We start from the raw sequence: 57,671 nt of genomic DNA on the forward strand, positions 1-57,671 counted from the left end.
ATGATGGGAAGTATGGGTTCTGTGGTAGGAGAAAAAATTACCAGGGCAGTGGAAAAAGCTATAGAGTTAAGATTACCCTTAATTATATTTACAACTTCTGGAGGAGCAAGAATGCAGGAGGGGATTTTCTCATTGATGCAGATGGCGAAAGTCAGCGGGGCAATTAGTAAGCTAAATGAGGAAGGACTCCTTTATATATCAGTACTTACGGATCCTACAACTGGGGGAGTGACAGCTAGTTTTGCTATGCTTGGAGATATAATTTTAGCAGAGCCTGGTGCACTTGTGGGCTTTGCAGGGAAAAGGGTAATAGAACAGACTATAAAACAAAAACTTCCGGAGGGATTTCAAAGTGCAGAATTTTTATTACAACATGGATTTATAGATAGTATAGTTTCCAGAAAAGATTTAAAAGAAACTTTGAGAAAAATATTAGTTATTCATAATAGAAATAGCTAGATAAAAAATGTTTATAATAATTGGTATTTATTATGAATTTTTTTAAATGAAAGGAAGCTTTTGTATGGAGAAATTAGAAAAGGTTCAGAAAATTTTCAATAAAAAACTTGACGGTAAGAATGCCTGGAATAGGGTAACTCTAGCAAGGATGATTGAAAGACCTACTTCTTTAGATTATATACAGAGAATATTTGATTCTTTTATAGAGTTTCATGGAGATAGATATTTTAGGGATGATCCTTCTGTAGTAGGTGGCATTGCATTATTAGGAGGAGAGCCTGTAACTATAGTAGCCCAGCAGAAGGGTAATAATACTAATGAAAATATAAAAAGAAATTTTGGTATGCCAGAACCTGATGGATATAGAAAAAGCTTAAGACTTATGAAACAGGCTCATAAATTTAATAGACCAATTATATGTTTTGTAGATACCCCAGGAGCTTTTTGTGGTGTAGAGGCAGAAGAAAGAGGACAGGGTGAGGCTATAGCCAGAAATTTAATGGATATGTTTAGATTAAAAGTACCTATAATATCCATAGTAATTGGAGAAGGAGGAAGTGGAGGAGCACTTGCTTTTGCTGTTGCAGATTCAGTATGTATGCTGGAAAACTCCATATATTCCATTTTATCACCAGAAGGATTTGCAGGTATACTGTGGAAGGATGCCTCTAGATGTAAAGAAGCGGCAGATGTTATGAAAATTACAGCTCAGGATTTAAAAGGCTACGGTATAATAGATAAAGTGCTGAAGGAACCTGCAGGAGGAGCACAAAAAGATGTAAATAAGATGTCCAAAACTATAAAAGAAGAACTTATAGAAACATTAGATATACTTAGAAAATACTCTAAAGAGGAGTTAATTCAACGGAGGTATAATAAATTTAGATCCATGGGTAAATTCACTGAATAGAATATTTTTAATCTTTAGTGTATGAATTGTCATAAAAATTAAATATTTTCAAGATAAGTGTATGTAAAAAGTTACATATATTTAAGCAATATTTTAATAATAAAAATAACTACAAGGAATAGAATTGACTATTCATTTATGTAGTTATTTTTATTTACATAAACATTTGATATGACCACGATTGGGTTGATGGTGTAAAAGCTATTTTGGTCAGTTTGTGCTCGTATAAGTAAAGAGAAGCAGAGGATTATCCCTTATTCTTTTAGGGCAATAATTTATCTAAATTCAACATTCCAGAACCTTGACGCCATTTTGGTGTATCTAAAAAATTGCAGCATATCTTTAAAAGGGAAATTAAATCTTTAAAAATAAGCTCAGGATTATTCTCGTACATAAGAGAACATACACCACTTATATAAGCCGCAGCACAGGAAGTTCCAGTATAACAAGTATAGGGTTTTTCTAAGGTTTTAGGATATAGTTTTATCCCATTCCTTTCAGAAATATAACTTGTATTTGAATTTATGGAACATATATCTACACAGGCTGCAGCCAAGTCTGGTTTTTCAATTTTACTAATAGGGCCACAAGAAGAGTGTTTATAAGGTTTAGGAGCTTTAGAGATTGTGGTGTCTATACCTGCCACAGTTATGCAGTTATTTAAGGTGGATATGCCTCTCATACTGCCTTCTAAAGTGCCCCGGTGTCCTGTAGGAACTACAATGGTTATATTTAACTTAACCGCTTCTTCAAAAATTTTTTCAAATAGTGATAGTATAAAATAATCAAGTACCTCTAATTCAAAAGGAAGGCAAATCACTTTTATATTTTCATTTTTACTTTCTTCTAATAATAATTGGAGTGAAAATAAAATATCAGATATATAACCTTTTCCAAGAGAATTAAAAGCTTTTATAGAATAAATACTGCTGTTTTCTGCTATGCCCCTATATAGACCTTTAGATTGACCACCATTTCCACATATAATTCCACTCATGAAAGTCCCGTGACCATTATCGTCATAAGGGTATTTGCAATTACTTACTAAATCCATAAATTTTTTTATTTTATTTTTTGGACTTAAAAGATCTGGATGGGGATAAGTTCCTGAATCTACTATACCTATACATACATCTTTACCCGTGAGTTTATACCTACCCTGAAATGTTATACCATTTGAACCAAGGATACCTTTTTCACCACATAGTAATGCAAAATAGTCATTTGTTATATAACTTACTTGAGGCAACTCAATTATTCTATTTATAGAATGTGGAGTTAAGGCAGCGCATATACAGTTTATAGTTGGAATGGAATGTATTATTACATTACCTTTATATGTTTTGATTTTTCTTTCTACGGCTTCTGGTAGGGAATTATATTTTATTATTACTCTGTAATTTTTATACACCCCTTTATTTATGGATAATTTTAAGTTAGGCTCTAATTTATTTTTAATAGAAAACATATTTTTCCCCTTAAAATTAATTACAATAATATTATAATATTAATAAATAATATATGTGATATTATTGCTAATAATTAATATATGGGAAATAAAATTACAAGTAATGCTGATTTTTTATTATCCCTTCCATTTTAATATTATAATACCTACTATCATTACTGCAATACCTACTATTTTGTTTAAGGTGAAGTTGATTTTAGGGGAATCAAATAAACCAAAAAAATCAATTACAGCTGCAGCTAGAAGTTGTGCTGTTAGAATTATGGCAATAGAGTGAGTTACACCTAAGAGCTTAATTCCTTGCATTACAGTAATAATTATGATTACTCCCAGTACTCCCCCAAGAAAATATAATTTTTTACAGCGATTCAAGTTTGCTAAACTTTCATGGTTAATTAATAAAACTATTATAAGAGTTATTATAAAACCAACACCTTGTACTATTGCATTTGTTAACCACAGTCCTATTTTTTCGCTAAGTCTGGTGTTAAATACACCTTGTAAGCTCATGCTTACCCCTGCTATTATTGAATATAATATACCAAGCATAAATTTATCACCTTCCTGAAGGTTAGTTTAACCATAATTATGATATATTATTAAAATCAATTATATGAAATTTTAAATGTTAAAAACCATTCTCTGTATTTTATTTAACGCAGAAAATGGTTCTTAAGTATTTGGAAGTAAATAACAAGTTGAAGATGGCAATGTTATTTTACATAAGATAAGAAAACAGGCGCGTTGGATAATGGTGCTATCACAGGATTTCCATTGAGGCAGTACTATGTAAAATAGACTAGCATAACTGACTAGTTGTTTATTTTAAGATGTCTAACATTTAAATTTTTGCTTTGTGAAGGAATTATTATAACAATAAGCATTTTCTATTTCTTTTACAGATAATCCTAATTTTTTTCCTATACTTATAAAATCCTCAAATAGGGTAATATAATGGTCTTTGGAAGAACAGACTATAAAGTCATTTATATCAATGTATATGTTTAAAAATTGTGATGTAATATTATCTTCATTAACTTTTATGTTTACTTTAATATCTGTAAAGCCCTTTTCAAGTCCTAAAGTCAATATGAAGTATAAGCAATCTACGTAACTTTTTAAAACTAAATCCTTATTAATAGGTGCGTCATCAGTCCAAAATTTAAAACATTGAGTTTCATTAGCCAGTTCAGCTATTTTCACTTGAAGTCCAAGGGTTTTTTTTGAAAGCAAATCTTTTTTCTCAATAAAAATCTTTTTTTTCGTTCTTTCGTCTAAATTTTCTTGTAATTCAAATAATTTTACAAGATCCATAAACAGACCGCCTTTCCATATTGATATAATTGTTGTAAAAAAATTTTTTCGCTTAATAATATTTTAGCTAAATTTGATGTATATTAAAACAATATGCAACCGGTTACACCAAAAATTTATTTTAAAAATTTAAAAAAATTTTTTTTATAACGATTACTGTAAATTATAGTAGAAATATAGAGCTGTTTTTGGATGTCTTAAAATAAATAATAAGGTAAAATGTGGTTAAGCTATATAAAAGTAAAACTTCTATAATTTTTAATATAAATTATAGAAGTTTTATCAGAAATAGGTTTATAGTATTCTATTTTTTAGTAAGGGCTGTTTTTACAGTTACTCCATTTATTTTACCTAATTTTCGGGTCATGGAACTTATTTCATCTGATGTTCCGTCTACTATTATGGATATAACTGAAATATTTCTTTCTCTGTAGGGAATACCAAATCTTCCAACTATAATATTGGCAAAAGAATGAAGTATATTATTTACAATTGAAGCATTTACTAGATTTTCTATAACTATTCCCACTACAGCAATTCTTTTCTCCAAAAGCTTTTCTCTCCCCACTTAATGAGTATTTCTCACGTACTATTTTAAAATTCAGCAGAACCAGGGGTTCTAGGAAATGGGATTACATCTCTTATATTAGACATACCTGTTATATACATGAGTATTCTTTCAAAACCCAATCCAAAACCCGAATGTTTAGTTTCACCATATTTTCTAAGCTCCAGGTACCACCAATAATCCGTTTTATTAAGTCCCAACTCTTCTATTCTTTTTTCTAAGATATTAAGTCTTTCCTCTCTTTGACTTCCGCCAACTATTTCTCCTACTCCCGGTACTAGTAAGTCAGCAGCTGCAACTGTTTTGCCATCTTCATTTTCTCTCATGTAGAAAGCTTTTATAGCCTTTGGATAATCTGTAACAAATATAGGTTTTTTAAATACCTTTTCTGTTAAATACCTTTCATGTTCTGTTTGAAGATCAATACCCCATTCTACTGGATATTGGAAGGATGCATTACTTTTTTGTAAAATATCTACGGCTTCAGTATAAGTTATTCTTCCAAATTCTGAATTAGCCACGTTATTCAGTCTGTCAAATAGAGATTTGTCAATAAATGAATTAAAGAATGCCATTTCTTCAGGGGCTTTTTCTAATACATAATTTATCACATATTTTACTAGGTCTTCTGCAGTATCCATGTAGTCCTTTAGTTCGGCAAAAGCCATCTCAGGTTCTATCATCCAAAATTCAGCTGCATGTCTTGCTGTATTTGAGTCTTCTGCTCTAAATGTAGGGCCGAAAGTGTATACATTTCTAAAAGCAAGAGCCATAGTTTCAGCAGATAATTGACCACTTACAGTTAAATTTGTTTCCTTTCCGAAAAAATCTTTAGAAAAATCTACACTTTTATCTTCCTTCTTCGGTATGTTGTTTAGATCTAGTGTAGTTAGTCTAAACATTTCACCTGCACCCTCACAGTCACTGCCAGTTATTATAGGAGTATTTACGTATACAAAGTCTCTTTCCTGAAAAAATTTGTGTATTGCATAAGCTGCTATGGAACGGACCCTAAATACTGCAGAGAAGGTGTTACTCCTTGACCTTAAATGAGCTATGGTTCTTAGATATTCAAGAGTATGTCTTTTCTTTTGGAGAGGATAGTCTGAAGATGAACTTCCTTCTAAAAATACTCCGTTAGCTTTAACTTCAAAGGGTTGTTTTGACTCTGGAGTCAGAACTAAGGTACCTTCTACAGATATTGATGAACTAATAGACAATTTTATAATTTCTTTGAAATTTTCAAGTTTGTCATCTAAAACTATTTGAACATTTTTGAAAAATGATCCATCGTTTAATTCTATAAAAGCAAATGACTTGGAATTTCTTATAGTTCGTACCCAGCCTGAGATCTTAATGTCCTTATTTACAAATTTTTCAGTTTCTCTATAAAGAGATTTTACTAGTGTTTTTTCCATATTATTTCCTCCGTAGATTTATTATGTTTAGTTTAGATATCTTAAAATCAGATAATAAGTCCAATATACTTATCATACTGAATGGTTATTTATTTGATAATGCATAAGGCAGTAAAAAAGTCTTTCATCCCTAAAGGGACGAAAGACTCAATTTTTCGCGGTACCACCCAATTTGTCATAAATATGACCAACTTTTAGGATAAGCATTTTATCCTTCAATGCTAAGGTATTGAATACCTCTAAGCCTACTTCCCTAAGGGGTTTCAGTCAGAAACTTCGAGATGTTCTTCAATATAGACTTATATTGGACTCTCACCATAACCAATTCGCTTTAAGTAGTCTCTATATCTACTCTTCTCATCATTGTTTTTAGTTTATAAATTTTAATTTTAGCAGCTTATAAAGCTTTATTTTAAAATTATAATATTTATAAAATTTATTGTCAATAATCATGAAAAAATTTTGAGAATATATTTAAGTATATAGAAAATATGCCAGTATATTGTTAACTAGATGTTTTTAGATATACATTAATATCATTTATACTTTTGTTCATGCTCTAAAAGCCATTTTTTTCGCCAAAGTCCACCACCATATCCAGTTAAGTTTCCGCTTTTACCTATAACTCTATGACAAGGTATAATTATATTTATTTTGTTATGGTGATTTGCTCCTCCTATGGCTCTGAGGGCCTTTTCATTACTTATTGCATTAGCTATATCAGAGTAGGAGCATGTCTGCCCATAAGGAATTTTCATAAGTTCATTCCATACTTTTTCTCTAAAAGGAGTGCCGCAAATATGCAGTTTAATAGAGAAGTCTTTTCTAGTACCTTTAAAATATTCATCCAATTGCTGTATGCAATCTTTCATGTATGTACAAGACTCACCATTAGATATGGTTTCTGGTTTATTATCTAAAAATAGTATAGAAGTTATGCCTATATTATCACTGTCTACTTTAATAATTCCAATGGGAGAATGGTAATAGCAAGTATATAAGTTTTCCATGTTATTGCCTTCTTTCTATAATAATTTTTACTTAGCGTTTCTTACTTCAAATTCATCTATAAAAGTGTAATGGTTAAGTTTAGTAACAGAAGTTAACCTTGCATATCTCCCATTTATAGGTTTGTCCAGTGTGAGATATATGGGATATTTAGAACCATATCTATCAGAAAAAGGTACAGAGGGAATTCTAAAAAGTCCCACTGGAGTGAAGTTTATACCATCTTCCGATATGGAAACAGAAGCTCTTTCAGGAAGTTCAGTCCAAGGTATAGGATCCCTAAGGTAACTTACCATGAATTGTTGTACAGGAATTACTTTTCCTAAATCTATAGTTATATCTAAGGCATCATTATACCATCCTACAAAATTTTTATCTTTTACTGAATTTATAGAAGAATATTTCCCATCTGTAATTTTTGTGAAATTTGGGTCATTATAGTTTTGGTGGGGCATAGGAAATAAAGTATATGTACAATTTTTAGAAACTAGGTTTGGAAGTTTTTTAATAGGTTCTACATTAATTGTTACTGTATTGGATGATTGTGATAAATTGCCTGAAAAACCTAAAGATTTTACTTCATAGGTATAGTATTTTATGTTTTCTTTCAATAAAGGCATATCTATAATAGTCTTAGAAAACTCTTTAGGATTACCACCATATTTTCTTTGAACTATAATACTTGAAATTAGAATATTATTTCTATAAATTTGATATCCACATATATTATTAGTTTTTTTGGGGGCTGACCAGGTTATTTTAAATTTATTTTTTTCTACCACGGCTACAGTAAGGTTTTTAGGAGCATTCAATTTTTTATCAGGGAGTTTTCCTCTTTTTACATAGTAGGAATATGCTTCATTGAATCCGCTGGATATATTGTTTGGACTGTAATAATGGCTATATGAAAAGCAAATCATGTTATCTACACAGGGCTGTTCCAATTCAAGTTGTTTTAAAAACCTATCCAGTGGTACAGTAGAATTATTAACATAGTCGAAAGTTTCCACATTGGCCCAAAATAACATTCCAGGTTTTCTATTTACTGCTTTTCTAAGGGCAGTATACCATGAATTAACTTCATCTAGTTTTAATCTGCCACTTCCGATAGAATCCTGAGGACAAAATATATCTCCGGGTCTGAAATTAGTCTTTGAAAATAAATACTGCCAGTTTGAAGAATATTCTTTTGCCGTACCTACAGAAGAATTCATAAATGGAGATAGCAAAATTGGCAGACGTTCATGGTTTGTACTAAGGTAATTTAGGTGAATATTGAGGGCATTAGCTAGGTTGTCAAATTGATTAAGCTTGTTGAATTTAGCATTGTCCACCTCATAGGGAAAATACCAGCCATAAAAGGCATTTGGATACTTAGAATGATAATTTTTATATAATTCATCAGCTATAAGGTTAGCTCTTTCCATTTGAGAATTTAGCCAGGAAGAATTATCTCCTGATATTTGCCACCATTGAATGTTAAAATTTGTATCTATAAACACTTTAATATTTAATTTTTGGGCATTTTTTAAGCATAATTCCACAGGATCTATGTCCCCGTATAATTTTTCATAGTCTTTATTTTTACTTTTGTAGCATGTTTTAGTAATATTTCCTTCAGTTTGGGAGACACCTGTTATTACAATGTATTCCATCTTATTTTCTTTAAGATACTGTAGTTCTCTTTCCCATTTGTCTGAAGTCCAGTTTTGTGTCATATCTAACTGTATAAAGGAACCAGTCACTATAGGATAATTTTTACTAGCTCTTAAGGGACTGTTAAAATAAATTAATGTGAAAATCAAAGTTACTGAAATTAAAATTATTAATACAAATTTTTTATTTAGCATAGATTGTAAGATTTCCTTTCTCTAGTTTTTATGTGATTTAAGCTAACTTCTTTCTATTCTTACTTTGCTGCCACCCATTCCGGATTCAGCGGCAGTTACTATAAGTTTTATAGGTACTCTATTTTTTATTGATTCAAGGTGACTTATTATACCTATGGATAATTTTTTATTATGAATTTTTTCCAAGGAATCCATAACGATTTCTAGTAAATTGTCATCAAGGCTTCCAAAGCCTTCGTCTAAGAAGAATAACTCTAAAGGTGATGTACCTTTTAATTGTATTTGAGCAGATAGTGCCAGTGCCAGTGCCAGTGAGGTTACAAAAGTTTCCCCTCCGGATAAAGTAGAGGCATCTCTTTGGACACCGCCGTTTTTATAATCCCTAATGAGAAATTTACCGTTTTCGTTGACTTCTAGACCGTAATTTCCTGCCGTAATCTCTTTTAATTTTTTACTCGCCTCAATAGATACATATTTTAATTGGTTTGTGGCTACAAATTCTACAAATTTTTTCCCCTTGAATAATTTTTCTAAATCATCTAAAAGACCTAATTTATAATCTAATTCTTTTTTGGTATGTAAAAGATTTTTTAATTCTAATAACTTTTTACTTAAGTAGCTAATTTCTGTTTCCAATGCCATTTTAGCTTTTTCTAATTCCTTTGATTTTTCAAGTTTATTTTTTTTAATATTTTGTATTTCAATCCAGGATTCCTCTTCCAAGCTTCTATTGTTTATTTTTTTATTAAGATTTTCTATAGTCACATTTAGCTTAATTAGTGAATTGTCAAACTTGTCTATTTCTATTTTTAGGTTATCAATTTGTGATTTAGGCATAAAATTCATTTTAACTTCATTTATATTTTGTATACCTTCTTGTAATAACATTTCGTTTAGAGTTTGTCTGTAGTTGATACTTTGTTCTTTTAGATTGGATAATTTACTTTGGTAAGAGATCATGCTGGTATTACATTCATTGTACTGTGTTTCTATTTTATTTTTTTCATTCTCGGCTTCTATATATTCTCTCTCTATTTTTTTTATAGAATGAGATATCTCTTTTTTAAAATTTTCTAAATTCAGTACGTTCCCTACTTTATTTTTTATATTGTTTTCTTTTTCTTTTATGGATTTACTCTTTTCAAATAGTATAGTCTTCATTTGATTTAACTTTTGTTTTAAGTTCCATAATTTTTTATTCAGTGATTCTTTTTGTAATTGTTCTTTATTTAAGCTGATTCTTAGAGTTTTTATATTATTTTCTAAAGTAACTTTTTTCTCCTCTTTTTTTATGATTTCATCCCTTTTGATCTTCAGATCTTGGATATTTAGTTCAGTTTTCAATTTTAATAGCTGGTTACATGCAGTTTCAAATTCTTTATTTTTTACAATGAAATTTTCTTCTGATTTTTTAGAGTGTTCTTCATTTTGAATTAATATAGCATTTTCTTTGTTATATTCAACATCTAAAGCATTTTTTTCTTCAGTTAAAGAGCTAATTTTCTTTTCAAAAATAATTTTTTCAGAATTAAATTTTTCCATATCATTTTTTAAAGTATTGAACTCATTTTCAAGCAGATTTACTGGAGAAGATTTAAAATCTTCTCCCAATTCATTAAGATTTCTTTGGGTTTCATCTATGCTTTTTTCTTCTGCTTTTATATTGGTTTGTTCTTGTATTATTTCTTTAGTCAAATTTTTATTTTTATCGTTCTTATTAGTTAAATCCACTTGCAGCTGTTTTAAATTACTATAATCTATAATTTTAATATTATCTTTACAATGACTTTTTGCCCCACATACAGGGCACGACTCTCCTTCTAATAATGTTTCTCGCAAAATATGTGCTAAGTTTTCAGTCTCAATTTTCTTTACATGATTATTCATTTTAGTAATTTCTTCTTCTAGAGAAGTCTTTTCCTTTTCTTTAACATGAAGGTCTTTTATGAGGGTTTCAATGGTATTTTTACTTTTATGTAAATCCGCAGTAAGTTTATTATATTTATCCCATTTATCCTTTGTGGAAGATAATTTTTTGTGAAGGGTCAGCAATGTGTTCTGATCTCCAGGACAAGTCTCTATTAATATTTTTAATGATTCATTATAACTAAGTAATAGGCGTTCTTTTTCTTTAAGATTTTTTAATAGAATAGTGCTTTTTATTTTTGTTTCTTTAATATTTGATAATATAATTTTTATGTCGCTGGATAAATTATTTTTTTGTTTTTCTAAGCTTTCACAACTTTTTAAAATTATTATGCCTTCAGTAACTTTTTTCTTATAGTCCTCAGAAATTCTTAAAGTATCTACTTCATTTTCTTTAGAATTAATACTATCAATCAATTTATCCGTTTGTTTTTTGTTTTGTAGTATTTCAAGTTCTATACTTTGTAAATCTTTTTCTATATTTATAATATTCTTTTCTAATAGTTTTTTTTCTTCTAGTAATGTATTTAGTATAATCTTATCATTTATGGCATCTATAACTTTTTGTTCATTTATCTTTAATAAGGGCAATTCATTATCTTTTTTATCTTTACATGTATTTAATGCATTTTGTATTTTTTGTTTATCTTCTTTTATATTTTTCATATTTTCCATTGAATCTAAAAGATCCTTATTTATATTTTCTATGTTTTTTAATGTATTCTCATAATTATCAATATAAGGTTTAATTTTTAAGGAGCTTTCAGCTAGTACAAGCTTTCTCTTGTTTTCATATATTTCTGGTTCCTTTTCTCTTAGTATTTTTTGTTTGATTAATTGTTGTTTTAGTTCATCTTGGAGGTTCCACAATTCACTGTATTCTGCAAATTTATTTTCTAAATCTGTTAGTTCTTCTATACAGGTATCATATTCTTTTTTTATTTGTGATAGATTGTCTGTTTTTTCATTAAGAGTATAGTTGTTAATATCTTCATATTCTTTTAGTTGACCTTGTAAAATATTTGCTTTATCCTTTTCTTGTTTAAGTTTTTTTGATAATTTAAAAGATAATTCATCTCCGTATTTTTGGAGGTTGAATAGTCTCTCAAGCATATTTCTTCTTTCTTTTCCTTCTAATTTTAGAAACTCACTGAATTTCCCCTGAGGTAATACCACAGTTCTTGTAAAATCATCTATTCCCAATCCCAATATTTCTGTACAGCTTTGTGTTACCCCCCTAGAACCTTCTTCTAATATTTTTTCAGGTTCATAGGTGGTATCTATTATTCTAGCTGATTTGCTTTTTACAGCTTCTGTTTTAGGGTCTCTTTTGAATTCCCTTTCTACTTTATATCTTTTTATTTCTATTCCTGATATTTGAAATTCAAAACTTACATTTAGGTTTTTACAGTTTGTGTTCATAAAATTTGAACTTTTTCTTGCTAATTCACCATATAGTGCCAGAGTGATGCCATCCAGTATGGTTGATTTTCCACTTCCGGTAGGTCCGAAGATACCGAAGAGTCCTATATCAGTCAATTTTTCAAAATTAATTTCCTGAGTATCTATAAAACTGTTCAATCCTTTAATTTTAAGTTTAATTGGTTTCATGACCTACATCATCCTCCTTTATAACAGATAATAGTAAATCTATTATTTCTGATTGTGGTTCTACTTTTCTTTCTTTTAAATAAAATTCTTTAAAAATTTCTTCAAAAGATTTTTCTGAAAAGCTGCCTATATCTATAGTCTCAGTCTTTGTTTCAATTATCTTGGGAATAATCTGTAAAATATTTTTTTTTGTATTTTTCATTATTTTTATTTCATCTTCTCTTATATATCTATGGGTAGTTATTTCTAGATAAGTCCAACAATTTCTCTCTTTATTTTTTTCGCACTTTTCAATGGCCTCTTCAATACTATTACATTTCCAAATTTCTATGGGCTTATATGGCTTAAATTCTATTTCTTCAATATTACATTCTTCACCTGCTTTTATATCTACAATAAAACATTTTTTCTTGAAGTTGGCTTCTTTTTTACTATATTGTAATGGAGAGCCTGAATATCTTGCTTTTCTATTCGTTCCAGGTACTATTTGTGGTTTATGTATATGGCCTAGTGCAATGTATTGAGCATTTTTAGGGAAGCAGCTTCCATCTACAATAAAACTTCCTCCTAGTTGAATGTTTCTCTCGGAACCGGATTCTTCACTTCCCATTGTAAATAGATGGGAAACTAAAATATTAATAGTATCTTCTCTATATTTTTGAGATATATGATGAAATAATGTTTTTATTCTATCATTATAGGATTTTATTTTTTTATCTTCTTCCTCCATTTCATCATATAAGATTTCATTTAATCTTTTTTCACTTGGATATGGTATGGTGATAATTATGGCCTTTTCCCCATTTATTTCAATTTCAATAAAACCTTCACCAGAATTAATAATTTTATGGTTACCATATTTGCCCTCAGGTACTATTGATTTTGGTGTACCTACCATTATGATTCCATGATCCCTAGCTAAAGGGCCTGGTGCTGTTAGTCTATCTGGATTATCATGGTTGCCTGCTATTGCTAAAGTTATTCTTTTGCCATTAGAAGATAGTTTTTTTAATGTGTCATAGAACATAATTTCAGCTTTAGCAGGAGGATTGGCATTATCGTATATATCTCCTGCAATGATTATCAAATCCACATTATTTTCTTCAACTATTTGTACGAAATCCTTGAGGAAAGCTTCTTGTTCATCCATACGACTATAGTTCTCTAGATTTTTACCTAAGTGCCAGTCGGAAGTATGTAAAATTCTCATGAGGTTCCTCCCTTCAAGTGTAATGATTCATAGATTAATTTAAATTATAGCACACGCCACTAATATGTTTAATATTAGTGGCGTGTGTAAGTTTTTATTTTATTAGTTTTTTCCACAGCACTGTTTATACTTTTTACCACTTCCACATGGACAAGGGTCATTTCTACCTACTTTATTCGTATTCACTAGTGTTTTAGAGTTAACCCAGTCTTTTCGAATGTCTTTTCTCTTTTCTGCTGAAAATATAGAATTCCATTGAGGAAGTTTATACAAATAATCTGCTCTTGAATCTAACATATTAAAGTATAATTTTTCAAAGTTAATATTTATATTAATTTTTGAGTCTTCCTTTAGATCCTCTAAGTTTAAGGGGGTATCCAAACTGGTATTTACACCATCTAAGAACCCCATAAAAAATATTGTTGTAGTCTCAAAATTTTTTGCCAGCTCTTCTATAGTTCCTTCTATAATATTGTTATGTTCACATAATATTTTTGTATAAATATTTTTTTCAATTGAGCCATATTCTTTCCAGAATGCATCTTCTCCTTTAACTTTTACAAAATCTACTACTGTATCTGTCCAATCTTTATACAAACTCATAGTTCATTCTGCTACCTGTGTTTTTGTAGCAGTTCCTCCCTTCAAAAATTTTTATTTTAAGGTTTTAGTTTTAAAATATAGTTAGCTTCCTTATCACAATAGGTACATTTATGGTTTTCTGTACGTACTAAATAGGGAAAGGTTTCATTATCCACTAAAAAATCATCAAAAGATATATCTACATGTTCATTGCAGCAGTATTTATTTTTTTTTGGCATTTTTAATATCGTCCTTTCCAATAGGTTTTGATAGGTCAAAATTATTTCCCCAAATATTTGAATCTTTGTTGTTTATAGAAAATTTAATTTTTTTTATGGTTGAAATTTGCGTAAGAGAAAAAATTATGCTTTTCAAGCAGGTCTCTTCTTTAATTGAAGTCATTTTAATATTGGCTTCGTCACTTAAATTTAAATAGGCAATATTATCTTTTATGGATACACTTATAATTCTCGTGTTTTTAGGAAGTACTGGAGCCAGATTGCTTTTAACAGAAGGACCTTTTATTAACTCATATAATATAGTTTCAGCTAATAACTCATCTTTCCTTATTATCCTACTTTCTTTGGATATTTCAACAGTATCTGAATTTTTGGAAGAATTGAAATAGATATTTAAATCAATTAAATTATCCTGTTCTTTTGAAAGAGCTATATTTTTTTCTTTTTCCTTATTATTTATACTCAAGGTATCTTTTTTTTCACAGGCAGTCAATACTAAAATAAAAAGTGTAATTATGAAGCATAGCAATATAATAAAAATTTTTTTCATGTGGTTCACCTTTTTCTATTAAAATTTTATGTAATTACTAGGTCTATCACGTCTTGCCATGGATATAGTTACATCCATATTTAGTTTTACACCAGCTTCATTTAAAGCATTGATTACAGTCTGATATGCTAATTCAGGATAATTGTTTGTTTTACTTAAATGACCTAAAACAATTTTTTTAAATTTATTATTTATAATGTTTAATATAGCTTTTCCACAGTCATCATTTGACAAATGTCCTATTTTACTTAGTATCCTTCTTTTTAAGTCATAAGGATATGGTCCGAATTTTAGCATCTCAACATCATGATTGCTTTCTAAAAGTATTACATCAGAGTCTTTCAATATGTATTTAATGTCTTGTGAAATAAATCCTAAATCTGTTGCTATGCAAGCTCTTTTATTATTACAATTAATCGCGTAACCATAAGGATCTATTGCATCGTGTGATGTATTAAAACTTGTTATATCCATATCCTTTATATTTATGTAATTGTTGGAAATTACGTTTATATTATGATCCTTTATTTTTCCAATACACTTTGACATATGCTGCCATGTCAGGCTATTTGCGTAAATGGGTATATTGTATTTTCTAGATAAAACTCCTACCCCTTTAATGTGATCTGTATGTTCATGTGTAACCAATATAGCGTCTATTTCATTAGGTTTGAATCCAATTTTTAAAAGAGCAGTTTCTATATTTTTACCTGAAAGTCCTGCATCTACTAAAATTTTAGCATTGTCTGAGGCTAAAAGGGTGCTATTTCCACTGCTTCCACTATATAAAGGACAAAAAATCATAATAAACTCTCCTAAATTTCAATTATTCCACATAAGATACTCTTTCTATACTAGCGCCTAAAGCTTTAAATTTATCTTCTATATTAGGATATCCTCTATCAATGTGTTCAATGCTCAAAACTTCAGTAGTCCCATCTGCAATAAGACCTGCTATAACCATTGCTGCACCGGCTCTTAAGTCTGTTGCTTTTACTGTAGCCCCGCTGAGTTTATCTACACCATCTATAATAGCAATCCGGCCTTCTACTTTAATATTGGCACCCATTTTTTTCAGTTCGTCTACATGCTTAAATCTACTCTCCCATATGCTCTCGTTTATAATGCTTCTTCCTTCTGCTACGGTTAAAAGAGCACTTAAAGGCTGTTGTACGTCAGTGGGGAAGCCAGGATAAGGTTGTGTTTTGATATTTACACCTTTTAATCTACCTTTTGATTTTACAGTTATAGAATCACCATCTTCTGTTATTTCAACTCCCATTTCTATAAGTTTGGCAGATATGGATTCTAAATGCTTAGGTATAATATTTTCTATAATTACTTCTCCACCACAAGCTGCTGATGCAATCATATATGTTCCTGCTTCTATTTGATCTGGTATAACACTGTAAGAACAGCCCTTTAATTCTTCTACGCCTACAACTCTTATTATTTCAGTACCAGCACCCTTGATATTTGCACCCATGCTGTTTAAGAAATTTGCTACATCTACCACATGAGGTTCTTTTGCCACATTTTCTAGGGTAGTTACACCTTCTGCCAGTGTAGCAGCTAACATTACGTTTATGGTGGCACCTACACTTACCACATCAAAGAATATACTGGTTCCAATTAATTTTTCAGCTGTCACTGATACACAGCCATGTTTGATTTCTACTTTGGCACCTAAAGCTTCGAATCCTTTTATATGTTGATCTATAGGTCTTACCCCTATAGGGCAGCCTCCAGGAAGTTCCACTCTTGCTTTTTTAAATCTACCTAATAATGCGCCTATGAGATAATAAGAAGCTCGCATTTTTCTCACATCATCAGTATTAGCATCTATGTTATTTATAGTAGTACTGTCGATTACTATTAAATTTTTCCCCGTTTTTATTTTACAACCTAAACTTTTTAGAATTTTTTCTATGCAACGTACATCTTCTATATCAGGAATGTTATCAATGGAACATATACCTTTGCTAGCAAGTATTGAAGCTGGTAATATTGCTACGGCAGCATTTTTTGCACCGTTAATTTCTATAGAACCGGAAAGATGTTTTCCGCCATTAATTACTAATTTATTCATTTATGTATCCATCCTTATCATAAATTTAATTTATATAAAGTTTTAGAAAATATTAAATTTAATTCATATTACACAAAGTTTATTATAACATAATTCTATATTATTTTAACAATAAATTTATAAATATGAAGAGTGTGTTAAGATTATTTATTTGTAAATTTAAAACCCAGCTTTTAAAATAAAAGCTGGGTTTTTTTTAAGTGTAATTGTGTTGTTTTAAAGAGCGCTGCGGAAGTAATTACTCTTTCTTAAAACTTCCACAGTCAGTACATTGGATATCTTTAGCCATTGCTTCATGTTTTGTAACTTCTATTTTGTCAAGTGTGCAATAATTAGTATCTTTTGCGTGAAATCTACATTCATTAACTATACATCCTATACTATTATTTTTACTATTATTCATAATATACCTGCTCATAAAAAATTTACATCTTTAGCAAGCAGGGTTTTCACCTCTCTTCTTTTTATAATATTTAAACAATAATAGTATTGTCTTTTTATATAATTTATATTCTGTGAATTAATATAAATATTTAATCACATATATATGATAATTTTATGGTATAATATTACCTAAACAAAGTGCACATTTATAAGCCTGGGGGATTGAGAAAATAATGAAATATTATTTAGTAGCTTTATTTGATAGAGAGTCCTATTTTTATATCCAGCGTACACAGAAGAATATATGTAAAAAATATAGATTATATAAAAATACACCTATGTTACATATAGCTCTTGAAGTCGTAGAAAATCCTGATTTGGAAAAATTTAGCAAAGTCGTATCAGATGTTCTAAAACCTTATAAAAAATTTAAAGTAGAAATGGGTTCTATTTATTTTGATCAACTTTATAAATCTATTAATTTGAAAGTAGAAAATAAGGGCTATATAATAAGGTTGGCAAGACAAATAAATGAAATTTTAAAATTACATAGATTTAATGTTAAAGAAAATTTGTGCAATATAGATTTAAAAATTTTACTGGCAAATACTAATTATCAAATGAGAGAATGGAATACCAAAGAACATAATCATAATATAGTTTTTGAAAACATTAAAATAGAAGGTGCCCATAAGATGGCTAGAATAGATAGGATGGCACTTTGGAAACCCGTAAATAGCAAAAAAGAAATAGTTGTAAAATATTTTCCCCTGAGAGATTTTTAAATTGTAATGTAAAAATAGAGTAAGTTCTAAGCTTACTCTATTTTATATTTTTGTATTAAATATCAAGTAAATTTTTCTTATATGTTGAATATAATTCTCTTAATTCTCCCATTTTTTGTTCAACTTCTATTTGAAGGTTAGATATTTCTTCATAATTTTCCTCATCTGATGCAATTCTTATTCTAGAGAATAAGCTTTTCTCGGAATATGAGTCTTTCATTAAATCGCATTTTAACTCAGCTATTTTCATCCAATTAGCTACATCTAAATCTAAAGCTTTGTCTACAGAGTGGAGGAGTTTATAACCTCTTATTTCATCAATGTATTCATTTAAAATTCTGTGATTCAACTCTACTAGCCATCTTTTTATAGCGCCCAATTTAAAACTGTTTATTAATTTGTCATTTAATATATCATCCTTAGTTAATACAGCTTTCTTTTCTGGATATTTATCAATGGCACTTAGGTTTTCATATACAGTTGAAGGAGCTCTACCAAAGAATTTTGCTCTTTCTTCATCGGTAAAATCTTCAAATACGTCTTCTTCGCTTCTATAAGCTCTTCCTTTTTCTAAGTAACTTGCATCTTCTTCAGGTTTTTTAGATAGTTCAGCTAAAAGATCGTCTTCTGTTTTACTATTAGTCACAGCATAAGTTATTCCGTCTAACATAGCCATATATAATCCTGTTACAGCTAGATAAGTATTAGTACGAGGATTTGGAGCCCTAAGTTCAAATCTTGTACCTAAAGGGTTTTCTAAATCCCTTACAACTCCTATAAGTACAGACCTATTTCTTGAAGGTATTTCAACAGAATGTCCTACGGAAGTTACAATACAAACAGGTGCTTCGAATCCTGGTTTTAATCTTCTTAAGGCATCAGTTGTAGAAGAAACAAAAGGATTTATAACCTCGTAATTTTTAAGTATTCCCATTACTGAAGCATAGCCAAAAATACTTAAGAAGTGATTTTTAGTAGAAGAAAATAGATTTATGATTTTACCACTTTTAAGTTTTAATGCCATACCTATGTGAGTATGTTCTCCGTTACCAGCCACCCCTTCTATAGGTTTAGCAAGGAAACTAACGTCTAGGCCATTATTTTTAAAAGTTTCTTTAACTATACTCTTTGCAAGTAATTCATTGTCAACAGATTGAACTGCAGTAGAATACTTCCAATCTATTTCAAGTTGTTCCAGTACACTAAATCTTCCTTGACCATCAACCGTAGATTTTATTCCACCTACTTCTTTATGTCCCATTTCAGGTTCTAGTCCATATAACTCCATAGTTAAAAGTGATTGTTCTAAGGCTGTTCTTACTACACCTTTAGTTCTTGTCCAGTACTGTTCTTGAAGTACCTGAGATGCAGATAGTTGTTCAATTTCAGTATGATTATTAGGAGTGCTTACCCAGAATTCTAGTTCTGTTGCACAGGTAGCAACTACATCATCTATATCCTCATATTTTATTCCAAAAGATGATAGACAATTTGGATATTCTTTGAATAGATTTAAAATATTTGTTTTGAAGTGTTCTATACAATTTTTTAATGTATATCTGGAATCTACAGCTTTATGTTCATGATAGAAAAAGCATGGGATTCTGAGTGTTCCTACAGGTTTATCCGTTTCAGGATCAACATTATTAGTGTTGTAGTCTACATACCAATTTACGTCACAATCACATACCATGTCAACTTTTGCATTGTTTAGTGTAGCTATGCCTGGAAGAACCACAGATGAACCATCAGTCTGAATTGATCCTTTTAGAAATCCAGAGATGTCTTTTAGAAAAATTTTAATAGGAATTTTTTCGTCAGTGTCATTTCCAGAAAGATCTATACCTACTAGAGATACAAATTTTATTTCTGGATGGGAAGTTAGGAGTTCTTTCAAGCTATCCTCTGAGTGCATCGTCTTAGGTATTACATAGATTAAATCTTTTAACATAAGTTTTTCCTCCTATAAATAATTAGAAGAGTATATTTAATACTCTATCAGTGTATAGCTAATTTAATTTATATTTTAATTGGTAAAATATTAATTATTTATTAATTGTTTAATTTTTATATATTTATGATTTTATAATTAATATCAATAGATGTCAATACATTTTGAATAAATTTATGCTCAAAGTTGCAATATTAGAAAAATATAAAATTTAGTTTTAAGTATAAGTCCTAAGAGTATAGCATATTTATTTGTATTTTTTCAGATTTGTGTAGTTTAAATCTATAATATATAATGAAGTGTATAATATTTTCAATAAATAGTGAGGTGATATAGTGGATTCGGAGGATAGACCAATTGGTTTTTTTGATTCAGGAGTAGGTGGAATAAGTGTATTAAGAGAAGCTGTTAAAATTTTATCAAACGAAGATTTTGTTTATTTCGGGGATTCAAAGATGGCACCTTATGGAATAAAAACTGTAGAAGAGGTTAAAAGACTTACCTTTAATGCTGTAGAATTTTTATTAAAGAAAAATATAAAGGCGTTAGTAGTGGCTTGCAATACTGCAACTAGTGCTGCCATAATAGATTTGCGAAAAACATACAGTAAATATATGCCTATAGTAGGTATAGAACCAGCCTTAAAACCTGCAGTAGAATTTAATAGAGAAGGAAATATATTGATAATGGCAACGCCTATGACCCTAGCAGAAAGTAAATTTAATAATCTCATGAAAAAATATAGTACTTCAAATATCATACCATTACCCTGCAGCGGTTTAGTAGAACTTATCGAGGAGGGAAAAGTAGAAGGATTAGAAATAGAAAATTATTTAAGGGAAAAATTAGAACCTTTAAAAAATAATAAAATTGCAGCTGTAGTGTTAGGATGTACCCATTATCCTTTCATCAGAAAAAGTATAGCTAAAGTTCTAAGCTATGATATTCCAATAATAGATGGAAGCAAAGGTACGGTAGAACAATTAAAAAGACAGCTTATCAAATACCATATAGAAGGTAATAAAAATAAGGTTGGGAAAATAAAAATATTTAATTCTATGAATAGTCAGTATATAATAAAGTTAAGTTATAAACTTCTAAAAGAGTGAAATTTTTAGAAGTTTATAACAGAATTTTATTACAAACTAATAATTATTATCTATAAAGTTAAATCAGGAGGAAAAAATGAGTAGAGTAGGAGAGAAAGTAAAATCTGCAAGAATAGAATTAGGAATTACCCAAAAAGTGCTTGGTAAAAAATTAGGAGTCTCAGAGAAATTTATTAATGAAGTGGAATCTGGGAGAAAAATAGCAAACCAGGGTATGATTGATAAATTGTCTAAAATTTTAGGTAAAGATATGAATGATATAACTATGTCTTTTGAAGAGCAGGCCTATGAAGAAGAAAAAGATAAAAAATTTTCTCCCACATTTAAAAAGGATAAAATTCAGGTCCAAGAGGTTTGGAGTGAAGCTTTTGGTTCAGTTTTGAAAAAAATACCCATATATAAGTATGATATGAACAAAGTGGTTAATTTTAAGCAGCTGCCTCTGATGAATAATAAAGTAGAAGGGTATGCCCAGGATAAGGTAGTTTATTTAGAAATACAAAGTGAAGATATGGAAGGTTTTAGAATACGTAGTGGGGATTTAGCCTTAGCACATATAACTGGAGAAATTGAAAATAACTCCATATGTCTAGTAGAATATAATAGTAAAAGAGAATTGAGACAGGTAAAGAAATTGGATAACAAAAAGGTTTTACTTATAAGTAGTAGAAATAGTATAAGAACTGAAACAGTAGAAATTAAAGATTTAAAAATAATTGCAAAGCTTGATAGACTAGAAATAAAATTATGAAGTGATTCTTAGGCTCAGGTGGAATTTGATCAGTACATAATTAAAGTTCTAACTATAAATAATTTAGGTTAAAACTTTTGATATAAAATTTAAGGTGCTTTGGAAATTAACGATAATTTTTATAAATACATGGTATAAGAAAATTGTGAAAGGAGGAATAAAAGATGAAAGGTACTGTTATTGCTACATGGATGAAAACTTGCAGAAAATTATATAGTGATGAAACTGTAAATGATGCTATGAATTCAGTTGGATGGGGAGCATCTAAGATATTTTTACCTACTGAGAATATAAGTGATAATGAGGTAAAAAAGGTAATTGAACATATATCAAAAGCTAATAATGAAGATGTTGGAGTATTATGGAAGAAAATAGGTATTGATAATATAAATGCTTTTTATAAGGATTATCCAGCTTTTTTTAAACATGAAAACTTATATTCATTTTTAAAGTCAATGTTTGATGTTCACGTAGTTATGACTAAAAAATTTCCGGGGGCTAAACCGCCGCTAGTATCACTTAAGGCTATATCTTCAAAAACTGCTATATTTGAGTATAAGTCAGAAAGAGGTATGTTTGATTATCTCATGGGGATGATAGAGGGAAGTGCTAAATTTTTTGGTGAGAATTTAGAAATAGAAAAAATAGAGCAAAGTAATAATTCGGCAAAGTTTAAATTTACTTTTGATAAAGATATATACTACAGGAAGGTATATAGGTTTAACAAACTTCTTTCTTTTGGATTTATAAGTAATTTAGAATTAAAAATTGGAGTAGTTAATTTTATACTCTGTTTAATAGGGTCTATCTTAATGTTTGGACCAAATAATTGGTTTAAATCTGCAGTGATTTCACTGGTAGTCTTTTTAGCATCATATATATCTTGCTTTATGCTTATAAGACCTAAATCTATTATAATGGAAACTATAGATAAAATTAATAAAGGTAACTATATTGAAGATGGGGATATAGAGACAAATGATTTTTTTCAAGATATATACAATCTTCTAAAGCAATACAAAAGTTCTATTAGAGCGGACTTTACAGGATTTAAAGGCGTAACTGATGAGATGAGTACCTTTGTATCTAAAATAAATAATATATCTAATTCTATGAATAATACTTCAAATGAAATATCAGATGTAGTGGAACAGGTAGCTAGCTGTGCCATAAGCCAGGCAGAGAATACTCAGGATGTTGTATCTGTATTAAACGATAATATTAGACATTTAAAAGATATAGTAGAAAGTGAAAATAGCAATAAATTAGAATTAGAAAAGTCAATAGATAAAATAAACAATAGTTATGAGAATGTAGATAACACTAGTAAAAATATATTAAACACATTACAGAGTTTTAAAGAGGTTAAAGATAAAGGATTAGAGCTTCAATCAAAAGTACAAGATATTACAGGTATAGTTTCAATAGTATCGGAAATTTCAGAACAAACTAATTTGTTAGCATTAAATGCTTCTATTGAAGCAGTACGTGCAGGAGAACAAGGCAAAGGATTTGTGGTAGTAGCTGAAGAAATTAGAAATTTAGCAGAACAATCTCAAAATGCAGTTAAGGATATAAATTTTAATTTAGTCAAATTTGTAGATGAAATAAAAATATTAGTAAGCAAAATAGAGTCACAATTTAATATACTTCAAGGAGAAAGTAAAAATCTAAAAGACGTGAGGAGTATAAGTTATGAAGCTACCACTTCAGCGTCAAGAGTAGCTGAGGCTATGATAAAAACCATAGGTGAATTAAATAGTCAGTCAGATGCTATAGCAGGAATATATGAAAATATGGAGTCCCTGGCTGCAATCGCACAGCAAAATTCAGCGTCTTCTCAGGAAGTGAGCGCTAACGTATCAAATTATACTAATGAAATTAAGAATCTTATGAACAATATACATGAGTTTAAAAATATAACAGAATCTTTTAAGGAAGAATTGTATAAATATAAAATATAATAGGTAAACTGGCTGAAAGGTTATATTTAGAATTTCCTTTTAAGCCAGTTTTTCAATATTTTAAATTAAAGTCCCTGCAAATCAAAGTCTGGTACAAAATTTTCAGAACAGGTGCCGAGGTCTTGAATAAATGCATTTTTTATACCTAATGAAATGCAGTAATTTATAAAAGAGTCATAATGTTTTGAATTTAAGGGTTTATTTATTTCAGGGAATTTATAAGAGTTATACATAGGGGTATATTGATTCATAATACTTATGTAAACTGAGTGGCCAAAAGTATTATAAATATAATCTATTATTTTTTTAGAATCAAATAGTAATCCTGGAATCATAAGGTGTCTTATTATAACGCCTTTTGTTATAATACCATTTTCATTAAATTTTACGCTGCCTACTTGATTAAACATTTCTTCTATAGCCTTTGTGGCATGTTTGAAATAATTTGGGGCATTAGAATATTTAATAGAATATTTGTCATTAAAGTATTTTAAATCGGGAAGATATACATCTACATATCCTCTTAGAGCTTTTAATGCAGGTATAGTTTCATAACTGTTTGTGTTAAACAGTATTGGTAAATTAAGACCTTCTGATTTGGCTATATTTAAAGCCTCAATTATTTGGGGAATGTAATGGGTTGGGGTGACTAAGTTTATATTGTGGGCTCCCTTGGCTTGTTGTTCCAAAAAAATTTTACTAAGTTTTTTTATGGATATTTCTTTCCCAACACCATCAGCACTTATTACATGATTCTGGCAGAAGACACATTTAAAGTTGCAATTAGAGAAAAATACAGTACCAGAACCTTTAGTTCCAGAAATACAGGGTTCTTCCCAATTGTGAAGACATACCTTAGCTACTTTTACATTTTTACCTGCATTACAAAATCCAGCATGATTTTCCAGTCTGTTTATTTTACATTTCCTCTGGCATAACTGACAACTTTTCAGGTGGTTCATCATAAAAAGCACTCCCTTAAGTAATAGTTTATGTTTTATATATGTGCGCCTTTTAAGTATATTCTGCTTACGAAGATGTGTCTAGTATTTAAAAGTGTTTAATCTTTCAAGTAAAAAATTATACACTGTGTTATAAATATAAGACTAACTACTCCAAAGGCCGGATACAGAAAAGAAATGAGATTTACAAAACCAATTTGAGATATAGGAATTGTAATAAGAATAATTATAAGTATTGATTTTTTATAGGATATATTAAAAATCTCTTCGAAATTTTTTCCTACGCTATATATATTGGATACTTCAGTAGAAAACATTTCTAGCCAAATTATAATTAAAATCATTATTTGAAGTACTTTCCCAAAACGATTGGCTATATAAAGCAGTGGAACTTCATACTTAAAAATATATGGTATATTTAAAATCAATAAAAAGTTTATAATAAGGATTAATATAGTAAGGCCTATGGAACCTATGATAGACCCGGCTATAAGACTCTTTCTTTTATTTATAGAAAGAGTTAAAGGTATTAGTACACCACTATAACATAATACATTAAATCCTGAGTATAGCAATGAAGAAAAAAACCAATTATTCTTATAATTGGGTATAGTTTTTAAATAGGAAGCATTTATATCTTTATAGAAAGCTAGATATAATATAAATAAAGTAACTATAACTAATATTAGGGAAGGCACTATAATTGAATTTATTTCCATTAGGCCTTTAATATTTCTAGACAGTACAATTGTAGATATAAATAACATAATTATTATGCCTATCCACCTAGGTACATTAAAATATTCATGTATTAAAGCACCACTTCCAGCTAATATTATTGATGAACTTCCAATTAAAAAAAAGGTAGTTAAAAAGTTAGTAGCCACTCCTAAAAATCCAGGACTAACTAGCTTTATAAGACCATCATAAGAATTTAATTTATATTTCGTGCTTATGTTGATAATTATTATAGACATTATTATGTAAATGATAGAACAGGTTAATATACCTATAAAGCTTTTATAGCCATATTGTGTAAAAAATTGGCTAATCTCTTGTCCTGACGCTAAACCTGCTCCAACTACAGTCCCTATAAAAACCGTAGATATTTGAAAAATTAAAAGTATTTTTTCTTTCAAAAATATTCCCCCCCTATAAAATACAATTCATAAAAGACATCTCAATATTAAGTATATAAATATTAAATAAAAATAATGAATTATAAATTAAAATTTTATTTGAGGGAAAAATAAAATTTATAGAAATTAACCATTAATTTAAATATAGGGGGTGAACTTTCTACTACAGATTAAAAACTGATTGGTAGAAAATTTATGAAAAAAAGAGATGTAGTTAAAATTATATTTCTTATGATTTTTTTTTCAAGCCTGCTATTTGGGTGCAGCTTAAATAAAAATCAAGGTACTGCCAATATAGATGAAAATTTTGATATGAAAGCTGCATCTAATATGGTGGATACTTATATGAAATATCTTATGAAAAATGATATTGAAAATATTAAGAAGTTATATGCCAAAAGTCTTTTGGAAAATCCTATAGGAAATGAAAATCAAAATTTAAATATTATGGGGTATAGCTTGGGTGAGAGTAGTGAAATCGGAAAATCTGGGGTTTTCAAAGTAAAAGTTGTAAGGTCTGATTTAAGTAAACCATTTTCAAGTTTAGATGAATATTCAATAAAAGTAGTAAAAGAAGACAATGATTATAAGATTAGCGAAATTAATAGTGTTTTAAATAAAGAAGCGTTTGTTGAGAGAAATAGAATAAAAATGAGAAGCAAAAATGATGTAAATGTAAATGTAGTAATAAGTATAGATAATATGCCCCAGTATGTATTTTCTAAAGATGATGAAGCAAATATAGATAAAATATCTGTGCCAAGAGATAACTTTGGGATTCTTGATTTTTCTTATGGTGGAGATTATTTGGCGGTAGTTACTTATGATAAAAATTCGTATATAGGAGTGGTTACAATAGATGAAAGTACGGAAGTGCAGTCTGATAGTTCTGGAGATGATCAACAACAAGATGGTGGCGACAAAGGAAAGTCAGAAAAACAGATAGATGAATATAATCAAAAGATTATAGGAAAAAACATAACAAATTTAGATATGCTAAAAAATTCTACAGTAGAATTCGTGGCATTTTCTTCTGACGAAAAATTTGTTGTAGTTCAATATAGCAATAACAATATAGGCCATTGTATACGAATGTATAAAATGGACTCAGGAGATATGATAAATTTTAAATTTGAAAAGAAATTTCCTATTGATAAGGTAGATATAGTTTTTTCTTCTTTTGATAAGGATATATTAAATTTTGATGTTATAGCTAAAGCTAATAATAGTGACTCACTTTCTAATATAACTGGAAAATGGAGATTAAATTTAAAAGATTTTAAAGCAGTTAAAATGTGATATAATGAGTGAAATAATATTTTATTGTTCATATTCGGAAGGATGAGGGTTCATATGCAGTGGGGAGATAAGGCATATTATAATTTGAATTATTACTTGAGAAATAAATTTGGATGTAAGGTATTTAAAATACCTTTAGATGGGGGATTCTCCTGCCCCAACAGAGATGGGAAAATAAGTACAGGAGGATGTATTTTTTGTAGTGAAAGGGGAGCAGGAGATTTTGCAGGAAATAGAAATTCTTCTATAACTAATCAATTTTCTAATATAAAGAAGATGATGAATAAAAAATGGAAAGAGGGAAAATATATAGCATATTTTCAGGCGTACACAAATACTTATGCTCCTGTAGAAGTTCTTAGAGAAAAGTATGAAGAAGCTATAAATCAAGAAGGGGTAGTCGGTATGGCCATAGCCACCAGACCTGACTGTCTTGGCCCTGAAGTCTTGGAATTGTTGTGTGAATTTAATGAAAAAATTTATATTTGGGTAGAACTTGGACTTCAGACTTCTAATGAATGTACTGCAAAAAAGATAAACAGAGGATATAATTTGCATACTTTTGAAAAAGCTGTATGTGATCTTAGAAAGATTAACATTGATGTGGTAACACATGTAATAATGGGTTTACCAGGAGAAGATCAAAATGATATGATAAATACCGTAAAATATATTTCAAATCAAGATATACAGGGAGTAAAATTTCATCTACTTCACTTAATGAAACATACTCCCATGGTAACATTATATAGTGAAGGGCAGTTAAAGTTTATGACGCAGAGGGAATATGTTGACATAATATGCCTAGCTTTATCCAATATTCCATCAAATGTTGTGATTCACAGGTTAACAGGGGATGCACCTAGGAATTCACTTATAGAACCTAAATGGAGTTTAAAAAAATGGGAAATTTTAAATGAAATTAATAAAGTAATGAAAGATAAAAAAATATACCAAGGAATATATTGTAAATAATACAAAACCCCAGCTTTATATAGTGCTGGAGTTTAGTTAAGTTATTTTTACGTAATTAGATTTTATCCATCCCTTAGAATTTATTCTAGAATTTGTTCTATTAATTTCAGCTAAGGATATTTCATACCAAAGTTGATTTTGAATTTTAGCAGTATCTTCAATTTTTAATATGGTGTTTTCTTCTAAAATATTTACTATACTAGACTTTAAGATAGGAGCTAAATAAAGGCTAGTTTTTATAGTAACTATTCCATTTAGGCTTTGAGGAGTAATATAGTTTATATCTATCTTTTTTGGGAAATCCTTTGATAGTTTTGATTTTAAAGAATCATTTTCACATTTCAATGAAATTATTTGTCTGCGCTGCGATGAAACTTTGTCCGAAAAATGATATAAAATAGCTACATTTCCTATTACTAGCAGTAAAAATAAAAAAGCAAGCATTTTTGATTTCTCCATTTAATTATTTTTATAACATTACATTATATTCAATAGCTCACTTAAAGATGAAAATTTTACACTGCCTTCTATTAAGTCTTTGTATTTAAATATATACATGTCAGTATGTTTTATTATATCATCCCATTGATAATCTGAATAGAAATCGTATACTCCTACTACAGACATACCAGCAGCTTTGGCACCTTTAACTGCAGATAAAATATCTTCAAATACTATACAATCCTTAGGAGATAAATTTAATTTTTTAGCAGTTAAAAGAAATATATCAGGAAAGCTTTTACTTCTTTTTACTTCAGATATTGTGGTTATAGCGTCAAAGAGATCATATACCTTATTTTTTTTAAGGCTTATTTCTGTTAACTCTCTAGAATTACTTGTAGCTAGTCCTATCTTTATGTTTTTTTGTTTTAATAAAAGCAAAAACTCCCTGGCGCCATGTTTTAAGGGTATGTTTGTAGCGTATTCATAAACACATGTTTCATAACATTCATTTTGAATTTCTTCTACACTTTCAGGTAGATTAAATCTAATTTTGAAGTATTTGGCAACTTCGTAAAAAGTCATAGTCTGTATATCTTCTTTTAAATTTTCTGGCATTGGTATGTTTCTTTTATTTAAAATTTTTCTATCAATACTTTCCCACAGCCACATGGAATCTACAAGGGTTCCGTCCATATCAAAAATAATCCCCTTAGTATTTTTAAGCATTATGATCACCTCATACTTAAGTATAACATCACAATAAGATAACATAAATACTAAAATATTATAAATGTAATAGTAAAATAATTTAAATATAATAAAATGTACATAATAAGGTAAACATATTTTAAAATTACATTTATTGGGTTTTAAAATTCTCTTTCTAACAAGTCTATTTTTTCAGCAACTTTAAAATCTTCTAAGGAATTAATATCTAAAAGTTCTAATATTTTATCCATGCATTTACTATCTGTAGAAACTTTTATTTCAGAATTTTCAGCAAAGTTATCTATTTCATTTCTCCCTTTTTCTTTTGGTATAAGTACTTTAGGACCTCCTACGCAACCACCAACACATCCCATTCCTTCAATAAAATTGGCAGTTATTTCTCCTTTTTGTGCTTTATCAAGTATAGCTTTACATTCTTTTACGCCATTTGCTTGGATTGGCTCGAATAACTTATGTTTTTCAGGAAACATTTTTTCTACAGCTTCGCCTATTGCAATTGATACACCACCGGTGCGTGCATATAATCTTCCACCTTTAGAGGCATATTCAGGTGAAGGATGGCCTTTAAGCTCAGAGGGATCTATATTAAGTGCATCAAATATATCTTTTGTTTCCGCGAAAGTTAGTACAAAGTCTATGTCACCAATTATATCTTTTTCTTTAGCCTCTGCTTTTTTTGCAATACAGGGACCTATAAATACTACTTTACACTGGGGATTTAATTTCTTGAGTATTCTTCCTCCAGCAGTCATTGGTGATACAGAAGGAGATACATGCTTTATTAAATTATTATAGGTCTTTTTTAACATTCCTACCCACATAGGACAGCAACAAGAGGTTATTACAAGATCCTTCTCACTTTTTACGTAATTATCAAATTCTACTGCTTCCTTTAAAGTTAACATATCTGCAAAGAAGGCTACTTCAATCATGTCATTAAAGCCTATTTTTTTAAAGGAAGCCCTAAGTTGATCCATTGTAACGTTATCACCGAATTGGCCCGTTATAGCAGGAGCTACGATGGCTATTACAGGGGAATCGCTTTTAAGAATGCCAGCAAGTGGAAGAAACTGAACTGTATCCATTATGTTACCGTTGGGACATGCATCTACACAAAAACCACAATCGGTACACTTGTCTTCATCTATAGTTGCAGAATTTTTTTCGTTATCAATAAATATAGCATTAAAAGGGCAAGAGCTTTCACATAGAGTTTTATTATTCTTATCCTTACATTTTAAGGAACAGGTATGAACATGGCGTACTATTTTTTCATTACCCTTATAGCATTTTATTGCTTCTTTTAAATCTTTTATGAAATTTGGAGTATAAGTTATATTAGTACCACAAAGTGAAGATATGATTTTGCAGAAATCTTCCTTATCGAGTTTGTTCTTCGATAAAATTTCTTCTACTTTCTCTTCGAAATCTCCATCATAATATGATTTTACAATGTACTTAAATAAATCTCTGTATTTATCTTTCATTTTTATAACAACTCCTTTTTAAGCTTTTATTACATAATTATAGCATATATAGGGTTGTATAATGTCACATATTAAAATACTTGTTGTAATATATCAAATATTTATAAGGTTATAATAGGTATTGTGATTTTAAAAGATATTATTTTACAGTTAATTTGTCATTATTATCGCCTTCTCCTCTAGTAGGCACTGTTGACATTAAGAATCCTACTAATATGGATACTAGAGCAGGAGATATTATATTTATGTAGGCTATGTAAGAAGTCCTGTATAATATAAATGCAGTTATGCCAGTTATTAGTAGAGTTACTATAAATACATAAATTACAAATTTTGCAAGAGAACTAAAAAATTTTTTGTACAATTTATGTCTTGTAGGACCATTAATTATTTTTACAAATAAATAGTAGGATAGCAAAATTAATAAAATATCTACTGCGGCAGATATTAAAAAGTTTTTCATATAAAACACCTCCAATAGAATATCAATTATAGTATTACCCCATAAGAGGTGTTTTACACCTAATTATAAGTTTTTTAATAGTATTATTAATTTAGGTACATTTCACCAATTTGAAAAACATCCCCGGCGCCCACAGTTAAAAGCACATCTCCCTCTGATAAATTATTTTTTAAATACTGAACTATAGATTTAAAGTTTTTAATATTTTGGCATTTTATTCCTCTTTTTACAATTTGCTCAGATAACATAGATGAACTTATTTCTCCCGTATCTTTTTCTCTTGCGGGAAATATGTCTGCTAGTATTAGTTCATCTACATTGTCAAAGGCAGTAGTGAATTCTTTGAACAAACTTATAGTTCTTGAGAAAGTGTGGGGCTGAAATACACAAATTATTCTCTTATGGGGATAATTTTTTGCAGCATTTAAAGTTGCTTTGATCTCTGTAGGGTGGTGGGCATAATCATCTATTACCACTACTCCTTGCTTTTTACCTTTAATTTCAAATCTTCTGTGAGTACCTTTAAACTCTTCTAACCCATCTTTTATGTTATCAACTGGTATGCTTAAAATTAAAGAGACAGCAATGCTTGCTAGAGCATTTAATATATTATGTCTGCCTGGAACATTTAGCTGCAGGGAAAGTAGTTTCTTATCAGCTTTATATGCTTCAAAGAAAGCACGTCCTTCTTTGTCAAAAGATATATTTTTAGCTGTAATATCTCCACTTTCAATGCCATAGCTTATTATATTACAATTTATACTTGATATAATTTTTCCCATTCTGCTATCGTCTGCACAGCATACTAAATAACCTTCTTTAGGAATTAATTTGCCAAATTTTATAAACGCATTTTGTATCTCATCTATATCTTTATAATAGTCAAGATGATCTGCATCAATATTTAATATAATTCCTATAAAGGGAAAAAATTTAAGAAAGGATTCTTTATATTCACAAGCTTCAGTAATGAAGTAAGGACTGTGACCTATTCTAACATTTCCATTTATTATGTCTAAATTTCCACCTACAAGTATAGTAGGATCCAAGTTAGCTTTAAGTGTTATAGAGGATAACATGGATGTAGTGGTAGTTTTACCATGAGTACCTGATACAGCTACATTATATTTATGTCCTTTCATTATGTGACCTAGAAATTCAGCTCTATCCATAAGAGGGATATTTAAATCTTTAGCCTTTAATAGTTCCTCATTATTTTTAGGAATTGCAGCAGTGTATACTACCAAATCTATATCAGAGGATATATTTTGACTCACCTGTCCTATATAAATCTTTGCTCCTTTTGATTTTAATTTTTCTGTTATTGCAGAGGCCTTTACGTCCGAGCCTGATACCTTAAATTTCTTTTCAAGTAGAATTTCAGCTAAAGCACTCATGCTTATTCCACCTATGCCTATAAAATGAACTTTTTTATTTTTTATAAAATCAAATGACAATTAAATCACTCCTTATGATTAACTAACCTATTTACTAATTATATACAACATTAATTAAAAAAACACAATTACTTTGGTTATATTTTTAATTTTATTCCAGCGTGGCAATTAGCTAACACCCCACCTTCTATCAAAGTGGGGGATAAGTTCTTCCACTAAAGGATAACGTATTCTAAGTGCTAAAGACACTAAGAATACTGTCAATAAGATTCGGCTGGAGAGAGTCATCCTTATAAAGCGAACTCCATCTGAACCTAAGAATCACTTGATACTATGTTAGGTAAGTTGATTTTTGTATTTTTTTGTATTTTAAAGAAAGTTCAAAACTATAGTTGATAAATAGTATGTTTTAGAATACAATATGAATAATAGAATAAGATCTTAACAGATTATTCGTAAAATTATATAGATAGGTGATAAGATGCAAAAATTCAGTAGAAACCATAGAATAGCAGCAATAACTAAAAATTTGCTTGAAAATCCTAATAAGATAATAAGTTTAAATAATTTTACTGTGATGTTTAATACTGCAAAGTCCACAGTAAGTGAAGATATATTGGTAGTAAAAGATACTTTAAATAAATTCAACATGGGAAGAATAAATACCATATCTGGTGCATCAGGTGGAATAAAGTATGTTTGCGGAATATCTGATGAAAAGAGAAGAGAATTTGCTGAAAAATTATGTATTATTTTGAAAAATAGAGAAAGAATAATACCAGGCAATTTTTTATATATGACAGATATAATGTTCAATCCTGCCATAATACATATTGCAGGTGTAATTTTAGCATCTATTTTTATAGAAAAAAATATTGATTATGTAGTTACCGTTGAAACTAAGGGAATTCCTTTAGCTTATGAGGTGGCTAGAATGATGGGAGTTCAGCTTATAGTGGTAAGGAGGGAACAAAAATTTACAGAAGGGTCTACTTTGACCATAAATTATGTTTCAGGGTCTACAGGGAGAATTCAGACCATGTCCTTATCTAAAAAGGCATTGAAAAAGGAAAGTAAGTGTATTTTTATCGATGATTTTATGAGAGCTGGAGGAACTGCAATGGGCATAATAGATCTGTTGAAAGAATTTGAAAGCGAACTTTTAGGTATAGGTTTTTTAATAGATAATGTGGAAACTCCTAAAAAATTAGTGCAAGACTATGTGTCTATAGTAGATTTTAAAGGCATTGATGAAAGTGGTAATGCATTATTATTTCCTTCTAAAATATTTAACTAATAAAATTTTCAAAAAATTTATTAGTTTTTAAGAAAATAAGGAGGAAAAATATAAGATATAGAGAATAGTATATACATAAGCATCTTGGAGGTGGATTTATATGCAAATTACAGATGTCAGAGTGAGGAAAATTGCTGCCGAGGGTAAGATGAAAGCTATTGTTTCAGTAACCTTTGATAACGAATTCGTTGTTCACGATATAAAAGTTATAGAAGGTCAAAATGGTCTTTTTATAGCAATGCCAAGTAGAAAAACTCCTGATGGAGAGTTTAAGGATATTGCTCACCCCATAAATACTCAAACAAGAGAAAAGATACAAAAAGCAATTCTCGGTGAGTATGAAAAAGTAAAGAATGAGGAAACTGTTACCGGAGAAAAGGTAGAGGAATAATAAAAAGGAGTAGCAATACTCCTTTTTATTATTTCTAGCTGTTTTTATTCTATGCTTATAAGGTTGCAAATAATTTTTATATAAAATATAATATTAAGGGATGTTTAATGACATATTGTAGAAAAGAGAAGATTTATAACCATTAAAGAGGTGTTAAAATGTGTAATTGTGCTATAATACTTGCTGCAGGTGAAGGTAAAAGGATGAAATCTTCTAATCCTAAAGTACTTCACAAGGTTTGTGGAAAAGAAATGATAAATATAGTTATTGATGTTGTAAAAAAGGCACAAATGAAGGATATAAATGTAGTAATTGGTAAAAATGCAGAAAAAGTAAAAAAAGCTACTGAAGTTAAAAATGTAGAATATTCTTTTCAAGACAAACAACTGGGCACGGGACATGCAGTTTTGTGTGCTAAGGATTTTCTCAAAAATAAAAAAGGAACTGTAGCTATATTTACTGGAGATTCACCTTTAATAAAAGAAGATACCATAAAGAATATGTTGGATTTTCATAATAAGGGTGAATATAAAGCTACTATACTAACTTCTATAGTACAGAATCCTTTTGGATATGGAAGAATTATAAGAGAGAAAAATCAGCAAGTATTTAAAATAGTAGAACATAAGGATTGTTCACAAGAAGAGCTTCAGGTGAAAGAAATAAATTCAGGAATGTATTGTTTTGATATAGAAAGTTTAGTTGAAAGCTTAGGTAAAATACATAATAATAATGTGCAAGGGGAGTATTATTTAACAGATGTTATAGGAATATTAAAGCAAGAAGGAAAAAAGATAGGGGCACTTCCTATTTCTTTTGAAGAAACTATGGGAGTTAATTCAAGAGTGCAACTTGCAGAAGCTGAAAAGGTTATGAGAAACAGAATAAGTAAAGCACATATGGAAAATGGAGTTACATTGATTGATTATAACAGTACATATATAGATATAGATGTTAAAATAGGAAAAGATACTATAATATATCCTGGGAGTGTTTTTCAGGGTAACACTGTTATAGGTGAAAATTGTGTTTTTTATCCTAATTCTAGAATACAAAATAGTATAATAGAAGATAATGTTACAGTGGAGAATTCAGTAATATTAGAAAGTAAAATAGGAGAAAATACTAATGTAGGGCCTTTTGCTTATATAAGACCTGAGACTGTAATAGGGAAGTCAGTAAAAATAGGCGATTTTGTAGAAGTGAAAAAGTCTACTATAGGAGATAATACAAAAGTATCTCATTTAACATATATAGGGGACGCTGAAGTTGGAGATAAGTGCAATTTTGGCTGCGGAACTGTTGTGGTAAACTATGACGGAAAAAGTAAGAACAAAACTTTAATTGGAAATAATTCATTTATAGGATGTAATACAAATTTAGTATCTCCAGTTAAAGTTAATGACAATACTTATATAGCTGCAGGTTCTACCATAACAGATGAAGTTCCCGAAGGAGCACTGGCAATAGCTAGGGCACGGCAAGTGAACAAAAAAGGTTGGGTGAATAAAAAAGGATTAAAGAAATAAAATTTTTAGGAGGCTTTACATAATGATAACCCATGGTAAAAATATTAAAATTTTTGCAGGAAATTCTCATCCTGATTTAGCTAAACAGATAGGTGATATTTTAGGCATTAAAGTTGGAGATTCTAAAGTCACAACTTTTAGTGATGGTGAGATATGTGTAAATATTAATGAAACAGTAAGAGGAATGGATGTATTTATAGTTCAATCAACTAATAATCCTGTAAATGATAATTTAATGGAACTCTTAATTATGATTGATGCCTTTAAGAGGGCATCGGCAGGAAGAATAACTGCAGTAATGCCTTATTATGGTTATGCAAGACAAGATAGAAAAGCTAAGGCGAGAGATCCAATTACAGCAAAGCTGGTGGCAGATATATTAACAGCTACTGGTGCAGATAGAGTACTTACAATGGATTTACATGCTTCACAGATTCAAGGATATTTTAATATACCTCTGGATCATCTTTTAGGAGCACCTATACTTGCAAAATATTTTATACAAAAAGGATTTGATGAGAAGGATGATGTAGTTGTAGTTTCTCCGGATCTTGGAAGCGTAACTAGAGCTAGAAAATTTGCAGATAAATTGCATGCGTCAATAGCTATTATAGATAAAAGAAGGCCTAGAATCAATGTATCAGAAATAATGAATATAATTGGAGATATAAAAGATAAAACTGTTATATTAGTAGATGATATGATAGATACAGCTGGGACAATAACAAATGGTGCTAATGCTCTTATGGAACGTGGTGCAAAAGAAGTTTATGCATGTTGTACTCATTCTGTGTTATCAGGGCCGGCAATAGAAAGAATACAAGATTCTGCCATAAAAGAATTGGTTATGCTAAATACAATAGACTTACCTGAGGATAAGATGTTAGACAAGTTCAAGATATTGACTGTAGCTCCAGTGTTTGCTGAAGCTATAAGAAGAATATATGAAGATATTTCAGTAAGTAAATTATTTGAGGATTAATAGTTAAAGGCATGTAGATTATTTTCTACATGCCTTTATATCGAGTAATTCTAAAGTTCATTTGTAACTTATTTGTAACTTTTCAAACTACATTATTATTTAGATAAAAATATATGATAGATTTAGTATAGGAATAATTATTTATTTGCAATTATATAGGAATATTTGGTTTTAAGACACAGATGAAGGGTATAATAATGTAATTTAATAATACAAAATGTAAGTATATATTTGTAATTTTAGGAGGGTAAGAAAATGGACGGGTCAATAGGTAAAATTTTAATCGTAGATGATGATGAAAATATATGTGATGTAATAAAAATGTATGTAGAGAATGCTGGTTATGAAGTACAGGTTGCCAATGATGGCAAGTCGGCAGAAACAGCATTTTTAGAATATAAACCAGATTTAGTACTTTTAGATATAATGCTTCCTAATGTTGATGGAATAGATGTACTCAAATGGATAAGAAAAGAACATGAAACTCCTGTAATTATGCTTACAGCAAAAGGAGAAACCTTTGATAAAGTTTTAGGGCTTGAACTTGGGGCAGATGATTATATAGTAAAGCCTTTTGAGCCTAAAGAGATGTTAGCAAGAATTAAAGCGGTGCTTAGAAGATACAGTGTAGATAATGAAAATAAAGAAGTATTGAAGTTTGAACAGTTAACTATTGATATAAATTCTTATACTGTTACCTATAGGAATGAAGATATAAAAATGCCGCCAAAAGAGTTTGAATTATTATATTATCTGGCTAATAATAAAAATAGGGTGTTTACTAGAGAACAGCTCTTATGTGAAGTTTGGGGATACGATTATCCGGGAGATTCTAGAACTGTAGACGTACATGTTAAAAGATTAAGAGAAAAACTTCAAGGAGGGCCTAACTGGCAAATAGAAACAGTATGGGGTGTTGGATATAAGTTTGAGGTGAAGTAGATGAAAAAGGGGTTGTTTTCAAAGCTTGTAGCTGCATTTACTGCAATTATTATAGTAAGTTTTGTAATGACAGCAGCTTTTTTATCATATTGGTTTGAGAGTTATTATTTTGAACAGAGAAAAAGTGAATTACTTAAGGAATCCCAATTTATAAAATATAAAGCACTTCAATATCTGGAAGGAGATGTTACCTCAGATGAAATAAATGAAACTCTGGCGTATATAGGAAATTACCTATCAGCAGATATATGGCTTGTAGATAATTATGGTTTTGTATACTCGGTATCAAAAAGTGAACACAAGGAGTTAACATCAACTCCTAAGCAGATAGTTACTAAAGATTTGGAGGACCTTAGAGAAAATAAAACTGTGGATAAAACAGAAAGCTATTCAGATATATTTGTGGCTCCAGTGCATACTTTTGAAATACCTATTTTTTCAAAAGGGGTCTTTAAAGGTGCTATAATTATGCATACTTCTATAAATGAACTAAAGGAGCCTTTAAAGAGAGTATATGAGATTATATGGGTGTCTGCAGTTTTTGCTATTGTAATATGCTGTGTTGTAATCTATTATCTTTCCCAGAGAATAATAATACATCCACTTAAAAAGATTAATTACGTTGCAGATAAGATATCAAAAGGAGAAGTAGAAAAAAGGGTCTATATAGATTCTAATGATGAGATTGGAGAACTTGGAAAGTCTTTTAACAGTATGGCGGATTCGCTGGAACAGGTGGAGAAAAATAGAAGGCAATTTATATCCAATGTATCCCATGAAATAAGATCTCCTTTAACTTCTATAAAAGGTTTTATAGGAGGGATGATTGATGGTGTTATTCCGGGTGAAAAACAAAATTATTATTTATCAGTTACTTACTCTGAAATACAGAGGCTTACTAGGCTTGTAAATGATCTTTTAGATTTATCGGCTATCGAAGCCGGACAATTCAAACTTAGAATAGAGAAATTAGACATAAACGAAATTATAAGGTTGTGTGTTATAAAATTTGAAACTAAAATAAAGGATAAAAGATTAAAAGTAGATGTAGTTATGGAAAATAACAAACTTTATGTAGCTGCAGATAGAGATAGAATAAATCAAGTAGTTACAAATTTAATAGATAATGCGGTTAAGTATGTAAATGAAGGTGGAAATATAAAAATTTCAACTAAGACCAAGGGAGAAAAAGCATTTATATCTGTCTATAATGATGGTGCAGGTATACCGGAACTAGAATTAAAACATATATGGGATAGATTTTATAAATTAGATAAGTCCAGAACTTCAAAAGTCAGTACAGGACTTGGGCTTTCTATTGTAAGAAGTATACTAACCCAACTGGGAGAAGATATATGGGTTGAGAATAAGGAATCTGGTGGAATTATATTTGCATTTACTTTAAAAAGGGTTTAAGAAATTATTACATTCCGTTCATATTTGTGTAAAATTTTTTTATTATAATAACTCTAAATTTTAGAGATTATGAGGTGTATTTAATGGATGATAACAACAGATATGAGAACGTAAGAGATGTTCACTGGGAAAAGGTAGAAGTAGATACTGCAAAGATAAAATTTGTAAATATTAAGAGGCAGCCAAATATAAGAACATTGGCTAAATTATTTTGTTTTATATTGGTAGCGGCAATTTCTGGAGGTATATCTGGAGCTTATATAGTGAACAGAAGAGAAAATGCTAAAATTTATACACCTGATAATCAGTTATTGGTCGAATCTAATAAAAATACTGAAAAACAAGAAGATGCATCTGAAGGGTTTTATTCTAACTCTATAGCAAAGATAGCGCAAACAGTAGGCCCATCAGTAGTTGGTATAAGCAATAAAGCGGAAGGATATTTTGGTTTGCAAGATGTGGGAAGTGGTTCTGGTATAATAATTGATTCAAATGGATATATAGCAACTAATTATCATGTAATAGAAGGGGCAGATAAGGTTACTGTGAGACTTTCTAGTGGCAAAGTTTTGGATGCTTCTATATTAGGAGTAAATCAGGGGGCTGATTTGGCTGTTATAAAGGTGAATGCTAAAAATCTTCCTGTAGTTAAATTTGGAGATTCATCAACAGTAAAAATAGGGGATATTGTAGTTGCCATAGGAAATTCTTTAGGTCAAGAATTTCCTAGTGTTACGGCAGGTATAATAAGTGCGTTAAATAGGAAAATAGAGTATAATGGTTCCGTATATAAAGTTATTCAGACGGATGCAGCAATAAACCCGGGAAACAGTGGCGGGGCTCTTTGTGATATAAAAGGTTATGTCATAGGTATAAATAGCTTAAAGCTAGGTTCTGATTCCAATATAGCTGGTATAAATTTTGCAATAAATATAAATGATGCAAGAAACATAATAAATTCACTTATGAGTTATGGAGAAGGTTCAAAGCCTTATTTAGGTATATATGGTGAGGGCGTGGTATCACAGGATAATAAAATTCAGGGCATATATGTTCAGCAGGTTGAGAAAAATAGTGGAGCTGCAGCTTCAGGTATAAAGCCTACTGATATATTGATGGATATAGATGGCAGGCCAGTAAAAAATTTATCTGACATAGAAGAAATATTGCAAGGACATAAAGTAGGAGATAAAGTTTTGGGCAGAATATGGAGAAATGGTAGGATTATTAACACGCAAATAGTTCTTTCTGGAAATAATGAAAGTAAATAAAGAGACTTTATAAGTCTCTTTATTATTTATGTTTTTTGGTATAATATATTATTTAGATAATAATTTTAATTTAGTGCTGAGATTGGAGTAAGAACATGTTTTTAATAGTTGGATTAGGAAATATAGGTGTTAAGTATAAGCACACAAGACATAATATTGGATTTGATTTTATAGATTTAGTAAGCAAGAAGTATAATATTCCTTTAAATAGGGAAAAATTTAAAGGAATTTATGGAGAAGGTATCATAGAGGGTAATAAAGTGATACTATTAAAACCAAGTACTTATATGAACTTAAGTGGGGAGAGTGTGAGAGAAGCTGTAGATTTTTACAAAATTAAAACTGATCATATAATAATTGTATATGATGATATAAATATTGATATTGGAAGATTTAGAATAAGAACTCATGGAAGTGCCGGAGGGCACAATGGTATAAAGAATATAATATTAAATTTAGGAACTGATATGTTTCCTAGAATAAAAATAGGTGTGGGACAGCCTGATACAGGGCTTGTATCTTATGTTTTGGGAAGGTTTTCTGAAGGTGATAGGCTTAATATGGAAAAGGTTTTAGAAATTGTTTTAGAGGCATTAGAGTGTATTATGAATTTGGATATAGAAATAGCTATGAATAAATTTAATGGATTTAAGTTATAAATTCTATATAAAGTTGGTTTGAAACCGTGTAGTTTCTTTAATAATATAAAGAGACTAACGGTTATTGTGCGTTTGATTTTAATATGTAGTGTAATTTTTCATCTGTTAATGAGAGTGATTATTTTCAGGTGCCTAATATGAATAAATTTTATAGGGTGGTTGTTAGAATGAGACTAGGTGGACTTATGGAACCTATCAGGAAAAGTGGTGAATTTAAAAATATTATAGCTGGAATAACCAAAAAAGATTTTCCTATAGCAGTGTTTGGACTTTCGGAATCAGCTAAAAGTTATTTAATATATGGAGTGTATAATGAGCAAGACAAGCCTTTTTTAATTATTACTCATAGTGATGTGGAAGCTAGAAAATTATATGAAGATTTGTCCTTTTATGTACCACAGGTATATTATTTTCCTACTAAAGAAGTTGTGTTCTATAATATAGATGCTGTATCTGGGGATTTAAGGTGGGAAAGGTTAAAGGTTATAAGAGAAATGTTAAATCCAGGTAAAAAAATTATAATAACTTGTGTGGAATCCCTGGCACCGGTATATATACCTGTAGAATTATATAAAAATTATATGTTTAAAGTATGTGTGGGAGATAAATTAGATTTAAAAAGTATTAGTGAAAAATTGATACAGTGTGGGTATGAGAGAAGTGAAATTGTAGATGCAAAGGGTCAATTTTCTATAAGAGGGGGCATAATGGATGTATATTCTCCTATTTCTCCAGAACCATATAGAATAGAATTGTTTGGGGATGAAGTGGAATCAATTAGAAATTTTAATTTAGAATCTCAGAGAAGTATTGAAAAGATAGATAGTATAGAAATATTTGCGGCCAAAGAAATTATATTTGACAGACAGCGAATTGAAGCGGGAAAAAGTAGAATAGAAAAGGATTTAGCAATAATAGTAGAAAAATTAGAAAAAAGTAAAAACAATGAAGCTGTAGAAAAAATAAAAACAATAACAAATAAAAACTTAGAGAGTCTTCAAGAGACGTGGACATTTGAAAGTGTTGATAGTTTTTTACCATATTTTTATGATAATACTTCTTCTTTTTTGGATTATGTAAAAGATTACTTTATAGTTGTAGATGATATAAAAAGATGTTATGGAAAGTTAGATAGTGTATATTTTGAGTTTGAGGAAAATTATAAAAGTTTTTTAGAAAGGGGTAATGTATTACCTGGACAGAGTAGAATGTTAATTAATGAAGCTCAATTAACTGATGAAATTAGTAATAGAGAACTTATTATATTAGATGCTATTGCAAAATCTATTAAACAACTTCCACCAAGGTTGATAGTAAATTTTGCTCAGATAACTTTGAATAATTACCAGGGGAAAGTAGATTTACTTATTGAAGAAATAAAGCATAAAAAATCTAAAAATTTTAAGATTTTAATATTATCGGGTACTAGGGCCAGGGGGGAAAGGCTAGTTGATACCTTAAGAGATAGAGATATTGAAAGTAGTTATAAAGATGTTATACATGAGATTAAACCCGGTGAAGTAATTATAACTTTTGGAAGTCAGTTGAAGGGATTTGAGTATCCGGAATTAAAAATAAGTGTTATTTCAGATAAAGAGGTTTTTGGAGAAGCTAAAAGAAAAAGTGCCAGGAAAACTATCAAAAAAGGAACAAATAAAATTAAAAGTTTTACAGAACTTAAGCCAGGAGATTTTGTTGTTCATGTAAATCATGGTATAGGAGTATATAAGGGTATAAAACAGCTGGAGCTTCAAGGGCATAAAAAAGATTATTTAGAACTTATGTATGAATCGGAGGATAAATTATATGTACCCGTAGAGCAGCTTGATATGGTACAAAAATACATAGGTTCTGAGGGAAAAAGCCCCAAAATAAATAAGCTGGGAAGTTCAGAATGGGCTAAAGTTAAAAAGAAAGTAAAGAAATCCATAGAGGAGATAGCTGAAGATTTAATAAAATTATATGCTATTAGATCTACTTTAAAAGGACATAGATATTCAGAAGATACTGTATGGCAAAAACAGTTTGAAGATGAATTCCCATATGAAGAGACCCCGGATCAGTTAACAACCATAGAGGATATAAAAGTAGATATGGAATCAGATAAAGTAATGGATAGATTACTTTGTGGAGATGTAGGATATGGCAAAACGGAAGTTGCTGTAAGAGCAGCTTTTAAAGCTGTAATGGATGGTAAGCAGGTAGCTTTTTTAGTTCCGACCACAATACTGGCACAACAGCACTATAATAATTTTATTCAGAGATTTTCGGATTTCCCTGTAAAAGTAGATATGATAAGTAGATTTAAAACTCCTGCTCAGCAAAAAGCTGCTATAAAAGCTCTTAAAATTGGAGAAGTAGATATACTTATTGGAACTCATAGAATACTCCAGAAAGATATACAATTTAAGGATCTAGGGCTTCTTATTATAGATGAAGAGCAGAGGTTTGGAGTTAGCCATAAAGAAAAAATAAAGCAGATAAGAAAGAATATAGATGTGTTGACTTTAAGTGCCACACCTATACCTAGGACACTGCATATGTCTCTTGTAGGAGTGAGGGATATAAGTGTTATAGAAACACCTCCAGATGAAAGATATCCTATACAAACTTATGTAGTAGAATATAATGATCAGTTAATTAGAGATGCCATATTAAGAGAATTAAGTAGAGGAGGACAGGTTTACTTTGTATATAATAGAGTTGAGAATATAAAAGAAATGGCATCTTATATATCCAAATTAATTCCAGAAGGTAAGGTGGCAGTGGCCCACGGTCAAATGCAAGAAAGGGAACTTGAGGGAATAATAATGGATTTTATGAAAAATGAATATGATATTTTAGTATCTACTACCATTATAGAAACTGGCATGGATATACAAAATGTAAATACCATGATAATATATGATGCTGATAAAATGGGGTTATCGCAACTATATCAATTACGGGGAAGAGTTGGAAGAACTAATAGAATAGCTTATTGTTATTTGAGTTACCGTAAAGATAAGGTACTTAAAGAAGTAGCAGAAAAGAGACTTAAGGTTATTAAAGAATTTACCGAGCTAGGTTCTGGATTTAAAATAGCGTTAAAAGATTTAGAAATAAGAGGGGCAGGTAATATGATGGGGGCCTCTCAACATGGGCATATGGCGGCTATAGGATATGACTTATATTGTAGGATGTTAGAGGATTCCATAAAATTGATAAAAGGTGAAATAGATAAAGAACCAGTGGAAACTACGGTAGAATTGAAAGTAGATGCTTATATACCAGACAAGTATATAGAGAATGAAGTTCAAAAAATAGAAATATATAAAAAGATAGCAGCTATAAGTTCTTATGATGATATGCTAGATGTAAAAGAGGAATTAGAGGATAGGTTCTATGATATACCTGTGTCAGTCTATAATTTAATGGATATAGCATATATAAGAAGTATAAGTAAAGACCTAGGAATAGAATCTATAAAGGAGTCGAAAAATGAAGTGATCTTTACATTTCAAGGTGAAGATAGATTTGATAAGAATATACTGAGGGCATTGATTAAAACTTATTCTGGGAAAATAGTTCTAAAAATGAATAAAAAACTTAGTTTTGGATATACATTAAAAGATGTAAAGAGGGAAAACCTTCTAAGTAACATTAAGGAAATTGTTAAATATATGATACAAATATATGAACAAAAATAGTTTTGTAGTGAAAATACTTTTGTGTTAAAATAAATTTGTATTTTGTAAAATACCAAAAAGAGTGGGGGAATAAACTGTGAGAAATATAAAAAGATTGACAGCTGCTGCATTTATAACAATGTTTGTATTTTCGACTGCTGGATGTAATATGATAGAGAAAACACCAGAAGCTATAGCTAATAGCACGGTAGCAGTGGTTAATGGAGAAAAAATCACAAGAAGTGATTTAGATAAAGATCCAAATACAATGCAATTAATAAGTCAAATCAAACAGCAATATGGAGAAAACTATGAAAAGAATGAAGATGCTATTAATACTATAAAGACTCAAAAAGAGCAGATACTTGATGATTTGATTACAAATAAAGTAGTTGAACAAAAAGCTAAAGAATTAAAACTTTTACCAGAGGAGAGTAAATTGAAATCTGATATGGAGGATAAGATTAAACAAATTAAACAACAAAACTTTGGTAATAACGATGAACAGTTTGAAGCCGCATTGAAGGCGCAAGGGTTTACGGAAGAATCGTTTAAGAGTATGTTTCTATCTCAATTGAGGACTCAGGAGATACTGGAGAAGGTAAGTGATAGTATTGCAAAAAATATAAAAATAACCGATAAGGAAATTGAAGATTACTATAATGCCAATAAAAATAAATTTACAGAGCAGCCTAATAAAATGCATTTGGCTCATATATTGGTAAAAACTGAAGATGAGGCTAAGAAGGTAAAAAAGAGATTAGATGATGGAGAGGATTTTGCAACAGTTGCAAAAGAAGTATCCCAAGATACAGCTACTAAAGACAAGGGTGGAGATTTGGGAACTGTAAATTATGATAATTCAGGACTTGATGCTGATTTTATGGCAGGAGCTTTGGCACTAAAGGAAGGTGCTATATCAGAACCTGTTAAAAGTAGTTTTGGATACCATATAATAAAATGCATAAGTAAAGAAGAATATCCAGTTAAACCTCTTAGTAAAGTTAAGGATCAAATAAAAACACAATTAGAAAGCGATAAAAAGAACAGCTTAGTTTCTCAAAAAATTCAGGAATGGAAAAAAGCTTCAACTATAGATAAGAAAGAAAAGAATATTATGTAGTCAGAATTTACATATAAAATGTATAAAAACCTTAAAAAAGAACTATATTACAAATTATAATAGTTCTTTTTAAGGTTTTTTCTAATTTAAATAACAATTGTGTATAAAATTTCATGTTTAGAAAGATAATAATAATACAAGTTATATATTATTTTTTAAGGAGGAATCAATTAAGTATGAAAGCAACAGGAATTGTTAGAAGGATAGACGATTTAGGTAGAGTTGTAATACCAAAAGAAATAAGAAGAACCCTTAGAATAAGAGAAGGAGATCCTTTAGAGATATTTACAGACAGGGAAGGAGGAGTTATTCTAAAAAAGTATTCTCCTATTGGAGAATTAAGTGATTTTTCAAAGGGATATACAGAATCACTTCAGCAAACTATAGGTCATATAGTTATGATTTGTGATAAGGATAGCATGGTATCAGTAACTGGTACACCAAAAAAAGAATATTTAGAAAAGAAAATAAGCCCTGAATTAGAAAAATTAATAGAAGATAGAAAAACAGTTTCAACATCAAGGGAAGAAAATCAGATTATTCCCTTATATGATGATGAAGATATAGAAAATAAGTACTCTGCACAGGTTATATGTCCTATAATAGCAGGAGGAGATGCAATCGGAGCAGTAATAATAGTATCTAAAGAAGAAACTAAGTTTGGAGATGTAGAAGTCAAATTAGCTGAAACTGCATCATCCTTTTTAGGAAAGCAAATGGAACAATAGATAATGGTGGCAGCGTAGCTGCCATTTATATTTTGCCTCGAATAGCTAGCACTGCTATGCGTCTGATGTAAGTTCTTTCAAGATTCATATGAAGCAAAACACTGCTCATAGGCAAATTCCACATGAATCTAAAAATCACTTGATACATTAAAACATTATTGGCTGAAATATAAAAAATATTCACTTAAAGTAATAATGCCTTCCGGTTTTAAATAATTATAAACAGGGGAATAAATTGTTTGCAACTATAGTAATCTGGAGGTATATTTATGAAAAAACAATCGCTTATAAAAGGTACTATTATATTAGGGGCGGCAGGGATAATAGCTAAATTTCTAGGGTTATTTTTTAGATGGCCTCTTCAAATGCTTATTGGAGACGAAGGTGTTGGGTATTATCAAATGTCTTTTCCCCTGTATATGTTTTTTATTGCGGTAGCATCAGGCATACCGGTAGCAGTGTCCAAAATGGTATCTGAAAGAAATGCTACAGGGGATTATGAAGGAGTAATTCAGGTACTTAGAAAGTCTGTACTTCTAATGTTTGTTTTAGGGACAGGTTTTACAGCTATACTTCTTATATTTTCTAACCCTATCATACATTTTTTGAAATGGGATAAAAAATCGTATTATTCCTTAGTGGCAATTGCGTTTGCACCTATGTTTATATCTATAATGAGTGCTTTCAGGGGATTTTTTCAAGGACTTCAAAATATGAATTATACTGCCATATCTCAAATTATAGAGCAAATAGGAAGAATATTGGTAGGAGTTGGACTTGCGTATTTGCTTTTGCCTAAGGGTATAGAGTATTCTGCAGGAGGGGCGGCACTGGGAGCGGCAGCAGGGGGGATCTTTGGAGGAGTATATTTGATAATCAAATATATTTATGTAAGAAGACAAATAAGTGTATTTAAAGTATCAGACAATAAAGATATATTAACTAAATTACTGTATATAGCAGTTCCTGTATCTTTAGGAGCAGCTGTAAGCAGTATAATGAGTCTTATAGACTCAGCTCTGGTGCCGCAGAAATTATTAGAAGCAGGATTTACATATAGGGATGCTGCCATATTATATGGGCAACTTACGGGAAAAGCCTTTATATTAATAAATGTGCCTCTCACACTATCTGCTGCGTTATGTGCTTCTTTAATGCCTATAATTGCAGAATCACATGTATTAAACAAAAAAGCTGATGTTATAAATAAGGTGGATTTATCCTTTAGACTTTCTACTGTAATTGGATTTCCATCTGTGTTAGGATTATATACTCTGGCATATCCAATTTTAAATCTGATATTTCCAGGTCAATCTGCTGGGTTTGAAATACTTCAGTATTCAGCCATATGTATTCCATTTATAATATTGGTGCAAACATCTACGGCTATATTACAAGGGGTAGGGTATTATATTAGACCAGTACTTAATTTGGGGGTAGGATGTGTTGTGAAAATAATTATAACTTTATTTATGGTACCTGTGCCTTCCGTAAATATTTATGGAGCTATTATAGGAAGCATAGCTGGATATGCTATAACATGTATTTTAAATATAATATTTTTAAGTAGAAATCTGAGGATAAATATAAATTATTTTCAAACTATGGTTAAGCCAGCATTTGCTTCCTTATTTATGATAGTATCTGTTGTAATTATCTATTGTTATGTCTATAATTATACCATGAGTAGCAGAATAGCTTGTTTTCTAGCTATTATTTCAGGTTTAATTATATATATTCCGCTTATAGTTGTATTTAGGATATTTAAATATAGTTATATAAAAAGTAGATTTTTAAAAAGATAAAGGAGAGATTACAATTGATTAAAATAGTGGGTTTAGGTCCTGGTTCGGTGGATTCCCTCACCATTGGTACTATTGATATACTTAAGAATACAGATAAAATTTATTTAAGGACAGAAAAACATCCTACTGTAAATTATTTAAAACAATTAGATATTAATTTTGAAACTTATGATTATATATATGATAAAGAAGAAAAATTTGAAGACGTATATAATTGTATTGCACAAGATCTAGTATGTAAGGAAAGGAAATTCAAACAAATAGTTTATGCAGTACCAGGGCATCCTTTGGTAGCGGAAAAATCTGTTATGTTATTGTTAAATTTGTGTAAAGAACAATCTATAGATGTACAAATAATACCTTCAGTTAGTTTTATAGATGTTATTATGGAAAGGTTAAAAATAGATATAGTTGAAGGAGTAAAGATAATAGATGCTTTTGATATAAAGAATCATTTGATGGATAAAAGAGCGGCAATAATAATAACCCAGGTATATGATAGACTAATTGCTTCTGAGGTGAAATTAGCCCTTATGAATTATTATAAAGATGATACATATATATATTTTATAAGGGCTGCAGGGGTAAGAGAAGTTGAAAGTATAAGAAAAATTAAATTATATGAGCTAGATAGACAAACTGACATAGATTATTTAACTTCAATTTATGTACCTAAAAGTTTAGAAATTACATATGATTTGAAGGATTTATTAGATATAATGGAGAAATTAAGGAGTGAAACAGGATGTCCATGGGACAAAGAACAGGATCATGATAGCTTAAAAAAATATCTTATAGAGGAAAGTTATGAGGTTATAGAATCTATAGAGGAAAAAAATGATATAAAATTGGTAGAGGAGTTAGGCGATGTATTACTACAGGTAATTTTTCATTGCCAAATAGCAAAAGAAGAAGGATTTTTTAATATTAATGATGTGATTAGAGCTATATGTGATAAAATGGTAAAGAGACATCCACATGTATTTGGAAATATGGAAATTAACAATTCTAAGGAGGTGCTAATAAGCTGGGATAAAATAAAGAAAAAAGAACAAGGGTTAAAAACATATACAGATGAACTGAAGCATGTTGCTAAAACTTTGCCGGCTTTGATGAGAGCTTGTAAGGTTCAAGAGAAAGCTGCAAAGGTAGGTTTTGACTGGGAAAAGGTTGAATATGCCTTAGATAAGGTGCTAGAAGAATATTATGAAGTCAAAGACGTATATAAAGGCGAACAAAAGGTAAAAATACTAGAAGAAATAGGGGATTTAATATTTGCAAGCGTAAATGTTGCAAGATTCCTTGACATTGACCCCGAGTTTGCATTAAATTATACTATAGAGAAATTTATAAGCCGTTTTGCATATATAGAGGAAAATGCTAGAGCTCATGGTCTGGATATGACAAGTATGACATTAGATGAAATGGATGAACTTTGGGAAGAAGCTAAAAATAAGTTTTAAATACTTTGTATAAAAAAGAAGGAATTTTTGATTGCGTATAGAATATGCTAATATGCCTATATAAAAGCATTCTTAAGTAAATCATTAAGTGACCATAGCTCTAAGATATATACAAATATACATAGTAAATGTTAAAAATATTTCTTGTGTATTATCTAAATGTATTTAAGGTTCATCCAGTGACTTTGTAATATGATATTCCGAAAATAATACAGATGTATTTAAAATAGGTATTCTCAGTGTATAATTGATAATAAATGTTAGTTATCACAAGATATAGGGATGAGCCTGTATTTGTTGGTTAGATTAAACTTTAGTTAAAAATTTTAATTTAAGAATAACCAAAGCTTCGTTTATAGTATAGGTATGTATATTTGTGTACTTTTATCTATAAAAATAAGAGGAGGTAAGAAAGATGAATAAGTCAGAATTAATTGTTGGTATAGCAGAAAAATCTAAATTAACGAAAAAAGATGCAGAAGCAGCTTTAAAAGGGTTTATAGAAAGTGTAGAGGAGACGTTGGAAAGAGGAGAAAAAGTTCAACTAGTAGGATTCGGAACATTTGAAACAAGAAAAAGGGCTGCAAGAATTGGAAGAAATCCAAGGACTAAAGAAGAAATAACTATACCAGAATCAACAGTTCCTGTATTTAAAGCTGGGAAAGAATTTAGGGAGAAAGTAAATAAATAAGTATATTTTGTACGAAAAGCCTGGATGGAAATCTAGGTTTTTCGTTTTCAATATGTAAAAAATAAGTAGCAAGTCAAACATGCATTAATTGGAGGAATTAATATGAGATTGGATAAATATCTTAAAGTGTCTAGAATAATAAAAAGAAGAACCATAGCAAAAGAAGCATGTGAGGGAGGGCGAGTTAGTATAAATGACAAAATAGCCAAACCTAGTACAGAAGTTAAAGAGGGAGATATAATAGAAATTAAATATGCAAATAAGACCTTAAAGGCAAAAATTTTAGGCATTCAAAATCATGTTAAGAAAGAGGATGTTCAAGATATGTATGAAATAATCTCAAATTAAGAATATATAGTAATATAATTCTTTTTAGCCGCATATATTATTATATGTGGAGGGGATGTTTTATGGAGAAAAAGGAAATAAATATGGAAGATAAAAAAAGTCTATTGAGTCTTGAAGGTAGAAGAAAGCTGATACTGACTGGTATTATTGAAGTAGTAAGTTTTAATGAAGACCAAATAGTTTTAAATACTAATCTTGGAACCCTCAATATAAAAGGAAAAGCTTTAAAAATGAACAAGCTAGATGTACAAAACGGTGATGTCATTATAATAGGAGTTATAAATTCCTGTGCATATACAAGTAGTGAACCTAAGAAAAAAAGGCAAAATTTAATATCGAGAATATTTAAATAATAAAAGTATGGATTTATAAATAAAAGGTATAATTGATTAGGAAAGGGTTATTATGATTATATCAATAGGAGAGCAGATTCGACTTATAATATTTAGTATCATGGCAGGAATAATAACCGGGATATTGTTTGATTTTTATAGGTTAATACGAGGATTTTCCAATTTGAGTAAAATAATAATATTCATAGAAGATACGTTGTTTTGGATATTTGCAGCTATAATTGTATTTGTGTTTTTACTTTATACTAATTATGCTTATATGGGAATGTACGCATATGTTTTACTAGCTGTAGGCATATATATATATATGAAATTTTTTAGTAATGTGTTCGTAAAATTTCATCAAAAATTGTTTAAAGTATTGGGAAGAGCTTTTAGGATAATTATAAATATATTAGCATATCCTTTTCAGTATGTTATTTATAGTATTGCAAGAAAAAATAAAAAAAATTATAAAAATTAACTTGAAGAAAATTAAAAATCAAATTACAATATAAGTATAGTACTATCCAGATGATATATTGGGTAATGTTGTGAGAAAGAATGTGTACAGTAAGTAGTTGAAACTATAGGAAACTGGTGATTATTAATGAAAATAAAAATTAAATGGAAAAATATAATTTTTTTATTAATAATTATATACATGGTATATATTTTTATAAATCAACAAATTACTATGATTAATATAAGAAAACAAATTGCTGAGAGAAAACTTGAACAGATGAGGATAAAAGATAAAAATCAAAAATTACAGGATGAAATTAAGATGTCTACATCTAATACTTACATAGAAAAGTTAGCTAGAGAAAAATTAGGTCTTATTAATGAAGGTGAAACTCCTGTAATAGACAAAAAAAACTAATAGTCATTTATACTATAATAAATAATAAAAGTAGACTTTATATATGTCTACAGAAATTATGGAGGATAAATTATTGTGGAAGCAGGAAAAATTTCTGGGAGAGATCCAAGAAGTCCTACTCTGATGGTAGAGAAAAAGATTATATTATATAGTATTATTTTTAAGGAGGAGTCTTTTTAATATGACCTTAAAGGCAGGAAGCATACTAGAGGGTACAGTAATTAATATTACCAGTTTTGGAGCTTTTGTAGATGTCAATGGTAAAACTGGATTAGTGCATATATCTGAAGTGTCAGATACTTATGTTAAAAATATAAGAGATTATTTGAAGGAAAAGGATAAGATAAGGGTTAAAATAATTTCTATTGATGATAATGGTAAGATAAGTTTATCTATGAAGCAAGCTGAAAAGGATAAAAAGAGCTTAAGACCCCAGGAAATAGATTGGCAAAAGGAAAAAAGCAGGAATAATCAAGGTAGTTTCGAAGATAGATTATCTAAATTCTTAAAGGATAGTGAAGAGAGATTTCAAGATATTAAAAAGCATCAAGATTCAAAGGGTAAGGGGTATAAAAAGTCATCTAACTATTAATAAGATGTGCTAAAGAGGCTGCGGCAGCCTCTTTATTATTTTATGAAATTAAAAAGTTTTATAAAATGGTTGACAATAAAATATTTATCATATATAATAATTTATGTCGTCAAAGTAAGACGTTGTTGCTGGAGTGGCGGAACAGGCAGACGCACAGGACTTAAAATCCTGCGGGCTTTAAAACCCGTACCGGTTCGATTCCGGTCTTCAGCACCAAAATGACGCGGGGTGGAGCAGTTGGTAGCTCGTCGGGCTCATAACCCGAAGGTCGTAGGTTCAAGTCCTTCCCCCGCAACCAAATTCTATATGAGGCGGAATAGCTCAGTTGGCTAGAGCATTCGGTTCATACCCGAAGTGTCGTAGGTTCAATTCCTATTTCCGCTACCAATGTCATTAAAACTAGCTGGAGTGGCGGAACAGGCAGACGCACAGGACTTAAAATCCTGCGGGCTTTAAAACCCGTACCGGTTCGATTCCGGTCTTCAGCACCAAAATTGACGCGGGGTGGAGCAGTTGGTAGCTCGTCGGGCTCATAACCCGAAGGTCGTAGGTTCAAGTCCTTCCCCCGCAACCAAAATTACATATAAGGCGGAATAGCTCAGTTGGCTAGAGCATTCGGTTCATACCCGAAGTGTCGTAGGTTCGATTCCTATTTCCGCTACCAGAAGCTTGCAAGTTTTTTGCAAGCTTTTTTTATGATTTCAAAATATTTGAGTTTTATAGGTAAAATATTCCACAATGTTCAAAATTTTATGGATTCTATATAAAAAATATAAGCTTATTTTTATTAATGTAATTATATAAAGTAAAAACTGAGAAAAACATAGAAATTATTGTCCTAAAAAAAATATACTATCATTTCACTTTATGACATTTATTTCCAGAAATTACTGGTATAATTATTAACAGTAATTTTATAAGGTGGGTGGTATAATGCAATATGGAGCAGAGGTTTTTACTTATCAAAGAACAGAAAAGTCAAAGGGTGAAGAAAAAAAACACAAATCTGAACAATTGAGAAATACAATAAAAATGATATTTTATTGTTTATCTGGATTTTTAGTAGCAAGGGTTATGATGGTAAATCTCATGGCTCCTTTTGGAATAGCTTTTTTTATATCTATGGCTTTATGTGAAAGAAAAAAACCGGCATTGGCAGCGGGAGTCGGTACACTACTTGGATATGTTTCGATATATGGAAATGTAAAATATCTTCCATCATATTGTATAGTAACTGTTACATTGACGTCTCTAAATTATATATTCAATGATATTGCTAAGGTTAAAAAACTAATTTTGCTATTTTCCTTCACGTTTTTAGAATTTTTAGCTTATAAGTTTTTCATAGTTAAATTTTCACTGGGGGTAGCTGCATTTAATTCTATGTTTGAAGTTATGTGTATATTCCCATTATATTTTATTATTAATTATTCTATAATATGTTTTAATCAATTAAAAACCAGACACTTGTATAGTAGTGAAGAGATAATTAGTATGTCTATAACTACCTCTTTAATTATAGCCGGAACTTGGGGTACAGTTATTCAAGGGCTATCTGTCAGAAATATAATAGCGCTAACTTTTATACTTATATTAGGTTATGTAAAAGGAAGTGCCTCAGGTGCTGCAGGGGGTATAGCTATGGGGGCCATAATAGGAGTGACATCTAATGATATGATGACCTATGTTTCAGTTTATGGCCTATGCGGACTTATATCAGGCTTATTTAGAGAAACAGGTAAATGGATGAGTGGTGCTGGATATATTATAGGATTTGCTGTATTAAAGATGTACTCTAATATAGGTTCACAATTTAAAATAATAGAAGTAATTATAAGTTGTATTATATATTTTATAATACCGCAAAATATATATAGAAGAATGGAACTAGAATTAGATTGGCAGAAAAAGCAGGAGCGTTTAAAAGAAAATTATGCAGATAAAATTAAGTCTATTTTTATGCATAGGCTTGATAGTTTTTCTCATGTGCTAACTGACATATCTTCTGTTCTTTCTAGATTAGCTAATAATGATAAACTTACTATGAAAAATAAAAGTAGTGCCCTTGTAGAAAATTTGGCAGATAGAGTTTGTTCTAGCTGTGATATGAATAATATGTGTTGGAGGAGAGAAACCTTTTATACATATAATGCATTTCTAGAATTAATACAAAATTACCAGGATAATAAAAAGTATATTCCTGAGGAATTGCAGAAAAAATGCACCAGGAGAACCCTGCTTTTAAAGAATACCAGAGAAATTGTGAATAATTACATTGTAAATGAAGTATGGAGAAGCAGGCTGGGGGAATGTAGAGAATTGCTGGCATCCCAGATAGGGAATATGGGAAGGACTGTAGGTGAGATAGTACAGGATTTAAGTTCGGACATAAGATTTAATCCATCAGTAGAAAATAATATACGAAGAATTCTAAATAAAAATAATATACATTATAAAGATATATTTTGTTTCAATGATAAAAATGCACACCTGGTCATAAATTTATCTATGGAGGCTTGCGGAGGGAGACAAGATTGTATTAAAAAAGTATTACCCTTAATAAACAATGTAACTGGAAAACTCATGGGATTAAGTAAGGATAACTGTGATATAAATTTTTCATCTAATAGTTGTAATATAGCTTTTGAAGAAACTCCTAAATACCATATTATCACCCATGTAATTAGTGAATGCAAACATGGGGAAAAGTATAATGGAGATAGCTATAGTTTTGGTAAATTACCAGATGGTACTTATATGACAATAATAAGTGATGGAATGGGTTCGGGTCCTTTAGCAGGAGAAGAGAGTAATGCTGCTGTTGAACTCATAGAAAGATTTGCAAAGGCAGGTTTTAATAAAATGACTGCTATTAATACAGTGAATTCTATTATGAGTATTAAATTTGCTGAAGATGAAAAATTTTCTACATTAGATCTGAGTAGTATAAACTTGTACAAAGGAGAAGTAGATTTCATGAAAGTTGGAGCTACAGCTAGTTTTATAAAAAGGGGAGATGATATTATAATTATAAAATCAAAGACACTTCCTATAGGTATATTAGATAAGCCTGATGTAGATATAATAAGTAAGTCAGTGATAAATGGAGATTTCATAATAATGGTTAGTGATGGTATTATTGATTATAATAGTGAAGCAGCAGGAAATTTTCAATGGATGATAGAATTTTTAAGGGAGTTAGACTGCACTGAACCTAAAGATATGTGTGAGAAAATTATAAATAAGTCTAAAGAATTATCTGGAGGCAAGGTAAAAGATGATATGACAGTAATAGTAGAGAAAGTTTATACACTTTATTGACATGGATTAAAGAAACAATCAATAATCTAAAATGCAGATTTATGTTCATTTTCCATCAAAAAATACTGTATTTATGTTATAATTGGTTTGTTAAAAAATATTAATTAGATGAATAAATGAGCTGCCAATTTGTACAGTAGAAATTCATGTTATAGGAATTAAATGATGCTTAGGAAGTGTTTGTGGTGATAGAGGGCGTACTCAATACTATAGAAGAAAATAAAATGTTTAATAAAGGTGATAAGGTAATAGTAGCCGTGTCAGGAGGACCTGATTCTATGTGCTTATTACACATATTATACGTTCTACAAAAAAAATTAGGAATAACATTGTATGTAGCTCATGTAAATCACTGTTTAAGAGGCGAAGAGGGAAATAAGGATGAGGAATATGTAAAAACAGTTTGTGAAAAATTATCTATTCAATTTAAAAGTTTAAGGATAGATGTAAATCGTATTGCTAAGGAAAAAAGTATATCCTGTGAGAGTGCAGGTAGAGAAGTAAGGTATAAATTTTTTGAAGAATTTAAAAACCAGTTAAAAGCTGAAAAAATAGCTATAGCCCACAATGCTAATGATCAGGCCGAAACTGTTCTAATGAGAATTATGAGAGGAGCAGGGCTGCAGGGGTTAACCGGTATAAATCCTGTAAGAGATAATGTTTTTGTGAGACCTCTAATATGTACTACCAGAGGTGAGATTGAGAAATATTGCTATAATAATAATCTTCATCCTAGAATTGATAAAACTAATTTAGAAACTATATATTCTAGGAATAAAATAAGGTTAGAACTTATACCATATATACAGAAGAATTTTAATAAGGATATAATCACGGTATTAAATAGACTTTCAGATATAATAAAAATAGATAATGATTATTTAGATTATATTTCACAGGAAAAATTCAAAAAATATTGTGAGGTAAGGGTAGAACAGGTTATAATATTTAAAGGGGCATTTTTAGAGCAGAAAGCTATATTAGTTAGAATAATTAGACTATCACTAGAAGCTGTGTCCGGAGATTTAAAGGATATTGAAAAAGTTCATATCTTTAATATAATAGACATTCAAGGATGTTCAACTGGCAAGGACATAATGCTCCCTCATAATATATTAGTATCAAGTGATTATGGAAATATAATAGTAAGAAAGAATGTAAAGAAAGTTATTGAAAATTATGAAGTACA

Annotated in this window: 52 protein-coding genes, 6 tRNA genes and 1 other annotated feature (2 of these 59 running past the window's edge); of the genes, 35 read left to right on the forward strand and 23 right to left on the reverse strand. The window is 29.8% G+C overall.

The window, feature by feature from the left end; all coding sequences use genetic code 11:
• On the forward strand, window positions 1-459 hold the 3' portion of the coding sequence (accD, locus tag ACJDU8_RS05885) for an acetyl-CoA carboxylase, carboxyltransferase subunit beta (protein ID WP_406791220.1). The gene continues 417 nt to the left of window position 1, outside the view; the window shows 459 of its 876 coding nt (coding positions 418-876); the start codon falls outside the window, past its left edge; the stop codon is at window positions 457-459.
• A 64-nt stretch (window positions 460-523) separates the two neighbouring features.
• A complete protein-coding gene (locus ACJDU8_RS05890) occupies window positions 524-1,369 on the forward strand; it encodes an acetyl-CoA carboxylase carboxyltransferase subunit alpha (RefSeq protein ID WP_406791221.1) in 846 nt (281 codons plus the stop codon).
• Between the two features lie 262 nt (window positions 1,370-1,631).
• On the opposite strand, the gene ACJDU8_RS05895 is transcribed toward ACJDU8_RS05890, so the two are convergent.
• The 15 genes from ACJDU8_RS05895 to ACJDU8_RS05965 all read right to left on the reverse strand — a co-directional run bounded on the left by ACJDU8_RS05895 (window position 1,632) and on the right by ACJDU8_RS05965 (window position 17,605).
• The gene (locus ACJDU8_RS05895) at window positions 1,632-2,837 is read right to left on the reverse strand and encodes a S8 family serine peptidase (protein WP_406791222.1); all 1,206 of its coding nucleotides are present in this window, start codon (window positions 2,835-2,837) and stop codon (window positions 1,632-1,634) included.
• Between the two features lie 117 nt (window positions 2,838-2,954).
• Window positions 2,955-3,386, reverse strand: a complete 432-nt coding sequence (locus ACJDU8_RS05900) for a DMT family transporter (RefSeq protein WP_406791223.1) — start codon at window positions 3,384-3,386, stop codon at window positions 2,955-2,957.
• A gap of 285 nt (window positions 3,387-3,671) precedes the next feature.
• The gene (locus ACJDU8_RS05905; RefSeq protein WP_406791224.1) at window positions 3,672-4,151 is read right to left on the reverse strand and encodes a dUTP diphosphatase; all 480 of its coding nucleotides are present in this window, start codon (window positions 4,149-4,151) and stop codon (window positions 3,672-3,674) included.
• Window positions 4,152-4,455: 304 nt separating this feature from the next.
• Entirely contained in the window at window positions 4,456-4,701 is a 246-nt protein-coding gene (locus tag ACJDU8_RS05910) for a TM1266 family iron-only hydrogenase system putative regulator (RefSeq protein WP_406791225.1), read from the reverse strand.
• Window positions 4,702-4,745: 44 nt separating this feature from the next.
• Window positions 4,746-6,137 (reverse strand): asparagine--tRNA ligase, encoded by a 1,392-nt coding sequence (gene asnS / locus ACJDU8_RS05915; protein ID WP_406791226.1) that lies wholly within the window; start codon window positions 6,135-6,137, stop codon window positions 4,746-4,748.
• A 131-nt stretch (window positions 6,138-6,268) separates the two neighbouring features.
• Window positions 6,269-6,510, reverse strand: a binding site (T-box leader).
• Between the two features lie 163 nt (window positions 6,511-6,673).
• The gene (locus ACJDU8_RS05920) at window positions 6,674-7,147 is read right to left on the reverse strand and encodes a methylated-DNA--[protein]-cysteine S-methyltransferase (RefSeq protein ID WP_406791227.1); all 474 of its coding nucleotides are present in this window, start codon (window positions 7,145-7,147) and stop codon (window positions 6,674-6,676) included.
• 27 nt (window positions 7,148-7,174) lie between these two features.
• Window positions 7,175-8,995, reverse strand: a complete 1,821-nt coding sequence (locus ACJDU8_RS05925; RefSeq protein ID WP_406791228.1) for a DUF4434 domain-containing protein — start codon at window positions 8,993-8,995, stop codon at window positions 7,175-7,177.
• A gap of 42 nt (window positions 8,996-9,037) precedes the next feature.
• Window positions 9,038-12,532 (reverse strand): AAA family ATPase, encoded by a 3,495-nt coding sequence (locus ACJDU8_RS05930; protein WP_406791229.1) that lies wholly within the window; start codon window positions 12,530-12,532, stop codon window positions 9,038-9,040.
• Complete coding sequence (locus ACJDU8_RS05935; protein ID WP_406791230.1) at window positions 12,519-13,742, reverse strand: exonuclease SbcCD subunit D; 1,224 nt, start codon at window positions 13,740-13,742, stop codon at window positions 12,519-12,521. Before ACJDU8_RS05935 ends, ACJDU8_RS05930 begins: the two co-directional genes overlap by 14 nt.
• A 102-nt stretch (window positions 13,743-13,844) precedes the next feature.
• Window positions 13,845-14,345: an SEC-C metal-binding domain-containing protein gene (locus ACJDU8_RS05940; protein WP_406791231.1), complete on the reverse strand. Its 501-nt coding sequence runs from the start codon at window positions 14,343-14,345 to the stop codon at window positions 13,845-13,847.
• 56 nt (window positions 14,346-14,401) lie between these two features.
• Window positions 14,402-14,563 carry a CxxH/CxxC protein gene (locus ACJDU8_RS05945; protein ID WP_406791232.1) on the reverse strand — a complete coding sequence of 54 codons (162 nt, stop codon included), beginning with the start codon at window positions 14,561-14,563 and terminating at the stop codon, window positions 14,402-14,404.
• Window positions 14,547-15,113, reverse strand: a complete 567-nt coding sequence (locus ACJDU8_RS05950) for a GerMN domain-containing protein (protein ID WP_406791233.1) — start codon at window positions 15,111-15,113, stop codon at window positions 14,547-14,549. Before ACJDU8_RS05950 ends, ACJDU8_RS05945 begins: the two co-directional genes overlap by 17 nt.
• Before the next feature lie 18 nt (window positions 15,114-15,131).
• The gene (locus ACJDU8_RS05955; RefSeq protein ID WP_406791234.1) at window positions 15,132-15,917 is read right to left on the reverse strand and encodes an MBL fold metallo-hydrolase; all 786 of its coding nucleotides are present in this window, start codon (window positions 15,915-15,917) and stop codon (window positions 15,132-15,134) included.
• A 22-nt stretch (window positions 15,918-15,939) separates the two neighbouring features.
• Window positions 15,940-17,202: a UDP-N-acetylglucosamine 1-carboxyvinyltransferase gene (locus ACJDU8_RS05960; RefSeq protein WP_406791235.1), complete on the reverse strand. Its 1,263-nt coding sequence runs from the start codon at window positions 17,200-17,202 to the stop codon at window positions 15,940-15,942.
• Window positions 17,203-17,440: 238 nt separating this feature from the next.
• Window positions 17,441-17,605 carry a DUF1540 domain-containing protein gene (locus tag ACJDU8_RS05965; RefSeq protein ID WP_406791236.1) on the reverse strand — a complete coding sequence of 55 codons (165 nt, stop codon included), beginning with the start codon at window positions 17,603-17,605 and terminating at the stop codon, window positions 17,441-17,443.
• A 214-nt stretch (window positions 17,606-17,819) separates the two neighbouring features.
• On the opposite strand from ACJDU8_RS05965, the gene ACJDU8_RS05970 reads away from it, so the two are divergent.
• Window positions 17,820-18,371: a 2'-5' RNA ligase family protein gene (locus tag ACJDU8_RS05970; RefSeq protein WP_406791237.1), complete on the forward strand. Its 552-nt coding sequence runs from the start codon at window positions 17,820-17,822 to the stop codon at window positions 18,369-18,371.
• A gap of 55 nt (window positions 18,372-18,426) precedes the next feature.
• Here ACJDU8_RS05970 and ACJDU8_RS05975 read toward each other — a convergent pair whose 3' ends face one another.
• Window positions 18,427-20,322, reverse strand: a complete 1,896-nt coding sequence (locus ACJDU8_RS05975; RefSeq protein ID WP_406791238.1) for a type I glutamate--ammonia ligase — start codon at window positions 20,320-20,322, stop codon at window positions 18,427-18,429.
• A gap of 335 nt (window positions 20,323-20,657) precedes the next feature.
• On the opposite strand from ACJDU8_RS05975, the gene murI reads away from it, so the two are divergent.
• The 3 genes from murI to ACJDU8_RS05990 all read left to right on the forward strand — a co-directional run bounded on the left by murI (window position 20,658) and on the right by ACJDU8_RS05990 (window position 24,146).
• Window positions 20,658-21,431 carry a glutamate racemase gene (murI, locus tag ACJDU8_RS05980; RefSeq protein ID WP_406791239.1) on the forward strand — a complete coding sequence of 258 codons (774 nt, stop codon included), beginning with the start codon at window positions 20,658-20,660 and terminating at the stop codon, window positions 21,429-21,431.
• Between the two features lie 76 nt (window positions 21,432-21,507).
• The gene (locus tag ACJDU8_RS05985; protein ID WP_406791240.1) at window positions 21,508-22,182 is read left to right on the forward strand and encodes a helix-turn-helix domain-containing protein; all 675 of its coding nucleotides are present in this window, start codon (window positions 21,508-21,510) and stop codon (window positions 22,180-22,182) included.
• A 164-nt stretch (window positions 22,183-22,346) separates the two neighbouring features.
• The gene (locus ACJDU8_RS05990) at window positions 22,347-24,146 is read left to right on the forward strand and encodes a heme NO-binding domain-containing protein (protein ID WP_406791241.1); all 1,800 of its coding nucleotides are present in this window, start codon (window positions 22,347-22,349) and stop codon (window positions 24,144-24,146) included.
• A gap of 65 nt (window positions 24,147-24,211) precedes the next feature.
• Here the strand turns inward: ACJDU8_RS05990 and ACJDU8_RS05995 are convergent, their stop codons facing one another.
• Complete coding sequence (locus ACJDU8_RS05995; protein ID WP_406791242.1) at window positions 24,212-25,111, reverse strand: radical SAM protein; 900 nt, start codon at window positions 25,109-25,111, stop codon at window positions 24,212-24,214.
• A gap of 95 nt (window positions 25,112-25,206) precedes the next feature.
• Window positions 25,207-26,247 (reverse strand): YkvI family membrane protein, encoded by a 1,041-nt coding sequence (locus ACJDU8_RS06000; RefSeq protein ID WP_406791243.1) that lies wholly within the window; start codon window positions 26,245-26,247, stop codon window positions 25,207-25,209.
• Window positions 26,248-26,442: 195 nt separating this feature from the next.
• Here ACJDU8_RS06000 and ACJDU8_RS06005 point away from each other — a divergent pair, with 195 nt between their 5' ends.
• Window positions 26,443-27,546 (forward strand): hypothetical protein, encoded by a 1,104-nt coding sequence (locus ACJDU8_RS06005; protein WP_406791244.1) that lies wholly within the window; start codon window positions 26,443-26,445, stop codon window positions 27,544-27,546.
• Window positions 27,547-27,600: 54 nt separating this feature from the next.
• Complete coding sequence (mnmL, locus tag ACJDU8_RS06010; protein ID WP_406791245.1) at window positions 27,601-28,521, forward strand: tRNA modification radical SAM protein MnmL/YtqA; 921 nt, start codon at window positions 27,601-27,603, stop codon at window positions 28,519-28,521.
• Between the two features lie 36 nt (window positions 28,522-28,557).
• On the opposite strand, the gene ACJDU8_RS06015 is transcribed toward mnmL, so the two are convergent.
• The 5 genes from ACJDU8_RS06015 to murC form a co-directional block, all read right to left on the reverse strand.
• On the reverse strand, window positions 28,558-28,965 hold the full coding sequence (locus ACJDU8_RS06015) for a hypothetical protein (protein ID WP_406791246.1): 408 nt from the start codon (window positions 28,963-28,965) through the stop codon (window positions 28,558-28,560).
• Window positions 28,966-28,998: 33 nt separating this feature from the next.
• Window positions 28,999-29,691 carry an HAD family hydrolase gene (locus ACJDU8_RS06020; RefSeq protein WP_406791247.1) on the reverse strand — a complete coding sequence of 231 codons (693 nt, stop codon included), beginning with the start codon at window positions 29,689-29,691 and terminating at the stop codon, window positions 28,999-29,001.
• 143 nt (window positions 29,692-29,834) lie between these two features.
• Entirely contained in the window at window positions 29,835-31,181 is a 1,347-nt protein-coding gene (locus ACJDU8_RS06025) for a [Fe-Fe] hydrogenase large subunit C-terminal domain-containing protein (protein ID WP_406791248.1), read from the reverse strand.
• Window positions 31,182-31,320: 139 nt separating this feature from the next.
• Window positions 31,321-31,644: a hypothetical protein gene (locus ACJDU8_RS06030; protein WP_406791249.1), complete on the reverse strand. Its 324-nt coding sequence runs from the start codon at window positions 31,642-31,644 to the stop codon at window positions 31,321-31,323.
• 86 nt (window positions 31,645-31,730) lie between these two features.
• Window positions 31,731-33,101 (reverse strand): UDP-N-acetylmuramate--L-alanine ligase, encoded by a 1,371-nt coding sequence (gene murC / locus ACJDU8_RS06035; protein ID WP_406791250.1) that lies wholly within the window; start codon window positions 33,099-33,101, stop codon window positions 31,731-31,733.
• Window positions 33,102-33,522: 421 nt separating this feature from the next.
• Here murC and purR point away from each other — a divergent pair, with 421 nt between their 5' ends.
• The 27 genes from purR to tilS all read left to right on the forward strand — a co-directional run.
• Window positions 33,523-34,338, forward strand: a complete 816-nt coding sequence (purR, locus tag ACJDU8_RS06040; protein ID WP_406791251.1) for a pur operon repressor — start codon at window positions 33,523-33,525, stop codon at window positions 34,336-34,338.
• 100 nt (window positions 34,339-34,438) lie between these two features.
• Window positions 34,439-34,729, forward strand: coding sequence for a septation regulator SpoVG (spoVG, locus tag ACJDU8_RS06045; protein WP_406791252.1), 291 nt, complete (start codon window positions 34,439-34,441; stop codon window positions 34,727-34,729).
• Between the two features lie 158 nt (window positions 34,730-34,887).
• Window positions 34,888-36,258 carry a bifunctional UDP-N-acetylglucosamine diphosphorylase/glucosamine-1-phosphate N-acetyltransferase GlmU gene (gene glmU, locus ACJDU8_RS06050; protein ID WP_406791253.1) on the forward strand — a complete coding sequence of 457 codons (1,371 nt, stop codon included), beginning with the start codon at window positions 34,888-34,890 and terminating at the stop codon, window positions 36,256-36,258.
• 22 nt (window positions 36,259-36,280) lie between these two features.
• Window positions 36,281-37,240: a ribose-phosphate diphosphokinase gene (locus tag ACJDU8_RS06055; RefSeq protein WP_406791254.1), complete on the forward strand. Its 960-nt coding sequence runs from the start codon at window positions 36,281-36,283 to the stop codon at window positions 37,238-37,240.
• Between the two features lie 255 nt (window positions 37,241-37,495).
• A complete protein-coding gene (locus tag ACJDU8_RS06060) occupies window positions 37,496-38,182 on the forward strand; it encodes a response regulator (RefSeq protein ID WP_406791255.1) in 687 nt (228 codons plus the stop codon).
• On the forward strand, window positions 38,183-39,598 hold the full coding sequence (locus ACJDU8_RS06065) for a sensor histidine kinase (protein ID WP_406791256.1): 1,416 nt from the start codon (window positions 38,183-38,185) through the stop codon (window positions 39,596-39,598).
• Window positions 39,599-39,681: 83 nt separating this feature from the next.
• Window positions 39,682-40,869 (forward strand): S1C family serine protease, encoded by a 1,188-nt coding sequence (locus ACJDU8_RS06070; protein WP_406791257.1) that lies wholly within the window; start codon window positions 39,682-39,684, stop codon window positions 40,867-40,869.
• 95 nt (window positions 40,870-40,964) lie between these two features.
• Window positions 40,965-41,528: an aminoacyl-tRNA hydrolase gene (pth, locus tag ACJDU8_RS06075; protein ID WP_406791258.1), complete on the forward strand. Its 564-nt coding sequence runs from the start codon at window positions 40,965-40,967 to the stop codon at window positions 41,526-41,528.
• A gap of 167 nt (window positions 41,529-41,695) precedes the next feature.
• On the forward strand, window positions 41,696-45,217 hold the full coding sequence (mfd, locus tag ACJDU8_RS06080; protein ID WP_406791259.1) for a transcription-repair coupling factor: 3,522 nt from the start codon (window positions 41,696-41,698) through the stop codon (window positions 45,215-45,217).
• Between the two features lie 76 nt (window positions 45,218-45,293).
• On the forward strand, window positions 45,294-46,319 hold the full coding sequence (locus tag ACJDU8_RS06085; protein WP_406791260.1) for a peptidylprolyl isomerase: 1,026 nt from the start codon (window positions 45,294-45,296) through the stop codon (window positions 46,317-46,319).
• 176 nt (window positions 46,320-46,495) lie between these two features.
• Window positions 46,496-47,047, forward strand: a complete 552-nt coding sequence (gene spoVT, locus ACJDU8_RS06090) for a stage V sporulation protein T (protein ID WP_406791261.1) — start codon at window positions 46,496-46,498, stop codon at window positions 47,045-47,047.
• A 269-nt stretch (window positions 47,048-47,316) separates the two neighbouring features.
• Window positions 47,317-48,852, forward strand: a complete 1,536-nt coding sequence (locus tag ACJDU8_RS06095) for a putative polysaccharide biosynthesis protein (RefSeq protein ID WP_406791262.1) — start codon at window positions 47,317-47,319, stop codon at window positions 48,850-48,852.
• 14 nt (window positions 48,853-48,866) lie between these two features.
• A complete protein-coding gene (yabN, locus tag ACJDU8_RS06100; RefSeq protein WP_406791263.1) occupies window positions 48,867-50,315 on the forward strand; it encodes a bifunctional methyltransferase/pyrophosphohydrolase YabN in 1,449 nt (482 codons plus the stop codon).
• A 415-nt stretch (window positions 50,316-50,730) separates the two neighbouring features.
• Window positions 50,731-51,006 (forward strand): HU family DNA-binding protein, encoded by a 276-nt coding sequence (locus ACJDU8_RS06105; RefSeq protein ID WP_406791264.1) that lies wholly within the window; start codon window positions 50,731-50,733, stop codon window positions 51,004-51,006.
• 102 nt (window positions 51,007-51,108) lie between these two features.
• Window positions 51,109-51,354 (forward strand): RNA-binding S4 domain-containing protein, encoded by a 246-nt coding sequence (locus tag ACJDU8_RS06110; protein ID WP_406791265.1) that lies wholly within the window; start codon window positions 51,109-51,111, stop codon window positions 51,352-51,354.
• 62 nt (window positions 51,355-51,416) lie between these two features.
• Window positions 51,417-51,707 carry a sporulation protein YabP gene (gene yabP / locus ACJDU8_RS06115; protein WP_406791266.1) on the forward strand — a complete coding sequence of 97 codons (291 nt, stop codon included), beginning with the start codon at window positions 51,417-51,419 and terminating at the stop codon, window positions 51,705-51,707.
• A gap of 52 nt (window positions 51,708-51,759) precedes the next feature.
• Window positions 51,760-52,170, forward strand: coding sequence for a spore cortex biosynthesis protein YabQ (yabQ, locus tag ACJDU8_RS06120; RefSeq protein ID WP_406791267.1), 411 nt, complete (start codon window positions 51,760-51,762; stop codon window positions 52,168-52,170).
• Between the two features lie 126 nt (window positions 52,171-52,296).
• Window positions 52,297-52,569, forward strand: a complete 273-nt coding sequence (locus ACJDU8_RS06125) for an FtsB family cell division protein (RefSeq protein WP_406791268.1) — start codon at window positions 52,297-52,299, stop codon at window positions 52,567-52,569.
• Window positions 52,570-52,750: 181 nt separating this feature from the next.
• Window positions 52,751-53,161 carry a S1 domain-containing RNA-binding protein gene (locus tag ACJDU8_RS06130; RefSeq protein ID WP_406791269.1) on the forward strand — a complete coding sequence of 137 codons (411 nt, stop codon included), beginning with the start codon at window positions 52,751-52,753 and terminating at the stop codon, window positions 53,159-53,161.
• Between the two features lie 127 nt (window positions 53,162-53,288).
• Window positions 53,289-53,377: transfer RNA gene (locus ACJDU8_RS06135), tRNA-Leu, on the forward strand.
• Window positions 53,378-53,383: 6 nt separating this feature from the next.
• A tRNA-Met gene (locus ACJDU8_RS06140) sits at window positions 53,384-53,459 on the forward strand.
• Between the two features lie 12 nt (window positions 53,460-53,471).
• Window positions 53,472-53,548: transfer RNA gene (locus ACJDU8_RS06145), tRNA-Met, on the forward strand.
• 15 nt (window positions 53,549-53,563) lie between these two features.
• Window positions 53,564-53,652, forward strand: a tRNA-Leu gene (locus tag ACJDU8_RS06150).
• A 7-nt stretch (window positions 53,653-53,659) separates the two neighbouring features.
• Window positions 53,660-53,735: transfer RNA gene (locus tag ACJDU8_RS06155), tRNA-Met, on the forward strand.
• Window positions 53,736-53,748: 13 nt separating this feature from the next.
• Window positions 53,749-53,825 (forward strand) — tRNA-Met (locus ACJDU8_RS06160).
• A 269-nt stretch (window positions 53,826-54,094) separates the two neighbouring features.
• Window positions 54,095-56,482, forward strand: coding sequence for a stage II sporulation protein E (gene spoIIE, locus ACJDU8_RS06165; RefSeq protein ID WP_406791270.1), 2,388 nt, complete (start codon window positions 54,095-54,097; stop codon window positions 56,480-56,482).
• Between the two features lie 185 nt (window positions 56,483-56,667).
• Window positions 56,668-57,671, forward strand: partial view of a tRNA lysidine(34) synthetase TilS gene (tilS, locus tag ACJDU8_RS06170; protein WP_406791287.1) — the 5' portion only. 385 nt of this gene lie beyond the right edge of the window; the window shows 1,004 of its 1,389 coding nt (coding positions 1-1,004); its start codon is at window positions 56,668-56,670; the stop codon falls past the right edge of the window.

The organism is Candidatus Clostridium eludens (genome assembly GCF_045310515.1).
Lineage (GTDB): Bacteria > Bacillota > Clostridia > Clostridiales > Clostridiaceae > Clostridium_B > Clostridium_B eludens.

Bases quoted from the DNA above. Each gene is read 5' to 3' on its own strand.
- ACJDU8_RS06005 (WP_406791244.1), top strand. From the start codon at position 26,443: ATGAAAAAAAGAGATGTAGTTAAAATTATATTTCTTATGATTTTTTTT.
- asnS (WP_406791226.1), bottom strand. From the start codon at position 6,137: ATGGAAAAAACACTAGTAAAATCTCTTTATAGAGAAACTGAAAAATTT.
- ACJDU8_RS05900 (WP_406791223.1), bottom strand. From the start codon at position 3,386: ATGCTTGGTATATTATATTCAATAATAGCAGGGGTAAGCATGAGCTTA.
- ACJDU8_RS06070 (WP_406791257.1), top strand. From the start codon at position 39,682: ATGGATGATAACAACAGATATGAGAACGTAAGAGATGTTCACTGGGAA.
- ACJDU8_RS05920 (WP_406791227.1), bottom strand. From the start codon at position 7,147: ATGGAAAACTTATATACTTGCTATTACCATTCTCCCATTGGAATTATT.
- ACJDU8_RS05940 (WP_406791231.1), bottom strand. From the start codon at position 14,345: ATGAGTTTGTATAAAGATTGGACAGATACAGTAGTAGATTTTGTAAAA.
- ACJDU8_RS06105 (WP_406791264.1), top strand. From the start codon at position 50,731: ATGAATAAGTCAGAATTAATTGTTGGTATAGCAGAAAAATCTAAATTA.
- ACJDU8_RS05935 (WP_406791230.1), bottom strand. From the start codon at position 13,742: ATGAGAATTTTACATACTTCCGACTGGCACTTAGGTAAAAATCTAGAG.
- ACJDU8_RS05990 (WP_406791241.1), top strand. From the start codon at position 22,347: ATGAAAGGTACTGTTATTGCTACATGGATGAAAACTTGCAGAAAATTA.
- ACJDU8_RS06055 (WP_406791254.1), top strand. From the start codon at position 36,281: ATGATAACCCATGGTAAAAATATTAAAATTTTTGCAGGAAATTCTCAT.
- spoVG (WP_406791252.1), top strand. From the start codon at position 34,439: ATGCAAATTACAGATGTCAGAGTGAGGAAAATTGCTGCCGAGGGTAAG.
- ACJDU8_RS06095 (WP_406791262.1), top strand. From the start codon at position 47,317: ATGAAAAAACAATCGCTTATAAAAGGTACTATTATATTAGGGGCGGCA.
- mfd (WP_406791259.1), top strand. From the start codon at position 41,696: ATGAGACTAGGTGGACTTATGGAACCTATCAGGAAAAGTGGTGAATTT.
- ACJDU8_RS06065 (WP_406791256.1), top strand. From the start codon at position 38,183: ATGAAAAAGGGGTTGTTTTCAAAGCTTGTAGCTGCATTTACTGCAATT.
- ACJDU8_RS05985 (WP_406791240.1), top strand. From the start codon at position 21,508: ATGAGTAGAGTAGGAGAGAAAGTAAAATCTGCAAGAATAGAATTAGGA.
- ACJDU8_RS05930 (WP_406791229.1), bottom strand. From the start codon at position 12,532: ATGAAACCAATTAAACTTAAAATTAAAGGATTGAACAGTTTTATAGAT.
- ACJDU8_RS06060 (WP_406791255.1), top strand. From the start codon at position 37,496: ATGGACGGGTCAATAGGTAAAATTTTAATCGTAGATGATGATGAAAAT.
- ACJDU8_RS05925 (WP_406791228.1), bottom strand. From the start codon at position 8,995: ATGCTAAATAAAAAATTTGTATTAATAATTTTAATTTCAGTAACTTTG.
- ACJDU8_RS06025 (WP_406791248.1), bottom strand. From the start codon at position 31,181: ATGAAAGATAAATACAGAGATTTATTTAAGTACATTGTAAAATCATAT.
- ACJDU8_RS06030 (WP_406791249.1), bottom strand. From the start codon at position 31,644: ATGAAAAACTTTTTAATATCTGCCGCAGTAGATATTTTATTAATTTTG.
- ACJDU8_RS06130 (WP_406791269.1), top strand. From the start codon at position 52,751: ATGACCTTAAAGGCAGGAAGCATACTAGAGGGTACAGTAATTAATATT.
- spoVT (WP_406791261.1), top strand. From the start codon at position 46,496: ATGAAAGCAACAGGAATTGTTAGAAGGATAGACGATTTAGGTAGAGTT.
- ACJDU8_RS06015 (WP_406791246.1), bottom strand. From the start codon at position 28,965: ATGCTTGCTTTTTTATTTTTACTGCTAGTAATAGGAAATGTAGCTATT.
- ACJDU8_RS05975 (WP_406791238.1), bottom strand. From the start codon at position 20,322: ATGTTAAAAGATTTAATCTATGTAATACCTAAGACGATGCACTCAGAG.
- ACJDU8_RS05905 (WP_406791224.1), bottom strand. From the start codon at position 4,151: ATGGATCTTGTAAAATTATTTGAATTACAAGAAAATTTAGACGAAAGA.
- mnmL (WP_406791245.1), top strand. From the start codon at position 27,601: ATGCAGTGGGGAGATAAGGCATATTATAATTTGAATTATTACTTGAGA.
- yabQ (WP_406791267.1), top strand. From the start codon at position 51,760: ATGATTATATCAATAGGAGAGCAGATTCGACTTATAATATTTAGTATC.
- glmU (WP_406791253.1), top strand. From the start codon at position 34,888: ATGTGTAATTGTGCTATAATACTTGCTGCAGGTGAAGGTAAAAGGATG.
- ACJDU8_RS05950 (WP_406791233.1), bottom strand. From the start codon at position 15,113: ATGAAAAAAATTTTTATTATATTGCTATGCTTCATAATTACACTTTTT.
- ACJDU8_RS06125 (WP_406791268.1), top strand. From the start codon at position 52,297: ATGAAAATAAAAATTAAATGGAAAAATATAATTTTTTTATTAATAATT.
- ACJDU8_RS05955 (WP_406791234.1), bottom strand. From the start codon at position 15,917: ATGATTTTTTGTCCTTTATATAGTGGAAGCAGTGGAAATAGCACCCTT.
- ACJDU8_RS05970 (WP_406791237.1), top strand. From the start codon at position 17,820: ATGAAATATTATTTAGTAGCTTTATTTGATAGAGAGTCCTATTTTTAT.
- yabP (WP_406791266.1), top strand. From the start codon at position 51,417: ATGGAGAAAAAGGAAATAAATATGGAAGATAAAAAAAGTCTATTGAGT.
- ACJDU8_RS06020 (WP_406791247.1), bottom strand. From the start codon at position 29,691: ATGCTTAAAAATACTAAGGGGATTATTTTTGATATGGACGGAACCCTT.
- ACJDU8_RS06110 (WP_406791265.1), top strand. From the start codon at position 51,109: ATGAGATTGGATAAATATCTTAAAGTGTCTAGAATAATAAAAAGAAGA.
- ACJDU8_RS05995 (WP_406791242.1), bottom strand. From the start codon at position 25,111: ATGATGAACCACCTGAAAAGTTGTCAGTTATGCCAGAGGAAATGTAAA.
- ACJDU8_RS05890 (WP_406791221.1), top strand. From the start codon at position 524: ATGGAGAAATTAGAAAAGGTTCAGAAAATTTTCAATAAAAAACTTGAC.
- ACJDU8_RS05945 (WP_406791232.1), bottom strand. From the start codon at position 14,563: ATGCCAAAAAAAAATAAATACTGCTGCAATGAACATGTAGATATATCT.
- purR (WP_406791251.1), top strand. From the start codon at position 33,523: ATGCAAAAATTCAGTAGAAACCATAGAATAGCAGCAATAACTAAAAAT.
- ACJDU8_RS05960 (WP_406791235.1), bottom strand. From the start codon at position 17,202: ATGAATAAATTAGTAATTAATGGCGGAAAACATCTTTCCGGTTCTATA.
- pth (WP_406791258.1), top strand. From the start codon at position 40,965: ATGTTTTTAATAGTTGGATTAGGAAATATAGGTGTTAAGTATAAGCAC.
- spoIIE (WP_406791270.1), top strand. From the start codon at position 54,095: ATGCAATATGGAGCAGAGGTTTTTACTTATCAAAGAACAGAAAAGTCA.
- ACJDU8_RS05965 (WP_406791236.1), bottom strand. From the start codon at position 17,605: ATGAATAATAGTAAAAATAATAGTATAGGATGTATAGTTAATGAATGT.
- ACJDU8_RS05895 (WP_406791222.1), bottom strand. From the start codon at position 2,837: ATGTTTTCTATTAAAAATAAATTAGAGCCTAACTTAAAATTATCCATA.